Source organism: Tsukamurella sp. II2bb, from assembly GCF_057815145.1.
On sequence record NZ_JBYPZI010000005.1, the window covers coordinates 55,859 to 109,783 of the forward strand.

The 53,925-nt window shown below is 72.4% G+C and carries 65 protein-coding genes, 1 tRNA gene, 2 pseudogenes and 1 riboswitch (2 of these 69 only partly in view); of the genes and pseudogenes, 35 read left to right on the forward strand and 33 right to left on the reverse strand.

Annotated elements, in window-relative coordinates:
- Positions 1 to 28: the 5' portion of a DUF6069 family protein gene (locus AC21LY_RS12645; protein ID WP_489046835.1), read on the reverse strand. 395 nt of this gene lie to the left of the window's left edge; only the first 28 of its 423 coding nucleotides appear in the window; the start codon lies at positions 26 to 28; the stop codon falls past the left edge of the window.
- Positions 29 to 216: 188 nt separating this feature from the next.
- Here AC21LY_RS12645 and AC21LY_RS12650 point away from each other — a divergent pair, with 188 nt between their 5' ends.
- Positions 217 to 579 (forward strand): YciI family protein, encoded by a 363-nt coding sequence (locus AC21LY_RS12650; protein WP_489046836.1) that lies wholly within the window; start codon positions 217 to 219, stop codon positions 577 to 579.
- A complete protein-coding gene (locus tag AC21LY_RS12655; RefSeq protein ID WP_489046838.1) occupies positions 576 to 1,826 on the forward strand; it encodes an RNA polymerase sigma factor in 1,251 nt (416 codons plus the stop codon). The genes AC21LY_RS12650 and AC21LY_RS12655 overlap by 4 nt, the downstream gene beginning before the upstream one ends.
- Before the next feature lies 1 nt (position 1,827).
- Here the strand turns inward: AC21LY_RS12655 and AC21LY_RS12660 are convergent, their stop codons facing one another.
- Complete coding sequence (locus tag AC21LY_RS12660; protein ID WP_489046839.1) at positions 1,828 to 4,005, reverse strand: helicase-associated domain-containing protein; 2,178 nt, start codon at positions 4,003 to 4,005, stop codon at positions 1,828 to 1,830.
- A gap of 39 nt (positions 4,006 to 4,044) precedes the next feature.
- Between AC21LY_RS12660 and AC21LY_RS12665 the strand changes: the two genes are divergently transcribed.
- The 4 genes from AC21LY_RS12665 to AC21LY_RS12680 all read left to right on the forward strand — a co-directional run bounded on the left by AC21LY_RS12665 (position 4,045) and on the right by AC21LY_RS12680 (position 5,678).
- Positions 4,045 to 4,239 (forward strand): hypothetical protein, encoded by a 195-nt coding sequence (locus tag AC21LY_RS12665; protein ID WP_489046841.1) that lies wholly within the window; start codon positions 4,045 to 4,047, stop codon positions 4,237 to 4,239.
- A 95-nt stretch (positions 4,240 to 4,334) separates the two neighbouring features.
- On the forward strand, positions 4,335 to 4,760 hold the full coding sequence (gene moaC, locus AC21LY_RS12670; RefSeq protein WP_489046842.1) for a cyclic pyranopterin monophosphate synthase MoaC: 426 nt from the start codon (positions 4,335 to 4,337) through the stop codon (positions 4,758 to 4,760).
- Complete coding sequence (locus tag AC21LY_RS12675) at positions 4,760 to 5,260, forward strand: MogA/MoaB family molybdenum cofactor biosynthesis protein (RefSeq protein WP_489046843.1); 501 nt, start codon at positions 4,760 to 4,762, stop codon at positions 5,258 to 5,260. The genes moaC and AC21LY_RS12675 overlap by 1 nt, the downstream gene beginning before the upstream one ends.
- Positions 5,253 to 5,678 carry a molybdenum cofactor biosynthesis protein MoaE gene (locus AC21LY_RS12680; RefSeq protein ID WP_489046844.1) on the forward strand — a complete coding sequence of 142 codons (426 nt, stop codon included), beginning with the start codon at positions 5,253 to 5,255 and terminating at the stop codon, positions 5,676 to 5,678. Before AC21LY_RS12675 ends, AC21LY_RS12680 begins: the two co-directional genes overlap by 8 nt.
- A 275-nt stretch (positions 5,679 to 5,953) precedes the next feature.
- Here AC21LY_RS12680 and AC21LY_RS12685 read toward each other — a convergent pair.
- From AC21LY_RS12685 to AC21LY_RS12700, 4 genes and pseudogenes are all read right to left on the reverse strand, one after another.
- A pseudogene (locus AC21LY_RS12685) lies at positions 5,954 to 6,442 on the reverse strand (transglycosylase family protein); the annotation flags it as partial.
- An 11-nt stretch (positions 6,443 to 6,453) separates the two neighbouring features.
- A riboswitch (cyclic di-AMP (ydaO/yuaA leader) is annotated at positions 6,454 to 6,598 on the reverse strand.
- Positions 6,599 to 6,766: 168 nt separating this feature from the next.
- Positions 6,767 to 7,006, reverse strand: coding sequence for a MoaD/ThiS family protein (locus AC21LY_RS12690; RefSeq protein ID WP_489046845.1), 240 nt, complete (start codon positions 7,004 to 7,006; stop codon positions 6,767 to 6,769).
- A gap of 3 nt (positions 7,007 to 7,009) precedes the next feature.
- Positions 7,010 to 7,999, reverse strand: a complete 990-nt coding sequence (gene moaA / locus AC21LY_RS12695) for a GTP 3',8-cyclase MoaA (protein ID WP_489046846.1) — start codon at positions 7,997 to 7,999, stop codon at positions 7,010 to 7,012.
- Entirely contained in the window at positions 7,996 to 8,217 is a 222-nt protein-coding gene (locus AC21LY_RS12700) for a hypothetical protein (RefSeq protein WP_489046848.1), read from the reverse strand. Before AC21LY_RS12700 ends, moaA begins: the two co-directional genes overlap by 4 nt.
- A 79-nt stretch (positions 8,218 to 8,296) precedes the next feature.
- Between AC21LY_RS12700 and AC21LY_RS12705 the strand changes: the two genes are divergently transcribed.
- A complete protein-coding gene (locus AC21LY_RS12705; RefSeq protein ID WP_489047147.1) occupies positions 8,297 to 8,725 on the forward strand; it encodes a cold-shock protein in 429 nt (142 codons plus the stop codon).
- A gap of 555 nt (positions 8,726 to 9,280) precedes the next feature.
- On the opposite strand, the gene AC21LY_RS12710 is transcribed toward AC21LY_RS12705, so the two are convergent.
- Together AC21LY_RS12710 and AC21LY_RS12715 are read right to left on the reverse strand one after the other, a co-directional pair.
- Positions 9,281 to 9,811 (reverse strand): DUF2771 family protein, encoded by a 531-nt coding sequence (locus AC21LY_RS12710; RefSeq protein ID WP_489046849.1) that lies wholly within the window; start codon positions 9,809 to 9,811, stop codon positions 9,281 to 9,283.
- 13 nt (positions 9,812 to 9,824) lie between these two features.
- Entirely contained in the window at positions 9,825 to 11,306 is a 1,482-nt protein-coding gene (locus AC21LY_RS12715) for an MFS transporter (protein WP_489046850.1), read from the reverse strand.
- A gap of 285 nt (positions 11,307 to 11,591) precedes the next feature.
- Here AC21LY_RS12715 and AC21LY_RS12720 point away from each other — a divergent pair, with 285 nt between their 5' ends.
- The 3 genes from AC21LY_RS12720 to AC21LY_RS12730 are packed head-to-tail and all read left to right on the forward strand — an operon-like array spanning position 11,592 to position 15,425.
- Positions 11,592 to 12,320, forward strand: coding sequence for a DUF3027 domain-containing protein (locus AC21LY_RS12720; RefSeq protein WP_489046851.1), 729 nt, complete (start codon positions 11,592 to 11,594; stop codon positions 12,318 to 12,320).
- Positions 12,286 to 14,838 (forward strand): sacsin N-terminal ATP-binding-like domain-containing protein, encoded by a 2,553-nt coding sequence (locus tag AC21LY_RS12725; protein WP_489046852.1) that lies wholly within the window; start codon positions 12,286 to 12,288, stop codon positions 14,836 to 14,838. Before AC21LY_RS12720 ends, AC21LY_RS12725 begins: the two co-directional genes overlap by 35 nt.
- Positions 14,832 to 15,425 (forward strand): phosphatase PAP2 family protein, encoded by a 594-nt coding sequence (locus AC21LY_RS12730; protein ID WP_489046853.1) that lies wholly within the window; start codon positions 14,832 to 14,834, stop codon positions 15,423 to 15,425. Before AC21LY_RS12725 ends, AC21LY_RS12730 begins: the two co-directional genes overlap by 7 nt.
- Here the strand turns inward: AC21LY_RS12730 and AC21LY_RS12735 are convergent.
- On the reverse strand, positions 15,364 to 15,633 hold the full coding sequence (locus AC21LY_RS12735) for a DUF2530 domain-containing protein (protein WP_489046854.1): 270 nt from the start codon (positions 15,631 to 15,633) through the stop codon (positions 15,364 to 15,366). The two genes, AC21LY_RS12730 and AC21LY_RS12735, sit on opposite strands and share 62 nt — an antisense overlap.
- Positions 15,634 to 15,688: 55 nt before the next feature.
- Between AC21LY_RS12735 and AC21LY_RS12740 the strand changes: the two genes are divergently transcribed.
- From AC21LY_RS12740 to AC21LY_RS12755, 4 genes are all read left to right on the forward strand, one after another.
- Positions 15,689 to 16,129: a MarR family winged helix-turn-helix transcriptional regulator gene (locus tag AC21LY_RS12740; RefSeq protein ID WP_489046855.1), complete on the forward strand. Its 441-nt coding sequence runs from the start codon at positions 15,689 to 15,691 to the stop codon at positions 16,127 to 16,129.
- Between the two features lie 140 nt (positions 16,130 to 16,269).
- The gene (locus AC21LY_RS12745; RefSeq protein WP_489046856.1) at positions 16,270 to 17,073 is read left to right on the forward strand and encodes a TrmH family RNA methyltransferase; all 804 of its coding nucleotides are present in this window, start codon (positions 16,270 to 16,272) and stop codon (positions 17,071 to 17,073) included.
- A complete protein-coding gene (locus AC21LY_RS12750) occupies positions 17,070 to 17,351 on the forward strand; it encodes a DUF2537 domain-containing protein (RefSeq protein WP_489046858.1) in 282 nt (93 codons plus the stop codon). Before AC21LY_RS12745 ends, AC21LY_RS12750 begins: the two co-directional genes overlap by 4 nt.
- A gap of 35 nt (positions 17,352 to 17,386) precedes the next feature.
- Positions 17,387 to 18,616, forward strand: a complete 1,230-nt coding sequence (locus tag AC21LY_RS12755; RefSeq protein WP_489046859.1) for an MFS transporter — start codon at positions 17,387 to 17,389, stop codon at positions 18,614 to 18,616.
- A gap of 5 nt (positions 18,617 to 18,621) precedes the next feature.
- Here AC21LY_RS12755 and AC21LY_RS12760 read toward each other — a convergent pair whose 3' ends face one another.
- The 4 genes from AC21LY_RS12760 to AC21LY_RS12775 are packed head-to-tail and all read right to left on the reverse strand — an operon-like array spanning position 18,622 to position 22,464.
- Positions 18,622 to 19,392, reverse strand: coding sequence for a DUF6928 family protein (locus AC21LY_RS12760; RefSeq protein WP_489046860.1), 771 nt, complete (start codon positions 19,390 to 19,392; stop codon positions 18,622 to 18,624).
- A 5-nt stretch (positions 19,393 to 19,397) separates the two neighbouring features.
- The gene (gene sepH, locus AC21LY_RS12765; protein WP_489046861.1) at positions 19,398 to 20,195 is read right to left on the reverse strand and encodes a septation protein SepH; all 798 of its coding nucleotides are present in this window, start codon (positions 20,193 to 20,195) and stop codon (positions 19,398 to 19,400) included.
- A gap of 25 nt (positions 20,196 to 20,220) precedes the next feature.
- Positions 20,221 to 21,357 carry a phosphoserine transaminase gene (gene serC, locus AC21LY_RS12770; protein ID WP_489046862.1) on the reverse strand — a complete coding sequence of 379 codons (1,137 nt, stop codon included), beginning with the start codon at positions 21,355 to 21,357 and terminating at the stop codon, positions 20,221 to 20,223.
- A 3-nt stretch (positions 21,358 to 21,360) separates the two neighbouring features.
- The gene (locus tag AC21LY_RS12775; protein ID WP_489046863.1) at positions 21,361 to 22,464 is read right to left on the reverse strand and encodes a citrate synthase 2; all 1,104 of its coding nucleotides are present in this window, start codon (positions 22,462 to 22,464) and stop codon (positions 21,361 to 21,363) included.
- A 33-nt stretch (positions 22,465 to 22,497) separates the two neighbouring features.
- Here AC21LY_RS12775 and pdxH point away from each other — a divergent pair, with 33 nt between their 5' ends.
- The gene (gene pdxH / locus AC21LY_RS12780) at positions 22,498 to 23,130 is read left to right on the forward strand and encodes a pyridoxamine 5'-phosphate oxidase (RefSeq protein WP_489047148.1); all 633 of its coding nucleotides are present in this window, start codon (positions 22,498 to 22,500) and stop codon (positions 23,128 to 23,130) included.
- A 54-nt stretch (positions 23,131 to 23,184) separates the two neighbouring features.
- Positions 23,185 to 24,411, forward strand: coding sequence for an MFS transporter (locus AC21LY_RS12785; RefSeq protein ID WP_489046864.1), 1,227 nt, complete (start codon positions 23,185 to 23,187; stop codon positions 24,409 to 24,411).
- 8 nt (positions 24,412 to 24,419) lie between these two features.
- Here AC21LY_RS12785 and AC21LY_RS12790 read toward each other — a convergent pair whose 3' ends face one another.
- Positions 24,420 to 25,340, reverse strand: a complete 921-nt coding sequence (locus AC21LY_RS12790) for an SDR family NAD(P)-dependent oxidoreductase (RefSeq protein ID WP_489047149.1) — start codon at positions 25,338 to 25,340, stop codon at positions 24,420 to 24,422.
- Positions 25,341 to 25,448: 108 nt separating this feature from the next.
- Between AC21LY_RS12790 and AC21LY_RS12795 the strand changes: the two genes are divergently transcribed.
- From AC21LY_RS12795 to AC21LY_RS12815, 5 genes are all read left to right on the forward strand, one after another.
- Complete coding sequence (locus AC21LY_RS12795) at positions 25,449 to 26,111, forward strand: TetR/AcrR family transcriptional regulator (RefSeq protein ID WP_489046865.1); 663 nt, start codon at positions 25,449 to 25,451, stop codon at positions 26,109 to 26,111.
- 104 nt (positions 26,112 to 26,215) lie between these two features.
- Positions 26,216 to 27,103, forward strand: coding sequence for an aldose 1-epimerase family protein (locus AC21LY_RS12800; protein WP_489046866.1), 888 nt, complete (start codon positions 26,216 to 26,218; stop codon positions 27,101 to 27,103).
- 87 nt (positions 27,104 to 27,190) lie between these two features.
- Entirely contained in the window at positions 27,191 to 28,483 is a 1,293-nt protein-coding gene (locus AC21LY_RS12805; RefSeq protein ID WP_489046867.1) for a citrate synthase, read from the forward strand.
- A gap of 51 nt (positions 28,484 to 28,534) precedes the next feature.
- Entirely contained in the window at positions 28,535 to 28,894 is a 360-nt protein-coding gene (locus AC21LY_RS12810; protein ID WP_126194976.1) for an FKBP-type peptidyl-prolyl cis-trans isomerase, read from the forward strand.
- A gap of 156 nt (positions 28,895 to 29,050) precedes the next feature.
- Positions 29,051 to 30,646, forward strand: a complete 1,596-nt coding sequence (locus tag AC21LY_RS12815) for a hypothetical protein (protein ID WP_489046868.1) — start codon at positions 29,051 to 29,053, stop codon at positions 30,644 to 30,646.
- A 20-nt stretch (positions 30,647 to 30,666) separates the two neighbouring features.
- On the opposite strand, the gene AC21LY_RS12820 is transcribed toward AC21LY_RS12815, so the two are convergent.
- Positions 30,667 to 31,083 carry a type II toxin-antitoxin system VapC family toxin gene (locus AC21LY_RS12820; RefSeq protein WP_489046869.1) on the reverse strand — a complete coding sequence of 139 codons (417 nt, stop codon included), beginning with the start codon at positions 31,081 to 31,083 and terminating at the stop codon, positions 30,667 to 30,669.
- Entirely contained in the window at positions 31,080 to 31,331 is a 252-nt protein-coding gene (locus AC21LY_RS12825) for a FitA-like ribbon-helix-helix domain-containing protein (protein ID WP_489046870.1), read from the reverse strand. The genes AC21LY_RS12820 and AC21LY_RS12825 overlap by 4 nt, the downstream gene beginning before the upstream one ends.
- A gap of 86 nt (positions 31,332 to 31,417) precedes the next feature.
- Here AC21LY_RS12825 and AC21LY_RS12830 point away from each other — a divergent pair, with 86 nt between their 5' ends.
- Positions 31,418 to 32,653: an Nramp family divalent metal transporter gene (locus AC21LY_RS12830; protein ID WP_489046872.1), complete on the forward strand. Its 1,236-nt coding sequence runs from the start codon at positions 31,418 to 31,420 to the stop codon at positions 32,651 to 32,653.
- 33 nt (positions 32,654 to 32,686) lie between these two features.
- Here the strand turns inward: AC21LY_RS12830 and AC21LY_RS12835 are convergent, their stop codons facing one another.
- The gene (locus AC21LY_RS12835; RefSeq protein ID WP_489046874.1) at positions 32,687 to 34,195 is read right to left on the reverse strand and encodes a carboxyl transferase domain-containing protein; all 1,509 of its coding nucleotides are present in this window, start codon (positions 34,193 to 34,195) and stop codon (positions 32,687 to 32,689) included.
- A gap of 67 nt (positions 34,196 to 34,262) precedes the next feature.
- On the opposite strand from AC21LY_RS12835, the gene AC21LY_RS12840 reads away from it, so the two are divergent.
- Positions 34,263 to 35,072, forward strand: a complete 810-nt coding sequence (locus AC21LY_RS12840) for an aldo/keto reductase (RefSeq protein ID WP_489047150.1) — start codon at positions 34,263 to 34,265, stop codon at positions 35,070 to 35,072.
- Between the two features lie 258 nt (positions 35,073 to 35,330).
- Here AC21LY_RS12840 and AC21LY_RS12845 read toward each other — a convergent pair whose 3' ends face one another.
- On the reverse strand, positions 35,331 to 36,425 hold the full coding sequence (locus AC21LY_RS12845) for an NAD(P)-binding domain-containing protein (protein WP_489046875.1): 1,095 nt from the start codon (positions 36,423 to 36,425) through the stop codon (positions 35,331 to 35,333).
- Positions 36,426 to 36,448: 23 nt separating this feature from the next.
- On the opposite strand from AC21LY_RS12845, the gene AC21LY_RS12850 reads away from it, so the two are divergent.
- The 5 genes from AC21LY_RS12850 (at position 36,449) to AC21LY_RS12870 (ending at position 40,716) form a co-directional block, all read left to right on the forward strand.
- On the forward strand, positions 36,449 to 37,183 hold the full coding sequence (locus tag AC21LY_RS12850; RefSeq protein WP_489046876.1) for an enoyl-CoA hydratase: 735 nt from the start codon (positions 36,449 to 36,451) through the stop codon (positions 37,181 to 37,183).
- 1 nt (position 37,184) lies between these two features.
- Entirely contained in the window at positions 37,185 to 38,276 is a 1,092-nt protein-coding gene (locus tag AC21LY_RS12855) for an MBL fold metallo-hydrolase (RefSeq protein WP_489046877.1), read from the forward strand.
- 45 nt (positions 38,277 to 38,321) lie between these two features.
- Entirely contained in the window at positions 38,322 to 39,899 is a 1,578-nt protein-coding gene (locus AC21LY_RS12860) for a VWA domain-containing protein (protein WP_489046878.1), read from the forward strand.
- Between the two features lie 389 nt (positions 39,900 to 40,288).
- On the forward strand, positions 40,289 to 40,492 hold the full coding sequence (locus tag AC21LY_RS12865; protein WP_489046879.1) for a ribosome modulation factor: 204 nt from the start codon (positions 40,289 to 40,291) through the stop codon (positions 40,490 to 40,492).
- Positions 40,489 to 40,716: a hypothetical protein gene (locus AC21LY_RS12870; protein WP_489046880.1), complete on the forward strand. Its 228-nt coding sequence runs from the start codon at positions 40,489 to 40,491 to the stop codon at positions 40,714 to 40,716. Before AC21LY_RS12865 ends, AC21LY_RS12870 begins: the two co-directional genes overlap by 4 nt.
- Here the strand turns inward: AC21LY_RS12870 and AC21LY_RS12875 are convergent.
- From AC21LY_RS12875 to AC21LY_RS12930, 12 genes are all read right to left on the reverse strand, one after another.
- Complete coding sequence (locus AC21LY_RS12875; RefSeq protein ID WP_489046881.1) at positions 40,713 to 41,003, reverse strand: hypothetical protein; 291 nt, start codon at positions 41,001 to 41,003, stop codon at positions 40,713 to 40,715. The two genes, AC21LY_RS12870 and AC21LY_RS12875, sit on opposite strands and share 4 nt — an antisense overlap.
- On the reverse strand, positions 40,993 to 41,364 hold the full coding sequence (locus AC21LY_RS12880; protein WP_489046882.1) for a hypothetical protein: 372 nt from the start codon (positions 41,362 to 41,364) through the stop codon (positions 40,993 to 40,995). Before AC21LY_RS12880 ends, AC21LY_RS12875 begins: the two co-directional genes overlap by 11 nt.
- A 187-nt stretch (positions 41,365 to 41,551) precedes the next feature.
- Positions 41,552 to 42,301 (reverse strand): hypothetical protein, encoded by a 750-nt coding sequence (locus AC21LY_RS12885; RefSeq protein WP_489046883.1) that lies wholly within the window; start codon positions 42,299 to 42,301, stop codon positions 41,552 to 41,554.
- A gap of 19 nt (positions 42,302 to 42,320) precedes the next feature.
- Positions 42,321 to 42,659, reverse strand: coding sequence for a hypothetical protein (locus tag AC21LY_RS12890; RefSeq protein ID WP_489046884.1), 339 nt, complete (start codon positions 42,657 to 42,659; stop codon positions 42,321 to 42,323).
- Between the two features lie 304 nt (positions 42,660 to 42,963).
- The gene (locus AC21LY_RS12895; RefSeq protein WP_489046885.1) at positions 42,964 to 43,146 is read right to left on the reverse strand and encodes a hypothetical protein; all 183 of its coding nucleotides are present in this window, start codon (positions 43,144 to 43,146) and stop codon (positions 42,964 to 42,966) included.
- Complete coding sequence (locus tag AC21LY_RS12900) at positions 43,143 to 43,328, reverse strand: hypothetical protein (RefSeq protein ID WP_489046886.1); 186 nt, start codon at positions 43,326 to 43,328, stop codon at positions 43,143 to 43,145. The genes AC21LY_RS12895 and AC21LY_RS12900 overlap by 4 nt, the downstream gene beginning before the upstream one ends.
- 25 nt (positions 43,329 to 43,353) lie before the next feature.
- Positions 43,354 to 43,554, reverse strand: coding sequence for a hypothetical protein (locus tag AC21LY_RS12905; protein ID WP_489046887.1), 201 nt, complete (start codon positions 43,552 to 43,554; stop codon positions 43,354 to 43,356).
- Positions 43,551 to 43,865, reverse strand: coding sequence for a hypothetical protein (locus AC21LY_RS12910; protein ID WP_489046888.1), 315 nt, complete (start codon positions 43,863 to 43,865; stop codon positions 43,551 to 43,553). Before AC21LY_RS12910 ends, AC21LY_RS12905 begins: the two co-directional genes overlap by 4 nt.
- Positions 43,862 to 45,892: an AAA family ATPase gene (locus AC21LY_RS12915; RefSeq protein ID WP_489046889.1), complete on the reverse strand. Its 2,031-nt coding sequence runs from the start codon at positions 45,890 to 45,892 to the stop codon at positions 43,862 to 43,864. Before AC21LY_RS12915 ends, AC21LY_RS12910 begins: the two co-directional genes overlap by 4 nt.
- A 138-nt stretch (positions 45,893 to 46,030) precedes the next feature.
- Complete coding sequence (locus tag AC21LY_RS12920) at positions 46,031 to 46,369, reverse strand: hypothetical protein (protein ID WP_489046890.1); 339 nt, start codon at positions 46,367 to 46,369, stop codon at positions 46,031 to 46,033.
- Entirely contained in the window at positions 46,366 to 46,602 is a 237-nt protein-coding gene (locus AC21LY_RS12925) for a hypothetical protein (protein WP_489046891.1), read from the reverse strand. Before AC21LY_RS12925 ends, AC21LY_RS12920 begins: the two co-directional genes overlap by 4 nt.
- A complete protein-coding gene (locus AC21LY_RS12930; protein ID WP_489046892.1) occupies positions 46,599 to 46,805 on the reverse strand; it encodes a helix-turn-helix domain-containing protein in 207 nt (68 codons plus the stop codon). Before AC21LY_RS12930 ends, AC21LY_RS12925 begins: the two co-directional genes overlap by 4 nt.
- 127 nt (positions 46,806 to 46,932) lie before the next feature.
- Here AC21LY_RS12930 and AC21LY_RS12935 point away from each other — a divergent pair, with 127 nt between their 5' ends.
- Positions 46,933 to 47,439 (forward strand): helix-turn-helix domain-containing protein, encoded by a 507-nt coding sequence (locus AC21LY_RS12935; protein ID WP_458630087.1) that lies wholly within the window; start codon positions 46,933 to 46,935, stop codon positions 47,437 to 47,439.
- Positions 47,439 to 48,644, forward strand: a complete 1,206-nt coding sequence (locus tag AC21LY_RS12940; RefSeq protein WP_489046893.1) for a site-specific integrase — start codon at positions 47,439 to 47,441, stop codon at positions 48,642 to 48,644. The genes AC21LY_RS12935 and AC21LY_RS12940 overlap by 1 nt, the downstream gene beginning before the upstream one ends.
- A gap of 34 nt (positions 48,645 to 48,678) precedes the next feature.
- Here the strand turns inward: AC21LY_RS12940 and AC21LY_RS12945 are convergent.
- Positions 48,679 to 48,752: transfer RNA gene (locus AC21LY_RS12945), tRNA-Arg, on the reverse strand.
- Between the two features lie 80 nt (positions 48,753 to 48,832).
- Here AC21LY_RS12945 and AC21LY_RS12950 point away from each other — a divergent pair.
- Both AC21LY_RS12950 and AC21LY_RS12955 read left to right on the forward strand, forming a co-directional pair.
- Positions 48,833 to 49,975 (forward strand): metallophosphoesterase, encoded by a 1,143-nt coding sequence (locus AC21LY_RS12950; protein ID WP_489046894.1) that lies wholly within the window; start codon positions 48,833 to 48,835, stop codon positions 49,973 to 49,975.
- Positions 49,976 to 49,993: 18 nt separating this feature from the next.
- On the forward strand, positions 49,994 to 50,410 hold the full coding sequence (locus tag AC21LY_RS12955) for a DUF2510 domain-containing protein (protein ID WP_489046895.1): 417 nt from the start codon (positions 49,994 to 49,996) through the stop codon (positions 50,408 to 50,410).
- Here AC21LY_RS12955 and rnhA read toward each other — a convergent pair.
- Positions 50,407 to 50,850 (reverse strand): ribonuclease HI, encoded by a 444-nt coding sequence (gene rnhA, locus AC21LY_RS12960; protein ID WP_489046896.1) that lies wholly within the window; start codon positions 50,848 to 50,850, stop codon positions 50,407 to 50,409. The genes AC21LY_RS12955 and rnhA overlap by 4 nt on opposite strands.
- A gap of 37 nt (positions 50,851 to 50,887) precedes the next feature.
- Between rnhA and AC21LY_RS12965 the strand changes: the two are divergent.
- Positions 50,888 to 51,486, forward strand: a pseudogene (locus tag AC21LY_RS12965) (pyridoxamine 5'-phosphate oxidase family protein).
- A gap of 6 nt (positions 51,487 to 51,492) precedes the next feature.
- Here AC21LY_RS12965 and AC21LY_RS12970 read toward each other — a convergent pair.
- Positions 51,493 to 52,500: a hypothetical protein gene (locus AC21LY_RS12970; RefSeq protein WP_489046897.1), complete on the reverse strand. Its 1,008-nt coding sequence runs from the start codon at positions 52,498 to 52,500 to the stop codon at positions 51,493 to 51,495.
- Positions 52,501 to 52,643: 143 nt separating this feature from the next.
- Between AC21LY_RS12970 and AC21LY_RS12975 the strand changes: the two genes are divergently transcribed.
- The gene (locus tag AC21LY_RS12975; RefSeq protein WP_489046898.1) at positions 52,644 to 53,267 is read left to right on the forward strand and encodes a TetR/AcrR family transcriptional regulator; all 624 of its coding nucleotides are present in this window, start codon (positions 52,644 to 52,646) and stop codon (positions 53,265 to 53,267) included.
- Positions 53,264 to 53,925: the 5' portion of a precorrin-6A synthase (deacetylating) gene (cobF, locus tag AC21LY_RS12980; RefSeq protein ID WP_489046899.1), read on the forward strand. Its footprint extends 97 nt past the window's final position; the window shows 662 of its 759 coding nt (coding positions 1-662); the start codon lies at positions 53,264 to 53,266; its stop codon lies off the right edge, out of view. The genes AC21LY_RS12975 and cobF overlap by 4 nt, the downstream gene beginning before the upstream one ends.

Sequence of the window (53,925 nt, forward strand, 5' to 3'; positions counted from 1 at the left end):
GTGCGGGGGTGGTGGCGGTGGCGGTCATGGCGTGCTCCTCATCAGGGGTGACGGTGCCCGGGCGGGCGCGTCCTACCCCTTCCACGAACGGCCTCGGCCGATTTCGACATCGGTGCTGCGAAGAATTTCCGGGGATGGTGTCGTATCCGTACACCTGCGTTCGTAGTGATGGTGAAGGGCGGCCACCGGGGCCGCCCGCGATCGGAAGGAACTCCCATGACGCACTACCTGCTCTCCGTGCACGGACCCGTCGAGCGGAACGAGTTCGGGGACTACGGCTCCAAGGAGGCGATGGAGGAGGCGTTCGCCCGGACCGACGCCTTCAACCAGGAGCTCAAGAACGACGGCTACTGGGTCTTCGCCGGCGGCCTCGCCGAGGGGACCACCGCCACCGTCGTCGACGGCCGGGGCGACAAGCCCGTCATCACCGACGGCCCCTACCTGGAATCCAAGGAGCTGATCGGCGGCTTCTGGGTGATCGACGCCCCCGATCTCGACGTCGCGCTGCGGCTCGCGGCCGAGGGCTCGAAGGCCTGCGGCGGCGTCGTCGAGGTCCGGGCCTTCGAAGGGACGGCGTGACCGACGCCGGCGCCGGGAGCGGAGCGAGCGGGCCGAAGGGTGACGGTCGCGCTGCTCTCGAGCAGGTCTTCCGCGAGGAGTACGGCCGGGTCATCGCCTCGCTCGTCCGCCGCTTCGGCGACATCACCGTCGCCGAGGAGGCCGCGGGCGAGGCGATCCTCGCCGCGCTCGAGAAGTGGCCCGAGTCGGGGATCCCGCCGAATCCCGGCGCCTGGCTCACCACGACCGCGGGCAACCGCGCGATCGACCGGATCCGGCGGGAGAACCAGCGCGACGCCAAGCACAGGGCGGCCGAGATGATCCACGACGACTCCGATCCCGAGCCCACCGGCGCGGTCGAGGACGACCGGCTGCGGCTGATCTTCACCTGCTGTCACCCGGCGCTCGCACTGGAGGCGCGGGTCGCGCTGACCCTCCGCCTGCTGGGCGGCCTGACGGTGCCCGAGATAGCCCGCGCCTTCCTCGTCGCCGAGACCACCATGGGGCAGCGCATCACGCGCGCCAAGAAGAAGATCGCCGCCGCCCGCATCCCGTACCGGGTGCCCGCCATCGCCGACCTGCCCGACCGCGTCGACGGGGTGCTGACGGTGCTCTTCCTCGTCTTCAACGAGGGCTACCTGGCCAGCGGCGACGGCGCGCCGATCCGCGCGGAGCTGACCGGGGAAGCGATCCGGCTGACGCGCCTGGTCCGCGCGCTGCTGCCCGCCGATCCCGAGGTCACCGGCCTGCTCGCGCTCATGCTGCTCACCGAGGCGCGGCGCGCGGCGCGGGTGCGGGGCGGGCAGCTGGTGCCGCTGGCCGAGCAGGACCGCGCCGGCTGGGACCGCGCGGCCATCGCGGAGGGGCACCGGCTCGTCCGGGAATGCCTCGTCGTGAACCGGCCCGGCAGGTACCAGATCCTCGCCGCGGTCAATGCTGTCCACACCGACGCCCTGAGCGCCGGCACCGTCGACTACGCGCAGGTGGTTTCCCTCTACGACCAGCTGCTCGCCATCGACCCGTCGCCGATCGTGCGGCTGAACCGGGCGATCGCGGTCGCCGAGCTCGACGGTCCGGCGGTGGCGCTCGCCCTCGTGGATCCGCTGCCGCTGGACGGCTACCATCCCTGGCACGCCACCCGCGCCCACCTGCTGCGCGAGCTCGGGCGCACCGCCGAGGCCAAGGACGAGTACGACGCCGCACTCGCGGTGACGAACAACGCCGCCGAGCGCGCCTACCTCACCCGCAAGCGCGGGGAGCTGGTGTGACCTACTCCACCGGCTCCGCGGTGGTGACGCGGTGCAGGGCGAAGCGGCGGGGCGTGTCCCCGTCGAGCGCGGAGAGCTGCCCGTGCCGTACTGACTCGGGCACCACGACGTGCCGCGTGAACACCCCGTTCGCGTCCACGTAGCCCAGCCGTACCGGTCGGCCCGCGCCCGCGGCGGACTGCAACAGCGCCATCAGCTCCGGGCCGGAGGCGCCGGCACCGTCGTCCGACGGGGAGTCCTGCCGGCGGATCTGCACGGCCGCGTCGGCCAGTTGCTCGAGGGTCGGCTGCGCGGCCGGCGGCCGGACCCGCGGCGCGGGCAGCCGGATCGCGGCGGGCCGCAGGTCGACGACGACGCCCCGTGAATCCTCTGCGGCGGCGGTGAAGCCGGCGGCGGCGAGCCCCGCGACCAGGTCGGACAGCGGGACCTGGGCGACGAGCACCGTCGGCGCGACGGCCCGCAGTGCGAGCGCCTCCGCGGCGGGGGAGGCCAGGACCGCGGCGATGAGCGCGGGATCCTCCGAACGCAGGAAGGAGGCCGCGACGCCCGCGCGCAGCGCTCCGTGCCGGCGCGCGACGTCGTCGACCAGATAGGTCAGGCCCTGCGGCACCGGCGTCACCGAGTGCGCGACGAAGAAGGCGTGCACCTCGGCGGACGTCCGTCCGGCGTCCAGCGCGCGGCGCACCGACGCGTCGGTCACGCGGTACACGGCGGCGCCGCCCGCCGACTCCAGGTCGGCGACCAGCGCGACCGCCGCGGCGAAGTCGTGCGTCGTGGGGCCGGGGATGGTCAGCGTGAGGTCGGCCTGGAGCAGGAACTCCTCGACCGGCTTCGGCAGCGCCGCGGCCATCGCCTCCGCGGGGTCGTTCTCGAGCGCTGCCCGGCCGGCCGCGGTCAGGGCGCCGCCCGCGACGAGCCCCACGATCTGCGCCTGCGCGACGATATCGCCGATCGCGTCCAGCGTGAGCCGCCGGTACCAGGACGGATGCGCGTACCGCACGGCCGCGTGCAGGTCCTGCCGTCCGGGCGCGACCCCGGGCGGGGCGAGGGCCAGGGCGTCGAGCACGGCCGCGCGGTCCTGCGGCGCGACGGTGCTGCGCGCCGCCCGGTGCAGCGGCCCGACGATGCCCTCCTCGCCGCGGGTGCCGATCAGCGCGGGCTGGCGGCGCAGCTCCAGCCAGGTGCGGGCGAGCAGCGCCCACCGGTCCGCGGGCGCGGAACGCTGCCACTCGTCGACGGTGACGGTCGGCGCGAAGACGGAGTCCTCCTCGCCGTCGAGCTCGCCCTCGGCGATCAGCGCCGCGGCGGCCAGCAGTTCCAGCAGCAGTGCGGCGCGGTCCTCGGTGAGCCCCGCTGCCTTGGCGACGCGGCGCAGCTCGCGGATGCCGATCCCGCCGGCCTTCACCCGCTGCGCGGGTACCGCGCCCAGCACGTCGAGGACGTCGTCGGCGTGGCGCAGCAGCTCGAGCGCGGCGACCGCGGCGGCACCGTCGGGGCCGGGGACGGGCGGACCGTCGAGCACGGGCGGCTTGAGGGAGGCACCCAGCGGGAGCTCGCCGCGCAGCCGGGCCCGCACCTCCCACGGCAGCTCGACGGTCTGATGGTCGACGAGCGCGAGCAGCCCCGAGGCGAGCATGCGCTGCACCGGATGGTCGGGCGGGGTGCCGGGGCCCGCGGCGGCCGTGCGGCCCCTCGGCGAGCCCTCGGCGAGGCGGTCGAGGAGGGCGCGCTCGTCCTCGCCGGCGGCCGCGAGCGCTGCGTCGATCGCCGCCGGGTCCGGCGGCGCGAGGAGCTGCGGGGAGCGCCAGGGCAGCGCCTCCCGGACGGCGGGCGAGGTGCGCAGGACATCGTCGCCCCAGATCAGGGCCAGGTCGCGCAGTTTCCCGGCCGAGGCGAGCACCTGCGCCTTCAGCGCGCGGCCCCGGAGCCGGCGGGCGAGGGCGTCGGCGTCCAGTTCCTCGGCGAGCACCAGCTCGAGGACGGCCAGGTCGAGGAGGGTGAGCCGCTCCGCGACGCGGCCCAGCGAGGAGGGGCTCAGCAGGCGGCTCGCGAGCACCGGGAAGCCGGCAGGCACGGGCGTCGCCACGTCGCGCCGGGCGTCCAGGAGCGCCGCGATCTCGGCGTCGGTGCGGCCGCGCAGCCACGCCGCGGGCCCCGTCGACGACGTATTACTGCTCACCGATACAGCGTAGAGGCCGGGGCATGTCAGAATAGCGGCGTGTCTGAGACCTCGAATGCGAAGAAGGCCGAGTACGTCGACAACGGCTGGCCCGGTGCCGAGCAGGGCACGGCCGACCATGCCGTGACCGAGCTGGTGGCCCCGCTGGTCGGCGCCCTGTCGCCGTTCGGCGAGCTGGAGTTCCCCCAGCAGCACGTCCCGTACGTGCACCCGTCGACCCGGATCAACCGCTGAGCTCAGGCTCCGCTCCCGGCGACCACGGCGCGGCCCGGCACGACGACGCGCGGGAGGACGGCCTCTCGCACATCGACGCGACCGGCGCCGCGCGGATGGTCGACGTCTCCGCCAAGGCCGTCACCGCTCGCACGGCGGTCGCGGCCGGGACCTTCCGCACCACCGAGGCCGTCGTCGCGGCCATCGCCGACGGCGCGGTCCCGAAGGGCGACGTGCTCGCCACCGCCCGCATCGCGGGCATCATGGCGGTCAAGCGCACGGCCGACCTGATTCCGCTGTGCCACCCGCTGCCGATCTCCGGCGTCACCGTCGACCTGCAGCCGTCGGGTGCCGAGATCGCCGTCACCGCCACGGTGCGCTGCACCGGCCGGACGGGCGTCGAGATGGAGGCGCTCACCGCCGTCGCCGTGGCCGGCCTGACCCTGCACGACATGGTCAAGGCCCTCGACCCCGCCGCCGTCATGACGGACGTCCGCGTGCTCACCAAGGACGGCGGCAAGACCGGCCACTGGGAGAGATGATGACCGAACCCCTCCGCCCGTCCCGCGACCGCTGCGCCACCGTGGTCGTCGCGTCCACCCGCGCCTCCCTCGGGGAGCGTGCGGACACCACCGGGCCCGTCATCGCCGGCTGGCTCGGCGAACGCGGCTTCGACGTCTACGGCCCCGTCGTGGTGCCCGACGGCGAGGAGGTGGGCGCGGCTATCCGCTCCGCCGTCCGCCGCGGCGACGCCGTGGTGCTCACCACGGGTGGCACGGGCCTCACGCCGACGGACCGCACGCCCGAGGAGACCCGTGGGGCCCTCACCTTCGAGATCCCCGGCCTGGCCAACGCCATCCGGCAGGCCGGCCTGCCCGACGTACCGACCACCGTGCTCAGCCGCGGCCTCGCCGGCGTCGCAGGGACGTCGCTGGTGGTGAACCTGCCGGGCTCGTCCGGGGGCGTCCGGGACGGTCTGGCCGTGCTCGACGGGGTGCTGCACCACGCCCTGGACCAGATCCGCGGCGGCGACCATGGCTGACGTGGTCCTGGCCGTGGTCACGGAGGAGCCGATCGACCTGGCCACGCACGAGGCCGCGGTCGCGCGCGCCGAGGCGGGCGCCGTGGTGGGCTTCATCGGCGCCGTCCGCGATCACGACGGCGGACGGGGTGTGACCCGGCTCGAGTACTCGGCGCATCCCACCGCGGGGCGCGTCATCGCGGAGGTCGTCCAGGCCGAGGCGGACGCCGCGGAGGGCGTCCGGGCCGTCGCGGTCTCGCACCGCGTCGGTCCGTTGAAGATCGGCGACGCGGCGCTCGTGGTGGCGGTCTCGGCCGATCACCGTGCGGCGGCCTTCGCGACCTGCGCCCGCATCGTAGACGCGGTCAAGGAGGCGCTCCCGGTCTGGAAGCACCAGCTGTTCCTCGATGGCACCGACGAGTGGGTCGGCAGCGCGTAGCGCTCAGCCGGACCCGTCACGTCCCTGGAACCGGACCGGCCCCGTCGCATCCCCGGAAACGCCGAAGGGGCCGGCGGCGCGATGCCGTCGGCCCCTTCGGGACGCTCTGTGCTGCTCCGGGCTCAGTAGCCCTTGGCCGCTGCCTGCTGCAGCGCGGCGAGCACGGCGGGATCGACCTGCTTGCCGCCGCTCTGGGCCTGCGAGATGACCTGGTTGACGTACTGCGCGTTGACCGAGCCGCCCGGCTTCGCGACGGGCTTGGCGGCCGGCGCGGTGGCGGGCTTCGCCACCGGCTTGGTGGCGGGCTTGGCGACCGGCTTCGCGGCGGGCGCGGAAACCGGCTTCGTGACGGGCTTGGTGGCGGTACCGGTGTCCGTGGGGGAGACGGTGCGCGGAGTGGCCGCGCCGAGGCCACGGCCGCACGACGGCCACGCGCCCTTGCCCTGACCGGCGAGGACCTTCTCGGCGATCGCGATCTGCTGGGCGCGGCTGGCCTGGTTGGCGGTGGGCGCGAACTGCGTGCCGCCGTAGGAGGCCCACGTCGACGGGCTGAACTGCAGGCCGCCGTGGTAGCCGTTGCCGGTGTTGATCGACCAGTTTCCGCCGGACTCGCAGGCGGCAACCTGGTCCCACTGGGAATCGGGGGCGGCGTTGGCGGCGGGTGCGGCGAGCGCGAGACCCGCGCCACCGAGCATCGCGCCGGCGGCGGCGACCTTGGCGGCGCTCAGGCTGGTAGTGGACTGCTTGCGGTGACGACCGGTCATCGTGGTGAAGTCTTTCCTCTCTACGCGCGTGCGAAGTTAGCTGTCGGGTTCGAGCGAGAGGCTGCTCGGCCGGTGTCCCGGCTTGACCCCTAGGGCGTGTGCCCTGCGACCGTGCGGTCGCGGTGGTTCCTCCGCCTTCGTCCAGGTGTAGATCTTCGGTGCCCGTCCCGGATCGGCCACTGGACGAAGCTCTGCGCTGCGACCGATCGGGTGGCCACTGCTGCGGCCCCCAGCGACGGTAACAGACCCCGCCCCGTGGCCCAACCGTTACCGGACCGTGATTTTGCAGAATGTGATGGACATCACCAGCGTCGGCTAAGGATGTCAGCCGCCGGCGAAGGGCGGCAGGACGTCGAGCATCGACCCGGTCGCGGGGGCGTCGACGTCCCGCACCGCGACCTCGTCGAGCAGGAAACTGCACCGCGTGAGCACGGCGCCCAGCCCGGGGTGCCGGGCGGCCAGGAGGACGGCGACCTGCGCGACCGTGGCCCCGTCGGGCACGGCCACCGTCTCCTCGGGCACGCCCGCCGCCGCGCGGGCGGCGGCGAAGTACCGGATCAGCACCTCTCAGCCCCCGATCGCGCTCATCGGGCGCGCCGGCTGCAGGAAGGTCGGGTCGTCGATGCCGTGCCCGGCCTGCTTGCCGAGCATCGCGGCCACCCACGCGTCCGCGATCTCCCCGTCGCTCGCGCCGCCCCGGAGCAGCGGCTTGAGATCGGTCTCCTCCGCCGCGAACAGGCAGGTGCGGATCTGGCCGTCCGCGGTGAGGCGCACCCGATCGCAGTCGCCGCAGAAGGGTCGCGTCACGGAGGCGATGACGCCCACCGTCGCCGGGCCACCGTCGACCAGGAAGCGCTCGGCGGGCGCACTGCCGCGCGGCTCCCCGTCGGGCGTGAGGGTGAACTCGCGGCGCAGCTCGGCGAGGATCTGCTCCGCCGTGATCATGGTGCTCCGGTCCCAGGTGTGGTCGGCGTCGAGCGGCATGTGCTCGATGATCCGCAGCTCGTAGCCGGCGTCGAGGCACAGGCGCAGCAGCGGTCGCGCGTCGCCGAGCCGCCCAGGGCCGAGCACGGCGTTGACCTTGACCGGGGTCAGCCCGGCCTCCGCGGCGGCCCGCAGGCCGGCCAGGGCGTCGTCGAGGCGGTCGCGCCGGGTGACCTTCGCGTACTCCTGGCGGTCGACCGTGTCGAGGGAGACGTTCACCCGGTCCAGGCCGGCCCCGGCGAGTTTCGCCGCGTGCCGGGCCAGGGACAGCCCGTTCGTGGTCAGGGAGATCTCGGGCCGCGGTTCGAGAGTGGCGGCGTGCGCGATGATCCGGTCGAGGTCGGCCCGTAGTAGGGGCTCGCCGCCCGTGAATCGGATCTCGGTGATTCCGAGGTCCCGGACGCCGATCGCGATGAGCCGGTCGATCTCCGGCCCCGTCAGGACGTGCTCGTTCGCCAGCCAGGGCAGGCCCTCGGCGGGCATGCAGTACGTGCACCGCAGATTGCACCGGTCGGTGAGGGAGACCCGCAGGTCGCGGGCGACCCGCCCGTAGCGATCGACCAGCGGTTTCACGGCCGTTCCTCGCCGTCTCCGACGCGGCCGCCGGCGATCACCGCGACGATCCCCACCAGGAAGCCGACCGGCGCCAGCGGCGTCAACGCGTACACCCAGGTGGGGGCGGTGGCGCCGCCCGCGAGGAGCGGCGTGAGGAACAGGGCGCCGACCGCGATCAGCCCGATCGCGAAGAGTGCGATCGAGACGGAGACGGCGACGGAAACCAACTTGCCCACACGTCTAGACTAGCTTCAGTGCGTCCCGCAGTTCGCGGGGCGCGTTTTGTTGTTCTTGAGAGCAGAGCGGGTGACGAGAGTGCCTACCGGCAAGGTCAAGTGGTACGACGCGGATAAGGGTTTCGGCTTCCTCTCCCAGGAGGGCGGGGAGGACGTATACGTCCGCGCGTCGGCGCTGCCCGACGGTGCTGACGGCCTGCGGCAGGGCCAGCGGGTCGAGTTCAGCATGGCCGCGGGGCGCCGCGGTCCCCAGGCGCTGACGGTGACGGTGCTCGAGCCCGCACCGTCGGTCTCGCGGGGCGCGGCGGCGGCCGGTGCGCAGCGCGGCCGCCGGCCTGCGGCGAACCGTCGGCCCGCGGAGGACCTGAACGTGCTGATCGAGGACATGATCCAGCTCCTCGACGTGGGCGTGCAGCCCGAGCTGCGCAAGGGCCGCTACCCGGACCGCAAGGCGTCGGAGCAGATCGCCAAGGTGCTGCGGGAGATCGCGCGCGAGCTGGATTCGTAGTCGGTCCGCTGCGTCGCGTCGCCGGGCGTCGGGGCGGTGGTCGACGGGTGGTGGCTCACGGCGGTGGCTGAGGCCGTCGTCGTTCGGAAAAGGTCATGCGTGGGACGCATACCTCCTGAACGTGCAGGTCAAATCATGTTTTGGCGGCGGGGTCATGCGTGCCGCGCATACCCCGCTGGACCGGCGCGAACGCAGCGGGCCGCGTGGTCCGACTCGGCGCGGTCAAGCCGGGCGCTCCGCTGCAACTGCATGGATAGGTCCCCGCATACCGGCGGAACCGGCGTCGCTCACGTCCCCCTCGCGGGTATCCCCTCGCCACGCCGTCGTCCCCCGCGCGGCGCCGAAAGGCGGCTCGCGCGTTCGCTCCCCTGCCAGAAGCCGCTCGACTGGTGGGGGACCGGCTGACCCCCACGCGGCGCCGATTCCCCCACCGCACGCCAGATGTCCCCCACCACAAGCCGATTCCCCTGTGGCGCGGCGTCGGGGACCGGCTGACCCCCGCGCGACGTTCCGTCCCCCAGTGAAAGCCAGCGAGTGCAGGGGGGAGAGCGGCGGCTAGCGCTTCTGGACCAGTGCGTAGTCCTTCGGCGTGGTGTCGATGCCCCAGACCGCCTGGGCGATGAGGTTGCCCGCGGCGTCCTGATACTGCGACGGGACGTTGATCTCGACGGCGGCGACCCACAGGTCCGCGGTGGACTTGAGCACCAGCGTCGCCTCGGCGGGATCGACGTGGGTGATCGTGTCGAGCCGCGCCTCACCGCGCCGGGCGTCGTACCGCTGGACCGTGAGGAACCACGGGCGGCCGGTGATGTACTCGGGCAGCGAGATCACGATCGCCTGGCCGAACTCGACGGGCAGCTTGACCGGGCGCTGCGGCACGTCGCAGGTCGCCGCCTGCACGTTGGTGCAGAACTGCATCGGCGCGACGTCGAGCAGCGTCGTCCCGACGGTGGCCTGCAGCGTGGGACGCGGCGCGGGCCGATCCCGCTTGTCCAGGGCCGCGACGAAGGTGAAGGCGAACAGCACGGCCACCGCCACGAGGTAGGCCGCTCCGACGAGGAGCAGTTTCGGGCTGGGCTTGATCATCGAGGAACCCCGTTCATCGTGCGTGCGCGTTCGTAGGTGGGACGTGCTCGGGGCGTTTGCCGCCGAAGTTGGGGATCAGCGAGCCGCCGCGGTAGGTGAGGATCGTCTGCACGGTGCCCGCGACCATGATCGCGGCGACGGTGGCGAAGCCGATCCACAGCGTGGGCGGGAGCAGCACGCCGAGTGCGGCGCCGCCGACCCAGCCGAGCTGCAGCGCCGTCTCCGAGCGGCCGAACGCGGAGGCGCGGGATTCGTCGGGCAGGTCGTCCTGGATGGCGGCGTCGAGCGAGACCTTGCCCAGCGCGGAGACGCCGGACGCGACGAAGGTGACGGCCGCGACCACGACGAGGTTGCCGAAGACGGCGGCGACGATCGCGCCGACGGTGGCGGCCACGGTCGCCTGCACGACGATGCGGGCCGGTCGTGGAAGTTGCAGCCGCGCGCCGATCCCGTTGCCGATGAAGTTGCCGATGCCCGCGGCGGCGCCGACGGCCCCGATCATCATCAGCGATTGGGACGCGGAGCCGCCGGACGCCTGCTGCGCTTTGCTGTAGAAGGCGATGTAGAGGGTGAGGAAGCCGGTGAGCACGCGGATCGTCGTGTTGCCCCACAGCCCGGTCACGACGCTCCGGCCGAGCGGTGCCCGCAGGTTCTTGAACGCGGCGCCCAGTTTCGCGCGTCCGCTCTCGTCCTGCCCGGCGGCACGCGCGTCCTGGCCGGCGGCGCGGGCCATCGCGCCGGTGTACGAGAGGGTGGTCGGCACCTCGCCGGAGGTGTTCTCGACCCACTTGGGGATGCGCATGCACGCCGCGGCGCCGGCCACGGCGAAGACCATCAGCGCGTACATGCCGCCCGGGATGTGCAGCATCCGGCTGAGCCCGAATTCGGCGCCGGAGGCGATCGCGCCGCCCACGCCCGAGCCCACCACCAGGCCGAACAGCGTCAGCCGGGAGTTCACCCGGGCCAGGTCGATCGACGGTGGCAGCACGCGCGGCACCACCGCGGATTTGAGCACCGAGAAGGATTTGCTCATCACCATCATCCCGAGCGCACAGGGGTAGAGCACCCAGGGATCGAAGTTGACGGTGTTCGCGATGGGGTCGTAGGTGCAGTTCGTGATGAGCAGCACCCCGAGCACCACCCGGATCACGAAGGACGCCGCGAGCGCCATCCGCCGGCCGTGCTGGATCCGGTCCAGCAGCGGTCCCATGAACGGCGCGATGATCGCGAAGGGGGCGATGTTCACCAGGAGGTACAGCGCGACCTTCGACTTGGACTCGGCCTGCGCCGCCGCGAAGAAGAGGGTGTTCGCCAGCGCGACCGTCATGGCCGCGTCGACGGCGTTGTTGAGGATCACCGGGTAGGTGAGTGCGGTGAGGCCGGACTTGTCGGCCCCGTCGGCCGTGGTGGCCTGGCGCCACTTGGCGATCCCGGCCTCGGTGATCTCCCGCCCGCGCATGGCCGCCACCCGGGTGACGGTGATCTTGCGCGGCATCCGCCGCCGCTCCTCCTCGGCCGTGCGCCGCTGGGACGCGGTCGGGGTGTCGTGGAGTGGTGGTAGGTGGTGATTGGAGGTGTACTGCGGAGGCGTCGACGGTGCCCCTCTGGAGGTGTGCGGCAGTGGCCCCGACCGGCGCCGGGGCTCGTCGGGGGGATACTGCTGTTGCCCCGGATGACTGCTCACGCCGACCATTGTTCCGCATCGGCGACGGTGCCGTCCGCAGGGGCGTGTGCCGCCCCCTTGTACCCCGCGCGCCCGGCATCCGGCACAATCGGTGGGGTGAGTTCCGCATTGCAGACGGCCGCCGCGGTCGACCTCGCGCGCGCCGTGCTGGAAGCCGAGGAGGGCGCCCGGGTGGGCGCGCACGTCGCCACGGTCGTCGAGGACGAGTTCGCGGTGGCCCACTACTTCGAGGCCGACCTGCCCGCGTACCGCGGCTGGCAGTGGTGCGCCGTGATCGCGGCCACGCCCGGCGGCGAGCTGACGGTCTCCGAGACCGCGCTGCTGCCCGGCCCCGGCTCGCTGACCGCGCCCGAGTGGGTGCCCTGGGAGGAGCGCATCCGCGCCGGGGACCTGGCCCCCGGGGACGTGCTGCCGCCCCGCGAGCACGACGTGCGGATCGAGCCCGGCCACGTCCTCTCGGGTGACCCGGCGGTCGACGAGGTGGCCGGCGAGATCGGTGTGAACCTCGAGCGCGTGATGTCGCGGATCGGCCGGCTCGACGCCGCCGAGCGGTGGCGCGCGGGCGACTACGGTCCGGATTCCGAGATGGCCCGCGCCACCCGCTACCACTGCGGTGACTGCGCCTTCTTCCTCCCGCTGGCCGGCTCGCTGGGCGCGGCGTTCGGGGTGTGCGGCAACGAGTTCTCCGCCGACGGGCACGTCGTGCACGCGCACTACGGGTGCGGCGCGCACTCGTCGGTGACGGCACCGTCGGGCCAGGGGAGCCCCGCCTACGAGCCCTACGACGACGGTGCCGTGGAGAAGGTCCCTGTCGAGCAGGGCTGAGCCGGATCCGTTCGGGACCGCGGCGCTGCGGGCGGCGGTGCTGACCGGCTGGAGCGATTCGCCCACCCGCGCCGCCGAGGACCTCGCCGCCGAGCGGGACCTGGTCACGGTCGGCTACCGCGACCGGCTGGCGGTGGAGTTGGCGCAGAACGCCGCCGACGCCGCGACCGCCGCCGGGATCGACGGTGAGCTAGCCGTCTGGGCCGAGCCCGACGGTGTGCACGTCGCCAACACCGGCGCGCCCCTCTCCAAAGCCGGGGTCGTCTCCCTCGCCGCGCTGCGCGTCTCCCCGAAGTCCGACGGTGCCTCCGTCGGCCGGTTCGGGGTCGGCTTCTCCGCGGTCCTGACGGTGACCGACCACGTCCAGGTGCGGTCGGCGCGGGGCGGCATCGAGTTCTCCGCGGACCGGACGTGCGCGGATTCCGGGCGGGACGAGGCCGCGGCGATGCGGCTGCCCTACCCGGTCGCGACGCCGCCGCGCGAGGGCTTCGCGACGGAGGTGGTGCTCGTCGGCGCCGATCCCGCGCTACTCGCCGAGTTCGCCGAACAGGCCCAGGACCTGCTGCTCGACCTGCCCGCGCTCGCGGCGGTCACCGTCGACGGCGTGCGGGTGGAGCGCCCGGCACTGGTCACCGGGCGCGGACCGCACGCACGCTGGGTGATCGGCGCCGACGCGCGGTTCCTGCACGCCCCCACCCGCACCGACGAGCCCCTGACGCTGCCGGTGCGGGTGACCGCCGACCTCCCGACCACGCCGGACCGGCGTCACCTGCACCCCGACGCCGATGTCGCGCTCGCCGCGCGGGGGTACGCCGCCTTCGTCGCCGCCCAGCCCGATCCGATGCCGCTGCTCCCGCCGCGCCGGCCCGTGGCCGGTCGCGTCGACGCGCTGCTGCGGGAGGCGGTCGAGGCCGAGTTGCGCGGGCACGCCTGGGTGCCCGGGCCCGACGGTGCCCGGCTGCGCCCGGACCGTGCCGCCGTCCTGCCCGGGCTGACCGACGAGCTGTACGCGCTGCTCGCCGAGCACCTGCCGCTGGTGCCGCCCGCGTCGTCCTCGGCGCCGGACGCGGCGCGGCTGGTCGCCCTCGGCGCCCGCGAGCTGACGGCCGCCGACCTCGCCGACGCCGCCCCGCGGGACCGCGAACCCGACTGGTACGCGCGGCTGTACGCCGCGCTCGACGCCGCACGCCTGCCGGTGGACGATCTCGGGGCGCTGCCCGTGCCGCTCGCGGACGGCCGCGTGGTGACCGGCGCGCGCGGTGCATCCCTGGTCGCGGGCGAGGCCGCCGCGCTGGCGCTGGTCACGTGGGCGCGGATCGTGCACCCCGCGGCGCAGCATCCGCTGCTGGAGCGGACGGGTGCGCGGCGGCTGAGCCCCGTCGATCTGCTCGGCGATCCCGCACTCCGCGAAGCGGTCGGCGCCGTGGACTGGGAGGCGGGACCGTCCGACGAGGACGTCGAACTCACCGAGGCCGTGCTGGGCCTGCTCGGCGACGCGGGCACCGTCGGGCCGACCTTCCTGGGGGCGCTCCCGGTCCCGGGGGACGACGGTGCCCTGTACCCCGCGGACGAGCTGCTCGCCGCCGCCGCGCCGCTGCGGGAGGCCCTGGGGGAGGAGCACCCGTACGGCACCGTCGACCCGGAGTTCGAGGCCCGGTTCCCGGCGGAGGCGCTGCGGGCGATCGGCGTCGGCTGGTCCTTCGGCGTGCTGCGCGAGCCGCTGCCGACCGAACCGGATCCCACGCTCGACGGCGCCGAACAGTGGTGGGCGCAGCTGCCGTCCGAGCCCGACGAGCTGGTCGCCGTGCGCGACCTGGACCTGGTCGAGCACTGGGAGCCGGCGTACGCGTTGCTGGCGGAACTGCCCGGCGTGCTGGACGATCCGGACGGTTACACCGCGTGGTGGCTGCACACCCGCACGGAGCTCGGGCGCCTGCGGTCGCCGGATGATGCGACCTTCGAGGGCCTGCTCGACCCGTTCCCTCACCCGGCCGCCCCGCGGCTGCGGGCGGCGCTGCTGCACGCCGTGCGCACCGACGAGGACGCCCAGGTGGTGGCCGACGCGCTCGCCGATCCCGCGCGCACGCCCTCCGCGGCGGTCGTGATCGCGGCGCACCGGGCGATCGCCGGGCACCGTCTGGCTGCCTTGCCGGCGCGCGTGCGCACGGTCGACGGGACCGTCGTGGACGCCGACGACGCGGCCGTGCTGGACGTTCCGCACGCGCGGTTCACCTCGGGAGCGCTCGTCTTCGGCGGACTGGACGTGGCCGCCGCCCTCGCCGACACCCTGGACCTGCCGCTCGCGGGCGCGGAGCCGGTCGAGATCGTCGGCGCCGGAGCGCGCTTCGCCCGCGGCGCGCATCCCGGCGTGACCCTGGCGCAGGCCCTCGGTGAACTCCCCGACGCCGCGCAGGTGCACGTGCACGACGAGCTCGTGGTCGTGGCCGGCGGGGTCGAGCGGCGCGTCCCGTACGTCGTCGTCGACGGTGCGCTGCACGTACAGTCGAACGGGTGGTGATCGACGGCGACATGTGGCCCAACCCCGTCGACCGGGCTGCGCTCGACTGGATGCTCTCGATCCGCGGGGAGCCGCTGACCACCGCGGTGCGCGCGGTCACGACGGTCGGGAACACCGCGTCCATGTGGGCGATCGGCATCGCCGGGTTCCTCTACCTGCTGTACCGGCGGCGACCGGAGTGGGCGCTGTACTGCGGCGTGACCCAGCTGTTCGGGCTCGGGCTGATGGTCGCACTCAAGCATCTCTTCGGGCGGGAGCGGCCGCCCTTCCCGCCGCGGCTCGTGGTGATCTCCTCGGAGAGCTTCCCCTCGGGCCACGCGCTGAACTCGATGGTGGTCTTCGGGACCTTCGCCGTGACCGCCTACGCCCTCACCGGCCGACGGTGGCCGCTCGTGGCGGCGCTGCTCGGCACGGTCGCGATCGGGCTGAGCCGGGTGTATCTGGCCGCGCACTGGCTGCTCGACGTGCTGGCGGGCTGGGCGATCGGCGCGGCCGTGGTCGCCGCGGGGCTGGTGGTGCTGCGCCTCATAGGAGGCCGCGCTGCGCTCCCCGGTCGCCGCGCAGGGCCGCCCTCCGCTGCAGCGTGAGGACGGTGGCGCCGAGCACGCCGACACCGACGCCGCAGGCGCACACGATCCACGCCTCGCCGAAGCTCTCCCGTGCGACGAGTGCGATCGCGAATAGCAGTGCGAATAAGGCCGTTCCGGCGATCACGACCGGACGGGGCTCGGTGAATCCGCGGGGAAGGGCAGGTGCCGAGACGGCATCGTCGGACTCGCTTCCTTGAAGGCTCACACGTTCTCCCGGGGTTCATGCACCGAAAACAATCAGGCAGATGTAGTCTAGCGCCGTGACTGACAATGACGATCGGCTCGCCGGCGAACTCTCGCTGGCCACCGTGCGGTTCGCCCGCCACTTGCGCGGGCGGCGTCGTGATTCGCTCGTCTCCCTGACGCAGCTCTCGGCGCTCAACGCACTGGCGAACGACGGGCCGCTCACACCGGGGCAACTCGCCGCGCGGGAACGGGTACAGCCGCCGTCCATGACGCGGGTGATCGCCTCCCTCGCCGACCTGGGGCTGGTCCGCCGGGCCCCGCACCCCACGGACGGTCGCCAGGTGATCGTCAGCTTGTCCGACCAGGGCGAACAGCTCATCACCGGCGAGGCGGCCGCGCGTGAGGCGTGGCTGCGCGGCAAGCTCGGCGAGCTCACGCCGGCACAGCGCGAGACTTTGGACGAGGCGGTCGGTATTCTCAACGGCCTCATCGCGTCGGAGGAAAAGCAGGCCTGATTCACGCACGGAGATCGGAAGGCCCTATCGGATTGATTCCGATAGGGCCGTTCTTTTTCTCATCTCATTGGAAAATTCATGGGACGAATCAAGCGGGTCTGCGTTTAGAACATGGCGCGGCTCGATATTAGGCTGGTGAGGTGCACGGGCCACCGATTCATCCGATTCGCGACGCCGACGACCCGCGGCTGGACGACTTCCGCGACCTCTCGACCGCCGACCGGCGGCCGGACCTGGCGCGCGGCGTCGTGCTGGCCGAGGGCGTGCCCGTCGTGGAGCGGATGCTCGCCTCGCGGTTCGCGCCGCACGCGATCATGGGGGTCGAATCGAAGCTGGCCCGGCTGGAGGGTCGCGCCCCCGAGGTGCCGCGCTACCTCGTGACCGCGGAGCTCATGGCCCGGGTCGTGGGCTTCCACCTCAACCGCGGCGTGCTGGCCGCGGCGCGCCGTCCGGAGCCGCTGGCAGCGGAGGAGCTGCTCGACGGGGCCCGCACCGTCGTCGTGATCGAGGGCGTGAACGACCACGAGAACCTGGGCTCGATCTTCCGCAACGGCGCGGGCCTGAGCGCCGACGCCGTGCTCTTCGGCCCCCGCTGCTCCGATCCGCTGTACCGGCGCGCGGTGCGGGTGTCGATGGGACACGTGCTGCTCGTGCCCTTCGCGCATCTGCCGGCCGCGGGGTGGCCGGAGAGCGGGCTCGGGCTTCTCGCGGAGCACGGGTTCCGGACGGTGGCGCTGACCCCGTCGGGGGAGTCGACGGTGGCGGAGGCGGTGGCGGATCCCGGGCGGGTGGCCTACCTGGTGGGTGCCGAGGGGCCGGGTCTGGCGCCGGAGACGATGGCCGCGGCGGACGTGCGTGCGCGGATCCCGATGTCGCGCGGGACCGATTCACTCAATGTGGCCACCGCGGCGGCCCTCGCGCTCTACGAGCGCACCCGCGCGTGAACCGGCCCCGCGTCACGCCCGGGATCACGGGCGCCGCGGTCGCGGTGGTCGTGGCGCTGCTCGCCGGCGGCGTGCTGTCGGGGATGTTCGTGGCGGTGATGGCGCAGAACACCTGGCTGGGGCTCGCGCTCCTCGCACTGGGGACCGCGGGCGCGGTGCCGGTGTTGTCGGCCTACCGCCGGCGGCCGGTGGCGCGGTGGTTCTGCGCGGGATTCGCGGGGGCCGTCGTGATCGCCTGGTCCGCGGCCGTCGCGGCGCTCGCCGGTGGTCTGGTGTGAGACCCGCCGGAAAACTTAGGACTACTATCTGATCTGTGCCCAGTGTCTTCGTCTCCCTGCGAACGAGGAACTACCGGCTCTGGGCCGGCGGGCAATCCGTGAGCCTCGTGGGCACCTGGATGCAGCGGGTCGCCGAGGACTGGCTAGTGCTCGAGCTCGCGCACGGCCGCGGCTGGGTGCTCGGCGTGGTGATGGCGCTGCAGTTCGGGCCGACGCTGCTCCTGTCCGCCTGGGCGGGACTGCTGGCGGACCGCTACGACAAGCGGCGGGTACTCATGCTCACGCAGACCGCCGCCGCCCTGTGCGCCGCGGCGCTGGGCGCGCTGACCCTCGCGGGCGTGGTCGCGCTGTGGCACGTCTTCGTGCTCGCCTTCGTCTTCGGTTGCGTGGCCGCCGTCGCCGGGCCCTTCCGGCAGGCCTTCACCATCGAGATGGTCGGGCCGGACCTGCTGCCCAACGCGATCGGCCTGAACTCCATGGTCTTCAACGCCGCGCGCATCGTGGGCCCGGCCATCGCCGGGCTGCTCATCGCGGTCGTCGGCACGGGATGGGTGTTCGCGGTCAACGCGGTCTTCACCGGGGCGATCGTGGTGGCACTCGCCGCGATGCGGACGGGCGAGCTCTTCCCCGCCCCGCCGGTGCCCCGGGCCCGAGGCCAGTTGCGGGCGGGCTTCGCCTATGTCCGGCGGCGGCGCGAGCTGGTGCTGGTGATCGTCGCGGTCTTCTTCGTCTCCACCTTCGGCATCAACTTCCCGCTGGCGCTCTCCTTGCTCGCGCGCCAGGGCTTCGGGCTCGGCGCCGACGCCTACGGCCTGCTGTCGACGATGCTCGCCGTCGGCACGCTCGGCGGTGCGCTGATCGCGGCGAAGCGCACCGGCATGGCCGCGCTCCGGACCGCGCTGGTCGGCGGGTGCGCCTTCGGCGTGATCCAGGTCGTGGCCGGGGTGACGCCGTGGTTCTGGGCGGTCGCGGTGCTGTTGGTCCTCGTGGGCCTGCTGCAGATGTCCTTCACGACCTCCGCCATGAGCATCGTGCAGCTGTCGGTGGACCCCGAGTTCCGCGGCCGGGTGATGGGCATCTACATGCTCGCCTTCCTCGGCGGCACGCCGCTGGGCGCCCCGCTGCTCGGCGCGATCGCCGACGTGACCACGCCCGCCGCGCCGCTGCTCGTGGGCGGTGCGGTCTCCGCTGTCACCTGCGCGGTGTGCGGTGCGTACGCGCTGCGCCGCCTAGTCGCCGGCCGCAGCGCCCCGCCGCGGCCCTGAACCGGTCAGAAACCGAAGAAGCTGCGGACTTTGCCGCGGTCCTCGTGGTCCGCGTCCGGAGACTGATCGACTGGCGCCTGCTCGGCCGGGGGCTGCGGGGCACCGTCGGGACCGGGGGCCTGCGCCTGCTGCGGGATCTGCTCGGGCAGGCCGGCGGCGGGGACGAAGTCGATGACCTGGATCCGGGCGGGGTCGAGGTCCGTCGGGGCGAGTGGATGCGTGTACCGGAAGCCGAGGATCTCACGGTTGGCCTGCTCAGCGAACTCCATCGGGTGGAAGGGCAGGGCGCGGGGGTCCGGGGTGACGCCCTCGGCGTAGGTGAGCGGGTGCTGCCCGGCCCAGAACGGGCCCTCGAAGAGCTCGGGCAGGCCCTCGTCCTCGAGGATGTCGACGGGGTGCGCCGCGAAGGACCGCTTCTGCACCCCGTCGGTGCGCAGGGCGAACCCGCCGACGGCGCGCTCGGGGTCGGTGAGCAGGAGGAACGCGCGGTGCGCGGGCACCAGGTTCCACCACCACTCGTCGAGCCCCGAGGGCCGGTCGACCCGCAGGCCCTCGTGGCTCACCACGGTGAGCCCGCCCCAGGCGGCCACGTAGACGTGGCCCGGCAGCGGGGTGGCGGCACGCGCGAGGGACTCGGGCCGGCCCAGGACGGGGCCGCCGAGCACCCGCTCGGCGACCGCGCGGGAGGCGGCCTCGTCGGGCCGCCCGACGATCGCCAGGATGCCCTTCGGCTCGGCCACGTCGATGAACCAGAGCGTCGAAGCTGAAGCGCCCACGGCCCCTATCCGTTCTTCCCGCCGCGGACGCCGAGGAGCACGTCCTCCCAGGACGGCATCTCGGGATGGCGGCGGCCGTGCTGCTGCCCCACCGCGGCCGCGGGGGCCGGGGCGGGCCGGCGCTCGGACCGCGGTTCGACGGTGCCCTCCACGACCGGCCCGGCCGCGACGGGACCGGGCACGGCGCGCAGGGGCTCGTCGTGCGCGCGTTCGATGCTCCGCAGGCCCTGCCGCGCGTCGGGATCCAGCAGTCCGCGGGCGGTGTCGTCGACGGGGCTCGCGGTGCCGCCGTGCGCGCCCGGCGCGTACCGGAACTGCGCCTGGTTGCGCGACTTGCCGACGCTCCAGCTGATCGAGACCACCCACCGGTTGTCGGCGCCCTTGAAGGCGTCCCACTCCGTGGTGTCGGCGTGGCCGCGCTCGGCCAGCGCCGTGCGGACCACGTCGGCGAGGGTGGCGTGCATGGGACCGTCGCCGCGCACGGGATGCGCGAGCTGCGCCATCTCCGCCGCGCGGGAGCGCTCGAGCAGCACCGGGCCGGCGAAGCGCTTGATCCGGTGGCTCGGCGCGCCGGTGAGCTCGGTGATCTCCTCGACGGTGGCGCCGGCCCGGATGCGGGCCTGGATGTCCCGCGGCGAGAGGTCGGCGCCCAGCTCGAGTTCCGTCTGCGTGCCGCCGTCGAGTTCACCGCTCACGGCGGCCTTGAGGATCTCGTCGATGGGCACGCGAAAACGTCCCGCGCGGCCCTCGCAGACCACCGACGTCCCGTCGTCGCTCAGTCCCGTGGCCCGCAGTTCCTGCATGGTGCAAGGGTAGTTCTTCGATTCGCTACGCGTCGGCCGACACGCGCTCGACCACGAAATCGATGCACGTGGTCAAAGCGGTGACGTCCTCGGGGTCGATCGCCGGGAACATGCCGATGCGGAGCTGGTTGCGGCCCAGCTTGCGGTACGGCTCGGTGTCGACGATGCCGTTCTCCCGCAGCGTCTTCGCGACCGCCGCGGCGTCGACCTTCTCGTCGAAGTCGATGGTGCCGACGACCTGGCTGCGCAGCGCGGGGTCGGCGACGAAGGGCGTCGCGAACTCGCTGGCCTCGGCCCACTGGTACAGGCGGTCGCTGGAGTCCTTGGTGCGGCCCACGGCCCAGTCCAGGCCGCCGTTGCCGTTCAACCACTCGATCTGGTTCGCGAACAGCAGCAGCGTGGCCAGGGCGGGGGTGTTGTAGGTCTGGTTCTTGCTCGAGTTGTCCACCGCGATGGGCAGCGACAGGAACTCGGGGGTGTAGCGGCCCGAGGCCTTGATCTCCTCGACGCGCGCCAGGGCGGCGGGGCTCATGAGCGCGACCCAGAGGCCGCCGTCGGCGGCGAAGCACTTCTGCGGCGCGAAGTAGTAGACGTCGGTGTCGGCGATGTTCACCGGCAGGCCGCCGGCGCCCGACGTGGCGTCGATCGCGATGAGCGCGTTCTCGCTGCCGGCGAGGCGGCTGACCGGCACCGCGACGCCCGTCGAGGTCTCGTTGTGCGCCCAGCCGATCAGATCAACAGGGCCGTCGGCTCCGTTGTCCACCAGCAGCTCGGGGGCGGTGCCCGGATCGCTCGAGACGACGACCGGATCGCCGATGAACGGGTTGCCCTTGGCCACGCTCGCGAACTTGCTGCTGAACTCGCCGTAGGTGAAGTGCTGGCTGCGCTCGCGGATCAGGCCGAAGGCGGCGGCGTCCCAGAAGGCGGTGGTGCCGCCGTTGCCGAGCACCACCTCGTAGCCCTCGGGCAGGGAGAAGAGGTCCTTGAGGCCCTCGCGCACGCGGCCCACCACGTCCTTGACCGGCTTCTGCCGGTGGCTGGTACCGAACACCGACGCGCCGGTGTCCACGAGCGACTGCAGCTGCTCCGGCCGGACCTTGGACGGGCCGCAGCCGAAGCGTCCGTCGACGGGCTTGAGCGCGGCAGGGATCTCGATCGTCATGGCCTAGAGCCTAATGGTGTCCCATCCGGGAACATCCTCCGGCCGCCGCGGGCCGTGGCCGGTGTACTGCGCCGACGGCCGGATCAGCTTGGCCGCCCGCTTCTGCTCCAGGATGTGCGCGCACCAGCCGGCGGTCCGCGCGCAGGTGAACATGGCCGGCATCATCCGCGGCGGGACACCCGCGTAGTCGAGGATCACCGCCGCCCAGAACTCGACGTTCGTGGAGATCGCCCGGTCCGGGCGGCGCTCGGCGAACAGGGCGTTGGCCTCCCGCTCCAGCGCCGCGGCGGCCTCGTAGCGGGGAGCGCGCAGTTCCCGCGCGACCGAGCGGAGCACGTCGGCGCGCGGATCCTCGGCGCGGTAGACCCGGTGTCCGAAGCCCATGATCTTCTCGCCGCGGTCGAGCCGGGCGGCCACCACGCCGCGGGGGTCGTCGGTGCGCACCACCTCGTCGAGCATCGGCAGCACACGCGACGGTGCCCCGCCGTGCAGCGGGCCCGACAGTGCGCCGACCGCACCCGAGAGCACCGTCGAGACGTCGGCCCCCGTCGACGCGATGACCCGCGCGGTGAGCGTGGAGGTGTTGAGGCCGTGCTCGGCGGCCGCCACCCAGTAGGCGTCGATCGCGCGCACGTGGTCCGGATCGGGCTCGCCGTGCCAGCGGGTCATGAACCGGTGCGTGATGGTCGGCGACTGGTCGATGATCCGCTGCGGCACCGCGGGGCGTTCCAGGCCGCGGGCCGACTGGGCGACGAAGCTCAGCGTCATCACCGAGGCGCGGGCCAGGTTCTCGCGGGCGGTGGCATCGTCGATGTCGAGAAGCGGCTCGAAGCCCCAGAGCGGGCCCAGCATCGCGAGGCCGGCCTGCGCGTCCACGCGGACGTCGCCGCTGTGGATCGGCAGCGGGAAGGGCTCCGCGGCGGGCAGCGGATTGCCGAACTCGCCGTCCACGAGCAGGCCCCAGACCTCGCCGTAGGTGACCCGGTGACGGACCAGATCGGCCACGTCGACGCCGCGGTACCGCAGCACACCGCCCTGCCGGTCCGGTTCCGCGATCTCCGTGGAGAAGGCGACGACGCCCTCGAGCCCGCCGGGAATCTCAGTCATGGTGGCTACCCTAGTGCCGTGGACCTGTCTGCGATGCGCGAGAAGTACGACGGCGACTCCTTCGACCTGCAGCCCGAGGATCTGATCGGGGACGGGGGCACGGCCTGGGTGGCGCTCTGGCGGTCCTGGTTCGACGATGCCGTCGCCGCCGGGGCGCCCGAACCGAACGCGATGGTGCTCGCCACCGTCGACGCTTCCGGGCTCCCGGCCACCCGCACCGTGCTGTGCAAGGGCCTCGACGAGCGCGGCGTGGTCTTCTACACCAACTACGGCTCCGACAAGGCCCGCGCCGTCGAGGCGCACCCCGTCGCCGCCGTGACCTTCCCGTGGATCGCGATCCACCGGCAGGTGCACGTGCGCGGCTCGGTCACGAAGGTGACCCCGGAGGAGACCGCGGCCTACTGGGCCGAGCGCCCGCGCGGCTCGCAGCTCGGCGCGTGGGCGTCGGATCAATCCCGGCCCGTCGCCTCCCGGGCGGAGATGGCGGAGCGCTTCGCCGAGGTCGAGGCCCGGTTCGAGGGCGCCGACGTGCCGGTGCCGCCGGAGTGGGGCGGCTACCGGATCGCGCCGCAGGTCGTCGAGTTCTGGCAGGGCCGGGAGAACCGGGTGCACAACCGGGTGCGCCTCGTGGCGCCGGACTACACGCCGGTGCGCCTGCAGCCCTAGACCGAGGGCGGCTCCGGGTCGCGGGATGTGCTGAGGAAGTCGTAGGATCTTTCGGTGCCGAGACTCCTGGCCGATACCCGGCCGCTGCGTAACCCCGACTACCGGCGGCTGTGGTGGACGGGCATCGTCACCGTCATCGGGGCGCAGCTCACGGCGGTCGCCGTGCCCGCCCAGATCTACGCGATCACCGGATCGTCGGCGTACGTCGGCCTGACCGGCGTCTTCGGCCTGGTCCCGCTGGTGATCTTCGGCCTGTGGGGCGGCGCGATCGCCGACGCCCTGGACCGTCGCCTGGTGATCATCGGCACCACCCTGGGCCTGGCCGGCACCGCCCTGATGCTGGCGCTGCTGCCCGACAACGTCTGGCTGATCCTCGGGGCCTTCGCCCTGCAGCAGGCCTTCTTCGGGGTGAACCAGCCCACGCGGTCGGCGATCTACGCCCGGCTCGTGCCGCCCGAGCAACTGCCCGCCGCGAATTCGCTCAACATGACCGTGATGCAGTTCGGCGCGATCGCCGGACCCATGCTCGGCGCGCCCCTGATCCCCGTGATCGGCGTGCACTGGCTGTACACGCTGGACGCCTGCTCGCTCATGCTCACCCTCTGGGCGGTGTGGAAGCTGCCCTCGATCAAGCCCGAGGACAAGGGGCAGTCGCTGGGCCTGAGTTCGGTGATCGACGGCTTCCGGTACCTCGCCGGGCACAAGGTGCTGCTGATGAGCTTCGTCGTGGACATCATCGCGATGGTCTTCGGCATGCCGCGCGCGCTGTTCCCGCAGATCGCGCACGAGAACTTCGGTGATCCGATGGAGGGCGGCTTCGTCTTCGGCGCGCTCTTCGCGGCGATGTCGGTGGGCGCCGTGCTCGGCGGGGTGCTCTCCGGCTGGACCTCGCGCGTCGCCCGCCAGGGCCTGGCGGTGGTGGTGATGGTCGTGCTGTGGGGCGTGGCCATCGGCGGGTTCGGCGTCGCGGCGCACTTCAGCTGGCTGTGGGCGGCACTGGTGCTGCTCGCGCTCGGCGGCGCGGCCGACATGTTCTCCGCGGCCTTCCGCACGACGATGCTGCAGGAGGCCGCGACCGACGACATGCGCGGCCGCCTGCAGGGCGTCTTCATCGTGGTGGTCGCGGGTGGGCCCCGCATCGGCGACGCCGTGCACGGCGCCGCGGCCGCGACCGCCGGTGCGGCGATGGCCGCGGCCGGCGGCGGTGTGCTGGTGATCGTCTTCACCGTGCTCGCGGCGCTGGCCGTCCCCGCCTTCGTCCGCTACCGCGTCACCCGCTGACCCCCGCGTCAGAGGGGGAAGGTGATTCCCGTGAGCTCCTCGGAGACGCCCCACAGGCGACGCTGCAGGTCCAGGTCGTAGGACTGCCCGCTCGACGTGACGACCCGCGGGGCGCCGCGACGCTCGCCGAGGCCGTCCGGACCGTAGTACTGGCCGCCGAGGACGGCGGGATCGGTGGCCGCCCGCAGCTGGGGGAGGGCGCCGTGCGCGGCGTCGTGGGAGAACAGCGGCGCGACGACCTGGGCCTTCTGCAGCACCGCGGGCAGGTTGCGGACCAGCTCGGTATCGGCGATGCCCGGGTGCGCCGCCACGGCGACGGTGCCGTGCTCGCCCGATGCGCGCGCGGCGAGCCGGCGCTGCAACTCGTAATGGAAGAGCAGGTTCGCGAGCTTGCTCTGACCGTAGGCCGCGACCCGGTCGTAGGAGCGCTCCCACTGCAGATCGTCGAAGTGGATGGCCGCGCGGATGCGGTGGGCGATGCTCGCGACCGTCACCACCCGCGAGCCGGGCACGTCCAGCAGCAGGTCGAGGACCTGCGCAGTCCAGGCGAAGTGGCCCAGGTGGTTGGTGCCGAACTGCAGCTCGAAGCCGTCGGTGGTGGTCTGCTTCGGCGGGTACATCACGCCGGCGTTGTTGATCAGCAGGTCCACCCGGGGGGTACTCGCGCGCAGCTCCGCCGCGGCCTCGGCCACCGACGCCAGCGAGCCGAGGTCGAGGCGCTGCACGCGCACCGTCGACCCCGGGGCGACGGCGGCGATGCGCCGGGCGGCCGCGGCGCCCTTGTCGGTGTCGCGCACCGCGAGCACCACCTCGGCGCCCTTCTGCGCGAGCGCACGCGCGGTCTCGAAGCCGAGGCCGGTGTTCGCGCCGGTGACGACGGCGACCCGTCCGGCCTGGGTGGGGATGTCGTTCTCGGTCCAGCTCACGATGCTCCTCGGGTTCCGCCGACGGTTAAGAGACCGCCGGTCTGTTGTCATCGACGGTAAGAGGCCGCCGTTCTGCTGTCAAGAGAACGGCGGTCTGTAAAATCGCCCATCGTGGGATTCCAGCGAGCGCGCAGCGCGGAGCAGCGGCAGGAGCGGCGGGAGGCGATCCTGACCGCGGCGACGGGCATGCTCCGCGAGATGCCCGTCGCCGCCCTCACCCTCAGCGAGCTCAGCCGCCGCGTCGGCCTCGCCAAGTCGAACGTGCTGAGGTACTTCGAGTCCCGCGAGGAGGTACTGCTCGAGGTGCTCATGCGGTCCGCCTCCGCGTGCATCCTCGAGCTCGACGAGGCGTGGACGGCCGAGCAGTGCGACGGTGCCCCGGTCGCCGAGCGGGTCGAGGCCTTCGCCGGCGTCTTCGCCCGCGTCGGCGCGGCGCATCCCGGCCTGCTCGACCTGGTCGCCGCCCAGGCCTCGGTGCTCGAACGCAATGTCTCCACCGAGGCGATCGTGCGGTTCAAGCGCGCCGCCCTCGCCGGGCTCGGCGCCCTCGCCGGCGTGCTGAACCGCGCGATCCCCGAGCTGGGCGACCGGGCGCCCGCGGTCGGCTCCCTGCTCCTGACGCTCGCGGGCGCGCTCTACACGCAGTCCGAGCAGTCCCGGCTGTGCGAGAGCGCGTACCTGGTCGACCCGGACCTCGCGGTCTTCCGCGTCGAGCTGGTGCCGGCGCTGCACGCCGCGGTCGCCACCGTGATCTCCGGCACGCTCGCGCGCTGAGCGTCGCACGGCGGCGTCGCACGGCGGCGTTGCACGGGGTTGCACGCCGCGGGGGTGGACGCGACACCGCTCGCCGTCCCTCGACCGCCCGTACTATTGCGCCCATGTCGGTGCAACCTGGCTTCACGATCGTGTCCGGCGACTACGTCGCGGAGATCGCCCGGACCGGTGCGGGGCTGCGCGGCCTGCGGCGCGCCGGCGTCGCACTCACGGAGGAATGGCCCCTCGGGGAGCGGCCGCCCCTGTCCGCGGGGCTCGTCCTCGCGCCGTGGCCGGGCCGCACCGAGGACGGTATCTACAGCTGGGACGGCGAGGTCTACCGGCTCGAGGTCACCAATGACGCCACCGGCACCGCCGACCACGGGCTGGTGCGCCGCGCCGATTGGGACGACGTGGAGGTCGCGCCCGACGCCGTGACCCTCGTCCGCGACGTCGGCCGGCACCCCGGCTGGCCCTTCGACCTGCATCTGCGCATCCGCTACTCCGTCGCCGACGACGGGCTGACCTGCCTCTTCGAGGCGCGCAACGACGGTGACCGGGACCTCCCGCTCGCCGTCGGCTTCCACACCTACCTGCGGGTCGGGGACGACCCCGTCGACGCCTACACCCTGGAGCTCGGTGCCGGGCGCTGGCAGCCCCTCGACGGGCGTCTGCTGCCCGACGGTGCGCCGCGCACCGTCGAGGGGACGGAGTACGACTACCGCGCCCCGCGCGCCCTCGACGGCGTGCAGATCGACACCCCGTTCACCGACGTGGGCGGCCGGTACGTGGTGCGGGGACCGGCGGGGGAGGCCGAGCTGTGGACGGCACCGTCGTTGCCCTGGGCGCAGGTGTTCATCGCCGATCCCGTGAACGGCAAGGGCTACCCGGGCCGCGGGCGGGCGCTGGCGGTGGAGCCGATGTCGGCGCCGGGCAACGCCCTCCACACCGGAACGGACGTGATCCGGCTCGCTCCGGAGGGCGTGTGGAGCACGCGATGGGGCATTCGGTGAGACCCTCGTTTTCGCGAGGAACCGCGATACCGCTAGGTTCTAGCCAGGTAGCTTTTATCCGCCGACTACAGCGAGGGGATACGAACATTGTCCACCGATGACAACACCGCGAAGGCTACGGTCGCCTACCCCGGCGGCCAGATCGAGCTGCCGATCGTCAAGGCGACCGAGGGTGCAGACGGCATCGCGCTCGGTAAGTTCCTCGCGCAGTCCGGCTACAGCACCTTCGACAACGGCTTCGTCAACACGGCGTCGTGCAAGTCGGCCATCACCTACATCGACGGCAATGCGGGCATCCTGCGCTACCGCGGATACCCGATCGAGCAGCTCGCGGAGAAGTCGACCTTCATCGAGGTCAGCTACCTGCTCATCCACGGTGAGCTGCCCACCCCGGAGCAGCTGGCGGAGTTCACGGCGAAGATCCAGCGGCACACCCTCCTGCACGAGGACCTCAAGCTCTTCTTCAACGGCTTCCCCCGCAACGCGCACCCGATGCCCGTCGTCTCCTCCGCGGTGAACGCGCTGAGCGCGTACTACCCGGACTCGCTGGACCACAACGACCCGGCGCAGGTCGAGCTCTCGACCATCCGCCTGCTCGCCAAGTTCCCGACCATCTGCGCCTACGCCTACAAGAAGTCCGTCGGTCAGCCGATGCTCTACCCGGACAACTCGCTGAGCCTGGTCGAGAACTTCCTGCGGATGACCTTCGGTTTCCCGGCCGAGCCCTACGAGGTCGACCCGGAGATCGTCAAGGCCCTCGACATGCTGCTCATCCTGCACGCCGACCACGAGCAGAACTGCTCCACGTCGACGGTGCGCCTGGTCGGCTCGTCGAACGCGAACCTGTTCACGTCGATCTCCGGCGGCATCAACGCCCTGTGGGGCCCGCTGCACGGCGGCGCCAACCAGGCCGTGCTCGAGATGCTCGACGACATCAAGGCCTCCGGTGGCGACACCACGGCCTTCATGAACAAGGTCAAGAACAAGGAAGACGGCGTGAAGCTCATGGGCTTCGGGCATCGCGTCTACAAGAACTACGACCCGCGTGCGGCGATCGTGAAGCAGACCGCGGACCGCATCTTCGAGCTGCTCGGCGTGTCCGACGAGCTGCTCGATATCGCCAAGGGCCTGGAGGATGTCGCGCTGCACGACGACTACTTCATCGAGCGCAAGCTCTACCCGAACGTGGACTTCTACACCGGCCTGATCTACCGCGCGATGGGCTTCCCGACGCGCATGTTCACGGTGCTGTTCGCGCTCGGCCGGCTTCCCGGCTGGATCGCCCACTGGCGCGAGATGCACGAGGACCCGACCACCAAGATCGGCCGTCCTCAGCAGATCTACACGGGCTCGACCGCCCGTGACTACCCCGGTGCCTGAATGCCGCCCATTCGGCGAGACAACCTGCACCGCCTGATCAAAGGAGTGTCAATGACCAAGCCCGAGATCGAGTTCATCGAGGGCCCCGCGCCCACCGAGCTCGTCATCAAGGACATCGTCGTGGGCGACGGGGCCGAGGCCCAGCCCGGCAGCGTCGTTGACGTGCACTACGTGGGCGTCGAGTTCGACAGCGGCGAGGAGTTCGACTCCTCCTGGAGCCGCGGCGAGTCGATCAACTTCCCGCTGCGCAGCCTCATCGCGGGCTGGCAGGAGGGCATCCCCGGCATGAAGGTCGGCGGACGCCGCCAGCTGATCTGCCCGCCGGCCCTGGCCTACGGCCCCGCCGGCGGCGGCCACCGGCTGTCGGGCAAGACGCTCGTCTTCGTGATCGACCTGCTCGGCGTGAAGTAACAAGTCCGTACGAAGGGTCCCGCACCGTCGTTCGACGGTGCGGGACCCTCGCGTTTGTGGTCCGATCCGGTCGAGCGGCGGTGCGTGGGACTGAGACGGAAGACAAGGGGTGCACGGCGTCGCCTTCGGCGTCGGCGTGGGGTGTTGAGGAGACAAGTGAACAAGGTTCAGCTTTCAGCCGCGGCGATCGCGGTCCTGTCGGTGGCCGGCCTGGTGGCGGGCTGCGGCAAGGACGCCTCGAAGGAGGACTCGCCGATCAGTTTCTCCCAGGTCACGGGCGACATGTTCACGTCGAACCCCGGCGCCTTCCAGACCGACGGCGTCGCGGTGCCGCCGAAGGACGTCATGATGGTGGGCGACCCGGTCGCCGCGCAGGCGGCGGTCAACGCCGGGTTGCCGCAGGGCACCGTCACCGCGACCAACAACAACACCACGGTCTACTACCCGCCGGCGCCCGAGGTGCCGGGCCTGCCCGTGGCCCCGCAGCCGGTGGTGCCCGAGCCGCTGGTGCGGCCCGCGAACTACATCCCCTGGTACTACACGCCGCAGCAGATCGTCGTGTACCGGACGATCTGTGAGACCGGCAGCTGGAACTCGTGGATCGCCGGGGTCGAGCGTCAGGCCCAGATCTGCTGGACCCTGTACGGCCGCCGGCTCGGCGTCCTGCCGTGGATGCCGGGCATGCCCCGTCCGTGGCTGCAGCCCGGCTACCCGACCCCGTGGTTCGAGCCCGGATTCCGCGCCGACGTGCCGGTCATGTGGGTGTATCCGCGCGGCTGGACCCGCCCCATGCCGCAGCCGGTGATCTCCACGTCGATGACCCTGAACCTCGGCAACAACCCCTACCGCCGCGTCAATCCCGGCTACACCGACCCCTTCTATCCGGTCTGGGCCGTCACGCCCGGCCGGGCGGTGGACGTGCGGGATCAGGCGCGGATCGTCGCGCCGGTCTACACGGCGGCCGGCGCCAACGCCACCGCGCCGGTCGCACCCGGCGTGGTCCTGGCCGCCCTGCCCACCTCGCCGAAGGTCGAGCCGATCCTCGCCCTGCCCGGCGCCGCCGTCGCCGGCAACGCCAACACGAACGCCGCGGTGACGACACCCGTGGCCGCGGCCCTGCAGGGTGCGCCGATCCAGGCCGGATCGGTCGCGGCCCTCGACGCCGCCGTCGGCACCAGCGTGGCCGCGACCGTCGCCTCCACGGCGCGGACCGCGGAGACGACCGCCGCGGCGAAGACCTCGGGAGCAGCGACCTCGGGTCCCGCCACCCCGGCGGCATCGGCCGGCGCGACATCAGCGGCACCGACATCGGGCGCAGCGGCCCCGGCTGTCACGACCCCGGCCACCACGCCCGAGAGCGCGACCGCCCCGACCGGGGCGCGCATCCCCACGGGCGCGCGCGTGGCGCCCACCGGGCCGGAGAGCACGGCACCGTCGGGCGCGACGGACGTGCAGACCACGACGGCGGCCCCGGTCCCCGTCCAGCCGACCGCGCCGGTGGCACCGTCGACGCGGATCACCCCGCCTCGGACCACGACCGCGACCCCCGCTGTGCCCACCACGATCGCGACGGTTCCGCCGACGACGACGGTGCCCAGGCCGGTGCCGACCAGGCCCGTGCCGACCAGGACCGGCCCGGTGCAGACGGGGCCGGTGGCGCCGACCACCACGACCACGGTGCCGAGGCCCGTGCCCACGCGCACCGGCGCCCCGGGCTTCCCCATCCTGCAGCCCGGCACCCGGGGCGGCTGAGCCGAGCGCGGGCCGCCCCGTCAGGCCTCCGACCAGGGGTCGATCAGCCGCAGGCCCAGGCCGTCGAAGTCGCTGATATCGCGGGTCGCGATACCCGACTTGTTCACGATCGCGATCGCAGCGACGAGTGCGTCCATCGTTCCGATCGGGCGCCCCGCCGACTTGCGGAGAGCGACGACATCGGCGAACGCGTCGGCGCACGCATCCGTGAATGGCAGGCACGCGCGGAGTCCGCCGAACGCGGCGTCCGCGTCCTGCCGCAGGCCGCGTCTGCGGGCGCCGTCCGGCAGTAGCGCGATGCCCCGCAGGATCTCAGCACGATTGATGGTCGTGGTGACCGGCTTCTCGGGCAGCGCCGTCGCCCAACGAATGACGGGGCCGTGCCGGACATCGTCCGTCATCAACGCCGAGAGAACGTTGGTGTCGAGGATGATCACGGCTGCTCGTCGAATGTCGCGAACGACACGGGCTCGTCCTCTGGGATGTCGAGCTCGATCGGGCCGTACTTGCGGCCGATGTCCAGAAACGCCTCGACCCAGCTGATATCCACCGCCGGGCCGCCCCCCAGGGATTCCTCGAGTATCACGCGCGCCTCCGCCTCCATCGATCTGCCGTTCTCCGCCGCCTGCACCCGTAGCCGCTCCTTGACGTGGTCGGGCAGGTTGCGGATCGTCAGCGTCGCCATGACTGCAATGCTAGCACTGACAGCAATGCTGACATGAGTCACAAGTTTCGGTTGCCCGAAACTTGAGCTTCGCATACCCTCTGAACGTGCTCACCGACACCGCCGCGCGCAGAACGTCCCCGGTCCGTGCGCTGATGCTGCTGGGCCCGGCGTTCGTCGCGGCGATCGCCTACGTCGACCCGGGCAACGTGGCGGCCAACATCACCGCCGGCGCGAAGTACGGGTACCTGCTGGTCTGGGTCCTGGTGCTGGCGAACGCAATGGCGGTGATGATCCAGTACCAGTCCGCCAAGCTCGGCGTCGTCACGGGCCGGTCCCTGCCGCAGGTGCTCGGCGACCGGCTGTCGCGGCGCACCCGTCTCGCCTTCTGGGGGCAGGCCGAGCTCGTCGCCGCTGCGACCGACATCGCCGAGGTCATCGGCGGCGCGCTGGCGCTGAACCTGCTCTTCGGCGTGCCGCTGGTCTGGGGCGGCCTGATCGTGGGCGTGATCTCGACGGCGCTGCTCGCCCTGGCCGACGGCCGGCGCCAGTACCGGTTCGAACTCGCGGTCATGAGCCTGCTCGCGATCATCGTGGTCGGCTTCCTCGCGGGCCTGATCGTCGCGCCGCCCGACGGTGCCGCCGTCCTCGGCGGGCTCGTGCCGCGCCTGCAGGGCACGGAGACGGTGCTGCTCGCGGCGTCGATGCTCGGCGCCACCGTGATGCCGCACGCGATCTATCTGCACTCCGCGCTGGTCGTCGACCGGCACGGCGCCCCGTCGGGCGTGGAACGCGCGCGCAGGCTGCTGACGGTGACCCGGATCGACGTGGTGCTCGCGCTCGTCATCGCCGGCGCGGTGAACATCGCGCTGCTGGTGCTCGCGGCGAGCGCGCTGTACGGCCGCGAGGGTACCGATTCCATCGAGGGCGCCCACGCCGCGGTCCGGGACGCGCTGGGCCCGGTCGTCGCCGCGCTGTTCGCGGTGGGGCTGCTCGCCTCGGGGCTGGCGTCCACGTCGGTCGGCAGTTATGCGGGCGGCACGATCATGGCGGGCCTGCTGCGCCGGCGGATTCCGCTGGTGGTGCGCCGCCTGGTGACGATGGTCCCGGCCATCGGCGTCCTCGCGATCGGCGTGCCGCCCACGCAGGCGCTGATCATCTCGCAGGTGGTGCTCAGCTTCGGCATCCCGTTCGCGCTCCTGCCCCTGCGCCGGTACACCTCGGACCGGGCCCTCATGGGGGAGTTCGCCGACGGTGCCCCCTTGCGCTGGGCGTCCGCCCTCGCCGGCGTGCTCATCGTCGCGCTGAACGCGGCACTCATCGTCCTCACCCTCCGCGGCTGAGCCGTCGAACTCCGGGCTGTCGCGGGTGCCGAGTCAGCGGGTGCCGAGGAAGCGGTAGCGGTCCAGGCGCCGGCTGATCCGGATCGGCGCGGGGATGAGGGACAGCTCCGCCAGAGCCTCGCTCACCGCCAGCCCGACCCGACGGGAGAACTCCGTAGGCTCATCCGCCGCGTCGGGGCGCTCGGGGATCACCCGGTCGACGATGCCGTCCGCCAGCAGATCCGCGGAGCGGATGCGCTGCCGCGCCGCCATCTCGGCGGCGTGCTCGACGTCCCGGTACATCACCGCGCTGGCTCCCTCGGGCGGCAGCGGCGCCAGCCAGGCGTGCTGTGCGCACAGCACCCGGTCCGCCGGGAGCATCGCCAGGGCGCCGCCGCCCGTGCCCTGCCCGAGGAGGACGGACACCGTCGGGACGGTGATGGTGACCAGATCGGAGAGGCTGCGCGCCACCTCCCCGGCGAGGCCGCCCTCCTCCGCCTCGGGGGAGAGGGCGGCGCCCCAGGTGTCGATAACGAGGATGAGGGGGAGGTTCAGCTCGGCCGCGAGGCGCATGCCGCGCCGGGTCGCGCGCAGCGCCGCCGGGCCGAGCAGCGGGGGAGCGGCACCGTCGGCGGCGGTGGTGTCCTGCCCGACGACCACGCACGGATAGCCCTGCACCCGGGCCAGGGAGAGCAGCAGCGTGTGGTCGGTCTCGCCCTCGCCGGTGCCCGACAGCGGCAGCCGGTCCGTGGCCGAATGCCGCAGGAAGGCGCGCACGCCGGGCCGGGCCGGTTCGCGGCTGATCCGCACCGAGTCCCAGGCGGGGGTGCCGTCGTCGGCGGCCTCGAGTTCCTCCCGGACGCCGAGGTGCGGGGCCAGGGGGTCGGCGTCCTGCACCCCGGCGAGCACCCGCAGGGCCCGGTGCGCCAGCAGCCGGACGAACCGCAGCGGCACCACCCCGTCGATCAGGCCGCGTTCGAAGAGGTGCTCGGCGGTCTGCACCCCGTCGGGGAAGGGCTCGCCGCGCAGGGCCTCGTAGACCCGCGGGCCCAGGAAGCCGATCCGCGCCCCGGGCTCGGCGATGGTCACGTGCCCGAGCGAGCCCCAGGACGCGAAGACCCCACCCATCGTGGGATCGCGCAGGTAGACGAGGTAGGGAAGGCCGGACCGCTTGTGCAGCGTGATCGCCGCCGAGATCTTGACCATCTGCAGGAAGGCGACGGTGCCCTCCTGCATCCGGGTGCCGCCCGAGGTGGGCGTCGCGAGCAGCGGCAGCCGCAGCGCGGTCGCGCGCTCGACGGCGGTGACGATCCGTTCGGCCGCCGCGACGCCGATTGACCCGCCGAGGAAGGCGAAGTCGCACGCGATCAGCGCGACCCGCTGCCCGCGGATGCGGCCCTCGCCGGTGATCACGGCCTCGTCGTGATGCGAGCGCTCCCGGGCGCGCTCCAGCGCGGCGGCGTACTCCCCGTCGGGATGGACGTCGAGCAGGGGGCCGTCCCAGCTGGTGAAAGTGCCGCGGTCGAGGATCGCATCGATGAGGTCCTGCGCCGTGATCGCCATGGGATCGAGGTTACTGGGAACATCGGGCCGGACGGATGCGTTGGGAAGGGCCATGACCGTACCGAACGTGAAGCTCAATAACGGAACCAGCATCCCCCAGCTCGGCTTCGGCGTCTGGCAGGTGTCGGACGACGGTGCCCGCGCCGCCGTCGCCGAGGCCCTGCGCGTCGGATATCGCAGCGTGGACACCGCCAAGGTCTACGAGAACGAGGCCGGCACCGGCCGCGCGATCGCCGAGAGCGGCCTCGCCCGCGACGAGGTCTTCCTCACCACCAAGCTGTGGAACTCGGACCAGGGCTTCGACGAGACCCTGCGCGCCTTCGACGCCTCGCTCGAGCGGCTCGGCACCGACTACGTCGATCTCTACCTCATCCACTGGCCGGTCCCCGAGTACGACCGCTACGTGGACACCTTCAAGGCCTTCCAGCGGATCGCCGCCGAGGGCCGGGCGAAGGCGATCGGCGTCAGCAACTTCCGCATCGAGGACCTGCGCCGGGTGATCGACGAGACGGGGCAGACCCCGGCCGTCAACCAGATCGAGCTGCACCCGGGTCTGCCGCAGGACGAGCTGCGGGCCTTCCACGCCGAGCACGGCATCGCCACCGAGGCGTGGTCGCCGCTGGGGCAGGGGGAGTCGCTGAAGGACCCCGCGATCGTCGCGATCGCCGAGGCGCACGGCGTGACCCCGGCGCAGGCGATCCTGCGCTGGCACCTGCAGCTGGGCAACATCGTGATCCCCAAGTCGGTCACGCCCGCCCGGATCGCCGAGAACTTCGACGTCTTCGGCTTCACCCTCTCCGACGACGAGGTCGCCCGGATCAGCGCCCTCCCCGGCGAGCGCATCGGCCCGAACCCGGCGGAGTTCAACCTCCGCTGATTCGCCGGTCCGGCCCCGGGCGCCGCGGTGCGGCTCCCGGGGTTCGACCCGCCGCCGCCCACACCTTTCGAAGGGTTCTGCGCTCTCCGGGGCCGGATGCGTCGCAGAATCCTTCGAAAGATGATGCGCGGCAACCTTGTCCACCTCGGACACAATCGGAGAGCCGCCCGTACATCAACTTCTGGTCCCGAAGGACCCGGGTCAGACGACGGCCGTACTGGACGCGACCACGAGGGGGCGAGGTCTAAGCGAGCCGCGTCATTCCCGCCCCACCCGGTCAGTACCCACCTCGCCGCCGACAACCTCGGCGATCGCTCGCGCCGCCTCTCTTCCCGCCCGGTTCGCGCCGATGGTCGATGCGGACGGGCCGTAGCCCAGCAGGTGCAGCCGCGGCTCGCCGGCGACCTCGGTGGCGAGGCGGCCGGTCATGACGATGCCGCCGCCGGGGGAGCGCAGGTTCAGCGGTGCGAGGTGGTCCATCGAGTAGCGGAAGCCGGTGCACCACAGGATCACGTCCGCGGCCAGCTGCGTGCCGTCGGCGAGCAGCGGACCGTCGGGCGTGAGGGCACGGAACATCGGCTGCCGGACCAGTACCCCGGCCTCGACGCCGCGGCGCATCGCCTCGGTCATCGGCAGCCCCGTCACCGAGACCACGGAGCCGGGCGGCAGGCCCGCCCGCACCCGTTCCTCGACGCGCGCGACGGCCCTGCGTCCCTTGGACGGATCGAACGGGGTGTCGTCCCACTGCACCTCGCGGCGGGTGAACCAGGCCGTCTGCGCGACCTCGGCGATCTCGAGCAGCAACTGCACCGCGGTGATTCCGGCGCCGACCACGGCCACCCGCTTCCCGGCGAAGGGTTCGGCGGTGCGGTAGTCGTGCGCGTGCAACTGCACGCCGCGGAACGACGAGGCCCCGCGGACCGTCGGCCAGAAGGGGCTGTCCCAGGTGCCGGTGCAATTGATGACGGCGCGGGTCCGGTACTCGAACGGGCCCTCCGCGCCGTGCCCCGCGACGAGGAAGCCGCCGTCGCAGCGCGAGACCGACGCGACGTGGGCGGGCCGGTGCACGTCGATCCCGAACCGCTTCTCGTACTCGCCGAAGTACTGCGCGATGCCGGTCGAGGCCGGAATGTCATCGCAATCCGTGCCGAGCGCGTCCTGCAGTCCCCAGCCCGGCAGGTCGTGCACGCGGTTCGCCGCGCGGAGCGTCAGGGAGGGCCAGCGCTGCCGCCACGCGCCGCCCGGACCGGTGTTGTGGTCCAGCACGACGGAGTTCTCGACCCCGAATCTGGGAAGGAAATAGGCGGCCGACAATCCGGCCTGGCCGGCTCCGACCACGACGACATCCTTCACCCCCGTAGCGTAGATTGCGGGCCATGATCGGATACACCCGCGAGGACAAGGTCGCCGTCATCGAGTTCCAGCGCCCCGAGGCCCGGAACGCTCTCAACCCCGAGCTCATGGACGGTCTGGAGGAGGCCTTCGACCGCGCGGAGGCCGATGAGGTCTTCGTCATCGTGCTGACCGGGCAGGGCACCGTCTTCTCCGCGGGCGCCGACCTGCGCTCGGGCGCGGTGCTCGACAAGGGCTTCATGGAGCGGGTCATCCGGTTCTACCGCCGCGTCGAGGCGATGAAGCAGATCGTGGTGGCGGCGCTCAACGGCCCCGCGTACGGCGCCGGCGTGCAGATGGCCATGGTCGCCGACCTGCGGGTGCTGGACCCCAGCGCCGCGATCGCGATCCCCGCCGCCACGCTCGGCGTCACGATCGACAAGTGGACGCTGCGCCGCCTCGAGGACCTGGTCGGCGGCGGTCACGCGCGCAGCGTGCTCATGGCCGCGAAGAAGCTCGAGGCGCCGCAGCTCGAGCAGCTCGGCTTCGCCAACGCGATCGGCGACCGCGAGGCCGCCCTCGACTTCGCCCGCGGCGTCGCCAAGCTCGCGCCGCTGTCGCTGCAGAACTACAAGCAGCTCTTCAAGACCGACGTCGCGGTCGAGCCGCTCACCGAGGCCGAGGAGGCCCGCCTGCACGCGGTGTGGGACTCCGAGGACCTCAAGGAGGCCATCATGGCGCGGATCGAGAAGCGCGAGCCGCGCTTCCAGGGTCGCTGACGTGAAACCGAGCACCGCCGCCGCCTTCGCTGCGGGAGCCGCCGCAGGCGTCGCTGGGGCCTCGATCGCGCGCGCCGCGCGCGGCCTGCGGCGCTCCATGGGCGCCCGGGTCGACACCGTCTACACCAATTCCGACCCGGACAGCCCGCACGAGCGTTTCGACGCGGGCAAGATCGCCCGCGGCGTCGTCGGCCGCGCCCGGCACGGCCAGGGCCGGCCGTCGAGGCCGATCCCGCTGGCCGCGGTGCCCGCCCCGGAGCGGGCCTCCGACCTCGCCGTGACCTGGTACGGGCACTCGTCGGTACTCATCGAGGTCGACGGATTCCGCATCCTCGCCGACCCGGTCTGGGGCGAGCGGGTGTCCCCGTCGCCGACCATCGGCCCCGCGCGACTGCACCCCGTCCCGGTCGCGCTCAGTGCGCTGCCGCCGATCGACGCGGTGATCATCAGCCACGACCACTACGACCACCTCGACCTGCCCACCATCGACGAGCTGGCCCGCGACCGCGAGACGATCTTCTGCGTCCCGATCGGCGTGGGCGGCCACCTGCGCGCCTGGGGCGTCCCGGAGGACCGCATCGTCGAGCTCGACTGGGATCAGGCGCATGTGCTGCACCGGGACGGGAAGAGCCTCAAGGTCGTGTGCACCGAGGCCCGGCACTTCTCCGGCCGGGGCCTGACCCGCAACTCCACGCAGTGGGCGTCCTGGTCGCTCGTCGGCCCGGAGCACTCCGTCTTCTTCGGCGGCGACACCGGCTTCACCGAGCGGTTCAAGCTGGTCGGCGACCATTTCGGCCCGTTCGACCTGACGCTGCTGCCGATCGGCGCCTACGACCCGCTCTGGCCCGACGTGCACACCAACCCGGAGGAGGCCGTCGCGATCCACGCGATGATCGCCAAGCCCGGTGCGCCGCTCGTCCCCGTGCACTGGGCCACCTTCAACCTCGCCTTCCACGACTGGTCCGAGCCCGTCGAGCGGCTCCTCGCCGCCGCGGAGGAGGCCGGGGTCACCACGGTCATCCCCATGCCGGGCGGCAGGGTCGACGGTGCCGTCGTGCCTGGTACGCCCGACTGGTGGTCGACGGTCCGCTAGCCTGGCACGGAAGAAACAGCCTCCAGAAAGAGCGGCACTGCACTCATGGGTCGTCATTACGCGCCGGGTGACTCGGCCGCGCCGACACCGCGTGGCCGGACCATCGCACGGATCCTGCTCGGCGTGGGTCTGGTCGCGGTCCTCGTGGCCGGCATCGTCACCATCGCGGGCGGCAGGTTCGAGCGCTGCGGCACCTCGGACACCGTCACCGTGCTGACCGACCCGACGCTGGCCCCGGCCGTCCGGGCGCAGGCGGCGCTCGCCTCCGACACGTGCACGACGATCGCGGTCAGCGAAGCCCCGGACCGCGAGGCCGCCGGGCGGCTGAGCTCCGGCGCAGCGGATCTGTGGCTGGCCCCGTCGAGATCCCGCGCCGCCGCGGTCTCCGCCCAGCTCGGCCGCGAGCTGCCGACCACCCCCGTCGCCGGCTCGCCGCTCGTGCTGGCGGGCGCGTCGGTCCCGCAGCCCGCCAGCTGGCTCGAGGCGATGGCGCAGCCGACCATCCGCGCCGTGCCCGCGGACTCCCCCTATGCGGAGGCGGCCGTCGTCGCGGCCCTCTCCGAGGCGTCCCGCCCGGGCTCCGACCAGCAGGCCCTGACGACCACCTTGGCCGCGTACGCCCAGGCCGCCAAGCGGGTGGGCGCCGAGCCCGTGCAGGCGGCGGCCGCCGAGGGCGGCGTCGTGGTGGTCCCCGAGTACGCCTATCTCTCCGCGAAGAAGGCCCGGGGCGACGTGGCGGCCGTGGTCCCGAAGACCGGTGCTCCGCGCGACGAGCTGCTGCTCGCCGTGGCCGCGACCGGCGACCGCCAGGCCGCGGCGAGCGCGGCCGGCAAGCGGCTGACCACGGCGTTCACGTCCGCGGACGGCCTCGCGGCGCTCGCGCGCGAGGGGCTGCGCGGGACCTCGCTCGCGGAGGCACCGTCGGGCGGCGTGGGTGCGGTGACCGCTCTGCCCGACCCGGACCGTGCCCGGCTCGCCCGCGCCCAGCAGGCGTTCTCGACGCTCGCCGTGCCGCTCAAGTCGCTCGTGGTGGTCGACACCTCAGGCTCGATGGACGAGAAGGTCGGCGCGACCACCCGGATCGGGATGCTCGCCTCCGGCTTCACCAAGGTCGTCACCCAGATCCCGGACACCAATGCCCTCGGCCTGTGGACCTTCTCGCTCGCGACGAACGGCGGTAAGGACTGGACCGAGGTCGTGCCCACCGCGCGCCTGTCCGACAGGCGCGGCGACAAGACCCAGCGCCAACTGCTGCTCGACGCGGTGAACTCGCTGCCCGGCCGCGTCCGCGGCGGCACGGGGCTGTACGACTCGACGCTGGCGGCCTACCGGCAGGCCGTGAAGGACTTCGACCCCGCGTACTCGAACTCGGTGATCCTGCTCAGCGACGGCGGCAACGAGAAGAACGGCGGCACCACGCTCGACGAGCTCGTCGCGGAGTTGAAGAAGCTGGTGGACCCGTCGCGGCCGGTGAACATCCACACCGTCGGGATCAGCAAGGACGCCGACCTGCCGGCGCTGAAGAAGATCGCGGATGCCACCGGCGGCACCGCCCAGTCGGCCGATACGGAGGAGCAGATGCTCGCCGACTTCGTGACCGCGATCGCCAAGCGCGCGAAGTGACCCGCGCCGTCGACGTGCCCCCGACAGGAATCGAACCTGCGACCTGATCTTTCTGAGACGTTGCATTCCGGAGGGTGTCGAAACGTTGCTGTATATGTTGGTAGGCAACGCAATTCGGCGCACCGAAGCTGTGACGAAATGGCGGTAGGTAGGCCCGGATTCGGGGCAATAGCGCCGAATAAGCGCTGAGCGTTGGCCGTGTCGCGCTACCGTCGACACATGGCGAGTCGACGAGAGCTGCAGGCGCGCGCGAAGCTCCCATGCCCGAGGTGCAACGCGCCGCAGGTGTACCTCGAGGCAGACCAACCGGGCCTTGGCCCGGTCGGGTACGTCCGATGCACCAACCCGCTCGCCGAGCACCAGACCTCCGCCTGGCCCATAGACCGTCCGTGACCGTCATCGAGATCCTCGACGCCCGCCGCGCCGGCCTGACCGCCCCGCTCGGCGCCGCCAACCCGTACGACGGCAACACCACGCCCGTGCTCGCCCAGATGTGGCGCGCCGGATACCGGCAGATGCTCGCCGACCGGCTCGCGACCTCGCCCGCCCGGCAGGCGTACCTGTCGCACCGTCGTAGCACCATGCGGGCATGAGCCTGTACAGCGTGAACGTGACCCGCGAGAGCGGCTGGTGGATGGTCGACGTGCCACAGCTCGTAGGCCACCGCGGCCCCGACGGCGCGATCAACACTTCAGGTCTCACCCAGGCACGCCACCGCGACGAAGTCGAGCAGCAAGCGCGCGACCTCATCGCCACCGTGACCGACGTCGAGCCCGCCGCGGTCGACCTGGTCGTGAGATGGTCCGATAGCAGCTAAGCCAGCCGCGTGATTCGCCCGTCGGCGTCGACGCGGAACCGGTGACCCGCCGGCGGGGCCGGTAGCCCGGCGAGGCGGCACGCGGCCGTCAGCTCCACCCGGGTGACCACGACTGGCCGCCCGGCCTCCACGCGCTCGATCTGCTCCGGCCACGGCGCGACGAAGCAGCCGTCGGGCACGTCGACACGGTCGCCGTAGGTGCCGATGAGCGAGTCCCAGTGCTCGACGAGGCCCGCGAGGAGTCCCCGCGCGGTGGTGGCCGCTGAGGGGCCGACGCTACGCGCCACCGGTCGCCTCCTGCTCACGTTGGCGGTCCCACCGGACCTGTACCGCCCTCTGGTGCCGCACGCTCTTGGCCGGCCCCTCGCCGATGTGGATCCGGCCGAGTAGGTCGACGAGGGCGCGGTCCTGTGCCCGGATCTCGGTGTTCAGCTTCACGATGAGCGCCGTGCCCGCGGCGCCGGCCTGCTCGGACGCGAGCAGCGCGAGGAGATCGGCGCGACGGTCGGCCGCGCCCTCGGCGAGCGCGAGGTACTCGAGCTCTCGGTCGTCCCACACCAGCGTCCGGCCCAGGCGCGACGCTTCAGCGGCCAGCGCGGCGTCAAGGCGGCGCCGCAGCTTGCGGCCCTCGGTCATTCTGCGCCCCATCACGGGCTCCTTCCGGCGGATCTCGGTTGTAATACGGAAATTGCGAGCCACTAAGCCACGGGTGCCGCCGCGATGGGAGGCGGGAGTCCCTCCCCACCCCTGCCCGGTGGCGTGTGTGGTTGGTGGATCGCGGTGGGCGGCGAGGACATTTCCACAGGACTCGCCGCCCACCGCAGGCTTCAGGGGGTCAGAACGAGGTCAGTCCGCCGGCGCCGCGGGTGGCCGCTGCTTCGGCTTCCGCCTTGGCGCGGAGCTGGGTGGCGATCTTCTCGGCGGCGGCGCGGGCCTCGTCGACGGTGGGGAACCAGAGCTTTCCGCCGGCGCGGATTCCCATGCGAAAGACCTCTCGAGGGGTCGATGCTCCATGTAGGCGACCGTCGAGCGCGCGCGGATCGCGCCACGTTCCGCAGTTCACGCCGCTGGCGTCGTGGGTGGAGCCCAGGGGCTTGAGCCACAGGTCTCGGACGGTGCCGAGGCTGTCGAGGAGTTCCGCGGCGTGGTCGGCTCCGGCGACGGTGCGGGCGCCATCGGCGTCGCCCGTGCGCACCAGCTCGGCGAGGGGCTCGTCGATGTGGGCGTCGGCCTCGAGGATGGCGATCGCGGCGTCGGCTTGTTCGGCGAGGGCGGCGTGCAGTTCGCCGGCGTGGTCGAGGATCGCGGTGGTGACGCGGCGGCCGCTGATCTGCCGGGCCTGCTGCCACGCGGACAGGTGCGCGCCGTGGAGGGCGCCGGCTTCGAGTGCGGCGGTAACAGCCTTGGCGGGTGCGCCGTCGGCGATGAGCTGAGCGACGGCGCCGGGGTCGGGCTGCTCGGGGCGGGCGGCGTCGACCTGGTTGAGCGCGGCGACGGCGTCGAGGACCGGATCGGGCAGGGCGACGCCGAGGCGGCCGAAGGTGGCGACGGCGTCGCGTGCGCGGTAGCGGTGGTCAGTGGTCATGCTGGTCTCCTCGTGGGTGTTAGGCGTCGCCGCGGCCGAGGCGGACGCGGAGGGCGCGGGTGGCCTGTCGCTTCTTCTCGCCGGGTGCGAGGGGTTCTTCCTCGGCGGCGGCGCCGGACTTCAGGGCCGGGTCGGGCTTGTCGGCGGCGGGCTTGTCCGGGTCGTTGACGGTCGCGGTGTTTTGGCCGACGTAGTCGCGGAGCGCGGTCGCGGCCCGCTCCTTGAGGTCGACGCTCGCCTCCTGGAAGACCTGCCGGGTGAGTGTGCGGAACTCCTCGACGGTGAGGTCGCCGAGACGCTGTTCGACGTCGTCGAGGTACTCGCCGCCGCTGCCGGTGTCGGCTTCGTTGCTCTTCATGGGTCCTCCTGTGGGAGTGAGGTTTTGGGAATCATCCATCGCCCTGCGATGCGCGTTCCGCCGAGACGGGGTGCGAGCGTTCGGGCGTGCCGTGGTGTGCAGCGGAGGATGCGGGCGGCTTCGGTGGTTCCGACTAGGTTCGACGATGCCACGGCGGGGTCTTGATCTGTTCCTCTTGGGGAACAGCGCATTTCGAGTTCGAGGCGCTGGACGAATACGGCGACCTTCGGCGGCACGGGGAGCCCGCGGGCGCGGTGATGCCGGGCGAGGTACAAGGCGGCGCGGACCTCGTCGGGGCTGAGGTTCACGACGTGGCCTGGTGGGTGCCGCAGATCGGGTCGCAACCACAGTCGAAGTCGGGGTGTCGGGGCATGGACGAGTCGCCGCCGCCGAGGCCGCCGCACATATCGCAGTAGCCGTCGCAGCAGCCGAGGCCGTCGGGGTCGAACCAGCGGTGGCAGTCGCAGTCGCAGGGTGGCACGTTCATCGGAGCAGGTCCCCTTCGTCGGCGATGAAGTGGGCGAGCTGCAGGGCGCCGTCGCGGTCGAGTTCGACGCGGCCAACACCGTTGAGCGACACCGTCAGGCGGTGGTTGCGGATGGCGACGGTCACGGTGATGTCGCCGCGGTTGTCGGGCCGCTGGGTGAGGGACTTGATGCGGATGTTCACGGTGGATCCGTTTCGGGAGGTGGGCTTATCGGTTGAGGCGAAGGTTCGCGACGCCGGGGCGGCGACTGTTGACGGAGTCGACGGTGACGGGGCGCAGCAGCGGCGGTGCCGGTGCCGGCGGGCGCGATGGGGCGGGCTCGGCGCAGTCGTCGCACAAGTCGGTGGTGGCGGCGTCGTGCAGCTCGAGCGAGCAGCTCCGGCACCGTCGATCGGCGGGGGTGTTCATCGCGGATCCTTTCGGGGTCGACCGGCGGTGCGGGCCGGCTCGGGGATGCGGCCGGCGACGACGCCGGCCGGGCGGTGACGTGCCGGGAGCGAGTCGAGCCAGCGTTCGCACTGCTCGAGCGCAGGGCAGCGGGTCTGGCAGAGCGTGGCGGCCGCACCGTGGCGGTACTCGAGGTCGTCGAGGTCCTCGCCGGGGCGTGCGGCGTCGAACAGGCTGTGTTGCCGGTCGCACGCGGCGTCGATGAGCTTCGGGGTGTCAGCGAGGACGACGGCGAGGAAGTCGACCGTGCCGTCGGGGTCGAGGGCGGTCATGCGGCGCCGTCCGCGCTCGCGCATCCGTCGTGCAGGCGTGCGGCGCGTTCGGCCTCGGTAGGCGCGGCGATGTGCACGCCGCACGCGGTGCAGGTGATCGTCCTCGGTGAGGTCTCGGCGGTCGCGCGGCCGATGATGCAGTTGACGCAGCGGCCGGTCTTGCCGAGCGGTTCGCCGCAGTCTGCGCACAGCTCCTGTCCCTCGCTCCCTTGCTCCCTTGCCTCCAAGGGAGCACTGTTTAGGGCCTCTGAGCTGGAAGGGAGCAAGGGAGCGGGCTTCTGTGTGTCCGCCCCCTTGTTCGCGGTCCCGCTCCCTTGGTCGAGTGCGAACGGTAGCGACCACCACCACGCCGCGGCGTCCTTGATGGCCTTCACACCGAGCCGGCGCTTGGCGCGCTTCACCTGGTCCTTCGAGTAGCCGTTCGCGTCGGCGTCGCGGAACACGTCCGTGGCCTTCATCTGGCGATCGGTCGCGGATGCCAGGTGCTCGCGCAGCCACTCATCCACGCCGGTCGAGGTTTCCTGGTCAGGTTCGGCTAGGAGCGTGCGAGCGTCTCGCTCGTCGACGCCGAGCCACTCGACCCGCGCGACGTCGGTGCCCTCGGCCGAGGTGAGCGTGTACCGCAGCGAGGACGGTGCGACGCCGAGGTTCGACTTGACCGACGCCATGACGCGCACCGTCGGGTCCTCGGGGTCGGCGGCGACGAGCATCCCGGCGCGCGCGGCGCCGACGATGCCGATGCTGCCGCCGCCCCGGTACATCGGATCGCCGCCCTTCGTCTTGTTCAGGTGCCGCAGCAGCAGCACGGTGCACCCGGTGCGGTCGGCCATGTCTGCGAGCGCGGAGAGGACCCGCCGCACGTCCTGGTCCTTGTGCGCGTCCGTCTTCGATGGCAGGAACGCCATGAGGACGTCGACGACGAGGAGTCGGGCGCCGACGCGCTCGACGAGCTGTCCGAGCTGCCGGACGTCGGCGAGAGTCGGCGGGAGCAGGTGCACCGTGCCGTCGGGTGCGATGTCCGTGATCCCGGAGACAGCGTGCACGCGGGTCACGTCGGCGCCGGCGGCGTCGAGGCGGGGCCGGACCGTGTCGGCGAGCCCGTCCTCGCCGGAGAGGAGCACCACGGCGCCGGGGTGCTCGCACGGTGTGCCGTCGGGCCACTCGGTGCCGCGGGTGATCGTCGCGGCGAACGTCAGCGCGAGCGTCGACTTGCCGAGGGAGGGATCTCCGTCGAGGGTGACGAGTTTCCCGGCGGGGATACGGCCGGGCCAGAGCCACGTGATCCGCTCGGGCTCGACGTCGGCGAGGCATACCGCCTCGAGCGCTCCGGACGTCGGCCCTGCCTCGTCGACAGGAACAAGTTCAGCGAGGTCTTTCCCCGCGGCGACGTGGTCGGCGAGGTCCTTCCCGACCACGGCCTCGACGATCACGTACTCGACGCCGAGCTTGCTGAGGATCTCGGCGACCTGCGCGGCGTGCCGATGCCCGGGCGCGTCGCCGTCACGCACGATGATCACCGGGTGGCCGGCGAGCGGCGACCAGTCGGCGAGGTGAGCTTTGCCGGCGCCCATCGCCGAGCACGTGGCGGTGGCGCCGACGGCCTCAGCAGCATGGACGTCCTTCTCGCCCTCGACGACGTAGACGATGGCGTCAGCGGGGAACTCGGTGCGGTAGAGGGCGTTCTTACCCTGCGCGTTCTGCTGGCGGAAGGTCTTCTTCCCAGTCGCGGCGAGCCGCCGGAAGACCTCACGACCGTCGGGGTAGCGATAGTCCTGCCGTCCCGGGGTGTCGTACAGGTCGGCTTCGGTCAGGCCGACGGTGTCGAGTACCTGCGTCTTGTCGTCGGCGTGGCTGTTCATGAGGACCATGCCGTCGATCTGCTTGAACGTGACGGACCGGTCAGCGGGGGTGTGGCCGGGTGCCTGTGCGCTGGCTCGGTCGCCGGCTTCGTCGTACCAGCGGAGGCCGGCGTTGTTCCAGGCGTCGCGGCAGCGGTCGATCGCACGGGGGTGATGCGATGCGGTCATGGTCGTTGGGATTCCTTTGTCTCCGAATTGGGTTGGGTGGTGTCCCCGGTGTCGTGGCGGCGGCCCTGGTGGTGGGCGTGTCCCCCGCCGCCACGACGCGGGGAGGTCAGGTGGGCGTCTCGTTCGCGGTCGGGGCAGTCACCGGGCCACCTCCAGCGCGGCCGCGACGACGTCGAGGATCATGGCGCCGTCGTGAGGGTCGAAGCCGACGAGCTGGGCGATCGCGTGCGCGGTGCCGGCGTACTCGGCGGCGTTGATGCCGAGCCGGGCGAGCGTGCCGGGATCGTGCGGCAGGTGCTCGTCGGGCGCGGCGGCGATGGTGATGTCGCCGTCGAAGTAGTCGCGGAGGAACGCGGCGAAGGTGTCGCGGCGGTCGGTGGGGTCGACGACGATCTGGGCGGTGCCGTCGGTGTACTCGATGACGGTGGTGAGTCGCCGGGTTCGACGCGTCGCGGCGGTCTGCTCTACGCTGGTCATGATCGGTTCTCCTGTTGGTGGGTGTGCTGGTTGTTGGCCTCGAACGTGTGCTTGCCGGCGGCGTTCGGGGCCGTTCTCATTTCCGGGGTGCGGTCGGTCTGCTGGCCGCGGCAGAGGTCGGCGTTCTCGTCGAGCGCGGCGTACCGCTCGCGTCGGCGCTGGTCCGCGTCTGATGCGGCGGCCATGACCGCGAGCACGGCGAGGAACACGACGAGCGCCCAGTAGTGCGTCATGCGACGCCGCCGACGGCCTGCTCGTTCTCCCACGCGACGACGTCGGCGAGGCGGTAGCGGCAGTGCCGGCCGAGCTTCGAGAATCGGGGGCCGCGGCGCTGAACGGCCCAGGTGGCGAGGGTCTGGACGGGGACGCGGAGGCGCTCTGCGACCTCGGCGCGAGTAAGCCAGATGACGGCCTGGTCAGGGGTGGCGGTGGACAACAGGACTCCTTGAGCTGATTGGTGTGCAGTTCAGGCGGTGCGCTCAAACTGAATGACATTCAGGACGATAGCGAGCATTGGAGCTGAATGTCAACCATGTTCGCGGGCTTGTCGTAGACTGCGTGTCATGCAGAGCTTGAACGGGCGTGTGGGTGCGATCACCAAGCAGATGCGTGTCGACCGAGGGTGGAGCCAGGGGGAACTGGCCGAGAAGCTGGCGCGTTGGCACAACAAGAAGGTCGATCCCACAACGGTGACAAGGCTCGAGGGCGGCACTCGCCCGACGACGGTGGCCGATGTCGAGGCGCTGGCGGGCATATTCGGCACCTCGGCGGCGGCGATCCTCGGCCTCGACGAGGGTGCCCCGGGTGGCGATGAGGGGCGAGCTGCGCGACTTCTCCTGAGGGCGGCCGAAGACGAGATCGATGCCGCGGCGAACCAGCTTCGCGCCGCACACACTGAGGTCGGCGAGGCGAACAGGCGGATGGCTCGTGCGATCAGTCGCTACGAGGCGGCGCAAGCGGCGCTGAACCAGGCGCTCGTGGAGGCCGACACCGCAGGGATACCGCGCGGACTGCTGCCGAACCCGCTCGCCACGGCGCCGTATCAGGCGGTTCTCGAGGACGGGGAGTAGTGGCTGGCCGTCCGCCGCTGCGCATCGGTGCGCACGGCAAGATCACCCGAACACAGCTCGCCCCGGGGAAGTGGCGCGCGTACTGTCGGTACCGCGGCACCGACGGCGTCACACGCCCCGTCGAGCGCCGCACGCCGGACGGTGTCGACGACGAGTACGGCAAGGCCGCCGAGGACGCCCTCCTCGATCACCTACAGCAGGTCGGCAGCCGCAATACCAGCGCGATCACGGCGGGCACGCTCGTGCCGTCGCTCCTCGACGCCTACCTCACGCGAGTCGAAACCTCCGGCGACTACGCGCCCCGCACGGTCGACACCTACCGCGACGGCGTCCGGATCCTCAAGCGCGTCGCGGCCGGCGTCCGAGTCGGCGAACTTGACGCCGCCCTCGCCCACGACCTTCTCCAGGGCATCGAGCGCGACCACGGCGCCGCCCGTGCGAAGCAATGCAAGATGCAGCTGCGCGCGATCATGCAGGACGCGGTGCTGGCGCGCGCGATCCCCATGAACCCGGTCAACGACCTGCCATCGGCCCGCAAGTCCCGTCGCAAGACGAAGCAGACGAAGGGCGCGCGCCCCGTCGACGGTGCCGACCTCCCGCGGCTCTTGAAGCGCGTCCGCACGTCGCATCGCTGCCGCCGCTGGGACATCGCCGACGTGATCGTCCTCGCTGCCGCGACTGGTGCGCGCACGGGCGAGCTGCTCGCGCTCCGCTGGTCCGACGTCGACCTCGAGCAGGCCGTCATCACGATCGAGGGGCACATCTACCGCGCGACCGGCCAAGGGCTCACGTGGGAGGCCGGGACGAAAGCGGGCGGCGGTCGGCCGCTCGCGCTCCCAACGTTCGCCGTGGCGATGCTCAAGGCCAGGAAGAAGCGCGAGGGCACCCAGTATGGGTGGGTGTTCCCCTCGGCGGTCGGCACGCTCCGAGACCCGTCGAACGTCGCAGGGCAGTTCCGGGACACCAGGCGGTACCTCGGGCTCGCCGACGACGTGACGCTGTACTCGCTCCGGAAGACGGTGGCGACGGCCGTCGACAGCGCCGGACTCTCGGCTCGAATCGCCGCTGACCAGCTCGGACACGCCAAGCCGTCGATGACACAGAACGTGTACATGCAGCGGAACACGATGCACCGCGAGGTCGCCGACGCGCTGGATCGGGCAGCGGCGTATCCGCAGGATAAGCGCAGAGTCACTGCTACTTAGATTGGTTATTCTCGTCTATCTATGCTGGTCAGAGTGCCCCCGACAGGAATCGAACCTGCGACCTGATCTTTAGGAGAGATCCGCTCTATCCGACTGAGCTACGAGGGCGTGCGGCACGATTCTAGCCACGGGCGCCCCGCCGGGTACATTCGGATGTCCGAGTTCGCCGTCATCGAGGGGGCTGTCGCGTGCCGAGCGGCGTCATCGTCGTCCTGATCGTCGTCCTGGCCGCCCTGGCTCTGGTGCAGTGGCGCGTGGTGCGCCGGTGGTCCTCGCGGCCCGCGCGGATCGCGGGCACGGCCGGTGTCGCGGTCGCGGCGCTCCTCACCCCGGCCGCCTTCGTGGGCCTGCTCGCGGGGTCGGGGCGCATCGACCCCGACCGGGTGCGCTGGATCAGCGCCGCCGGGCTCACCTGGCTCGCGACCGTCTTCTACCTGCTGCTCACCCTCCTCGTGCTGGGGGTGCTGTGGCTGTTCACGCGTCTGGTCCGGCTCCTGCGTCCCGGGTTCGACGGTGCGCCGCTCCGCCGCGGCGTCGCCCTCGCCGGGGTCGTGATCGCGGTCTCGGCGACCCTCTACGGGCTGGTCGAGGCGGCCACCCCGCGGGTCACGCACACGACGGTGCGCCTGGCGTCGATGCCGGCCGCGTTCGGCGCGCTGAAGGTCGCGCTGATCACCGACATCCACGCCGGCCCGGTGCGGGGCCGCTCGTTCGTGCAGGGCGTGGTGGACCGGACCAACGCGGAGAACCCGGATCTGGTGCTCCTCGGCGGCGACCTGATCGACGGCACCGTCGCGCAGATCGGAGAGGATCTGGCGCCGCTGCGCGGCCTGCGCGCCCCGCTCGGGGTGCTGGCGGTGACCGGCAATCACGAGTACTACGCCGGCGACGCCGTGAACTGGGTGCAGCGCTGGCGCGAGGTGGGTGTGCGGCCGCTGGTCAACGAGTCGGTGCGGCTGGAGCGGGGCGGGGCCGCGATCACCGTCGTCGGCGTCAACGACCGCAAGGGCGCCCCGCCGCTGGAGGTCGACTACGACGCGGCCTTCGCCGGCGTCGATCCCGCGGGCTTCGTGCTGGCCGTCGCGCACGAGCCGCTGCAGGGGCACGAATTCGCGCGGCGCGGCGCGGATCTGCAGGTGGCCGGTCACACGCACGGCGGTCAGCTGTGGCCCTTCCGCTACTTCGTCACGCTGCAGCAGCCCGCGGTCGCGGGGCTTGAGCACGTCGACGGGATGCCCGTCTACACCAGTCGCGGCGCCGGGGCGTGGGGCCCGCCGGTGCGGGTGGCCGCGCCCCCGGAGATCGCGATTCTGGACCTGCGCGCGGCCTGACCCGCGCATGATCGGCACATGGCCGGTCGAATGAGGGTGCGTGCGAGTACGGAGGTCGGCCCGGTGCGGGTGAGCGTGGCACCGTCGGTGCGGACCCGGCGCAAGCCCGCCGCCGCCCGCCGCGTGCCCGCGGGCCTGTCGCTACCGCGCCGGGCCGACCTGCCGCCGCCCGTCGCGCCCGCCGGCTGGTACCCCGATCCCGAGGACGCCGCGCGGATGCGCTGGTGGAACGGAACGAAGTGGACCCGCCGGTTCGCGGACCCGGGCGCGACCTCGGCGAAGGTCCGCACCCGCACGGCCGAGATGCCGCCGAGGCTTCGCCGCACGCAGCAGCCCGCGCGGCGTCGACTCCTTCCGCACGTCGACTTCTCGGGGAGCAGGGGTGCGCAGGGACCTGTCCGTCGTCGCAGAACTCGACGTTCGGAGCGCGACTAGGAGTTCCGCGCCTCCAGCGCACCCCGGGAGGCCAGCTGGTCGGCGAGCTCGTTGCCCTCGTTGCCCGCGTGTCCCTTCACCCAGCGCCAGTCGATCTCGTACTGCGCGGCGGCCTTCTCCAGGCGCTGCCACAGCTCGGCGTTCTTCACGGGCTGCTTGGCGGCGGTCTTCCAGCCGTTGCGCTTCCAGCCGGCGATCCACTTGGTGATGCCGTTCTTCACGTACGAGCTGTCGGTGTACAGCACCACGGGCAGCGGCCGGGTGATCGCCTCCAGCGCCGCGATGGCGCCCATGAGCTCCATCCGGTTGTTCGTGGTGTCCTTCTCGGCGCCGTACAGCTCCTTCTGGTGCTCGCCGAAGCGCAGCACCGCCCCCCAGCCTCCCGGCCCGGGATTGCCCAGGCACGCGCCGTCGGTGTAGATCACGATCTCGTCCGCCACGGGGAGCCATCCTAGCCGGGCGCGATACCGTGACCGCGTGGCGAACAATCACTACCACCACCTGGTCTTCGGCGAGGATGCGCTGGAGCGCCAGCGCCGGAACGGCAGCTACGTGGCGTACGGCCGGGAACTCGAACGCGGCGACGACGGGCCGCAGGCCCTCACGGAGCGCGAACTGCTCATGATCAGCCGCGCCGACCAGTTCTGCCTCGCCACCGTGACCCCCGCGGGCTGGCCCTACCTGCAGTACCGCAGCGGCCCGGCGGGTTTCGTCCAGCACGATCCGGCGACGGGGCGGATCGGCTTCATCGACGTACCCGGGAACAACCAGTTCGTCACGCTCGGCAACCTCGCGAACGACGACAGGCTCGCCATGTTCTTCGTCGACTACCCGCGGCGGGTGCGGCTCAAGGTCTTCGGGCGGGGCACGGTGCGCGAGACCGAGGACCGTCGCGTCATCGAGATCGCCGTCGAGGCCTACGACTGGAACTGCCAGCGCAGCATCATCCCCGTTTCGACCGCGAGTACCTCAAGCAGCTGGGGGAGGCCTACCAGAAGGCGGCCGCGGAGCGCGAGGCCGAGCTGCAGGCCGAAATCGACCGCCTGCGCGCCCGCGTCGCCGAGCTCGAGGGCTGAATCCCGTCACAGGGGTTCGGTCGGCGAGTCGAAGCGCGGGTCGCGCCGCGGGATCGCCTCGGTCTCCGGCCTCGGGGAGACCTTCACGGGGCGGGGCGGGCGCTTGACGATCTGCGTCTGCTGCTCCGACGGTCTCGCCGGCGCAGGTTTCGGCGGCACCGTCGCGGGCCAGTTCCGGTCCCAGTCCGGCTGCGGCCGCCGCTGGGCGACGGGCGCCACGGCGGTGCGATCGTGGTCGCCGGGCATCGGGGAGGGGGCCGACGGGCCCGGGACCGGGGCCGGCGGTCGGGGCGCCGTCGGGCGTGCCCAGGCGGAGTCCGCGGTCGGAAACGGGTGGTTCGACGGTGCCGGCGCCGACTGCGAGGGCGACATCCGGGGACCGGGCTGTGCGGACGGCGCGGGGCGCACTCCCGGGGGCGAGGGTTCGGTCGGGGCCGACTGAGCCGTCGGGGCAGGGGCGGACCGTCGGGCGAGGAGGAGCACCGCGGCGCCGAGCACCGTCGTCGCGGCGGCGGCCATCACGACGTAGGGGCCCACGCTCGCCGCTGTCTCCACCTGCACGGGGATCCCCTGGACCGACTCCGTGCGCGTGCCGACGGGCACGAACGCGGCGTACCCGCCGAAGGCGACCGCGATCGCTCCGAAGACGGCGGCGCCCGCGATCCCCGTGATCCGCTGCCACGCGAGTGGCCCGAAGGCGCCCACCACCGAGAAGAGCAGTGTGGTGACGGCGAAGCCGATGCCGGTCCACCCGCCCCAGGCGACGTCGGTCGCGACGTACGAGGACAGATCGCGGCCGCCCACCGCGGGCATCGAGACCGAGCCGATGCCGTTGACGTGGGCCACGAGCTCGGGCGGGAGCCCGGCCGCCGTCGCGATCGCGGGCAGCCGCACGGTCACGGTGTACCACTCGAGGAAGGCCGCGACGACGAGACCCGCGGCGCCGAGCCCGACCAGGCCGAGCCCGGCGATCCGGGCCGCGCCGGATCTCGATGCGGGCGATGAATCGGGCATTACGGACCTCCTAGGACGTGATGTCGATGACGCTAGGACGTCGTGGTTGGCGGTCGCTGAAGTACCGCTGAAGCCGTGCCTACTGGCGGGTACACTGATCCGATGACACAGCGCAGCACCTTTTGTCCCGTCGGGGCGGTGGGATGACCGCGGCGCTCCTGGCGGACGACGATCCGAAGGGCCGGGCGCGCACCCGGCGCAAGCTGATCCGCGCGGCCTATTTCGTCTTCGCGCAGAACGGCTACGGCGCCACGAACGTGAAGATGGTGTGCGAGGCGGCGGGGTTCACCCGCGGCGCCTTCTACTCCAACTTCACCAGCCTCGAGGAGCTGTTCATCGAGGTCTGGCGCTACCACGTGCAGTGGATCATGGACATCATGGCCAAGGTCGTCGACACGTACGCGGTGCAGGGCGCCGACTACGGCAAGCTCATCGAGATGGCCGTCCGCGCGATCCCCGTCAACGAGCGCTGGCAGCGCGTGAACGGCGACTTCGTGGCGCTGTGCACCCGCACCCCCGAGCTCAACCAGACGGTCCGCGACGCGCAGCAGATGCTGCTGGCCAACATGATCCCCACCGTGATGCACGTGCTGGAGGCCGCCGGCCGCCGGGTCACCAAGCCGGAGGCGCTCGGCTACGCCCTGCTCGCCGTGCACGAGGGCACCGCGTCGTACTGCGTGATCGACCCGGACAACGAGACGCTCAAACAGAACCGCATCGACCTGCTCACCGCCACGCTGAACATGTACAGCGAGCCGATGCAGTGACCCGGACGGCACTGGTCATCGGCATCGGCGCCGGCGACCCGGGGCACGTCACCGTCGGCGCGATCGAGGCGATGCGCGCCGCCGACGCCCTGTTCGTCCTCGACAAGCCGAACGCGGGCACCCTCACCGGGATCCGGCAGGAGATCGTCGACCGGTTCGCGCCGCAGACCCCCGTCGTCCTGGTGCCGGATCCGCCGCGGGACCGTTCCGCCGAGCGCGGCACGTCCAGGCCCGACGGTGCCTATGTCGCCCACGTCGCCGACTGGCACGATGCGCGGGCGCGGGCGCTGGCCGCGGCGATCGCCGAGCACGTCCCCGAGGGCGGGAACGCCGGCTTCCTGGTGTGGGGCGACCCGTCGCTCTACGACTCGACGCTGCGCGTGATCGAGCGGGTCGACCGGACTCTGCCGCTGGCCCCGAAGGTGATCCCCGGCATCACCAGCGTCCAGGCGCTGACCGCCGCGCACGCCATCCTGCTCAACCGAGTGGGCGAGCCGATCCACATCACCACCGGCCGCCGGCTGCACGAGGACGACGGCCGCAACACCGTGGTCATGCTCGACGCGGACTGCACCTTCCGTTCCACCGCCGAACCCACCGACCACATCTACTGGGGCGCCTACCTGGGCACCCCCGACGAGATCCTGATCGACGGCCC

Coding starts and splice junctions, on each gene's coding strand:
- AC21LY_RS12650 (WP_489046836.1), top strand. CDS start 217: ATGACGCACTACCTGCTCTCCGTGCACGGACCCGTCGAGCGGAACGAG.
- moaC (WP_489046842.1), top strand. CDS start 4,335: ATGGTCGACGTCTCCGCCAAGGCCGTCACCGCTCGCACGGCGGTCGCG.
- AC21LY_RS12675 (WP_489046843.1), top strand. CDS start 4,760: ATGACCGAACCCCTCCGCCCGTCCCGCGACCGCTGCGCCACCGTGGTC.
- AC21LY_RS12680 (WP_489046844.1), top strand. CDS start 5,253: ATGGCTGACGTGGTCCTGGCCGTGGTCACGGAGGAGCCGATCGACCTG.
- AC21LY_RS12710 (WP_489046849.1), bottom strand. CDS start 9,811: ATGATCAAGCCCAGCCCGAAACTGCTCCTCGTCGGAGCGGCCTACCTC.
- AC21LY_RS12715 (WP_489046850.1), bottom strand. CDS start 11,306: ATGCCGCGCAAGATCACCGTCACCCGGGTGGCGGCCATGCGCGGGCGG.
- sepH (WP_489046861.1), bottom strand. CDS start 20,195: ATGCAGGAACTGCGGGCCACGGGACTGAGCGACGACGGGACGTCGGTG.
- serC (WP_489046862.1), bottom strand. CDS start 21,357: ATGACGATCGAGATCCCTGCCGCGCTCAAGCCCGTCGACGGACGCTTC.
- AC21LY_RS12775 (WP_489046863.1), bottom strand. CDS start 22,464: ATGACTGAGATTCCCGGCGGGCTCGAGGGCGTCGTCGCCTTCTCCACG.
- pdxH (WP_489047148.1), top strand. CDS start 22,498: ATGCGCGAGAAGTACGACGGCGACTCCTTCGACCTGCAGCCCGAGGAT.
- AC21LY_RS12800 (WP_489046866.1), top strand. CDS start 26,216: ATGTCGGTGCAACCTGGCTTCACGATCGTGTCCGGCGACTACGTCGCG.
- AC21LY_RS12810 (WP_126194976.1), top strand. CDS start 28,535: ATGACCAAGCCCGAGATCGAGTTCATCGAGGGCCCCGCGCCCACCGAG.
- AC21LY_RS12825 (WP_489046870.1), bottom strand. CDS start 31,331: ATGGCGACGCTGACGATCCGCAACCTGCCCGACCACGTCAAGGAGCGG.
- AC21LY_RS12835 (WP_489046874.1), bottom strand. CDS start 34,195: ATGGCGATCACGGCGCAGGACCTCATCGATGCGATCCTCGACCGCGGC.
- AC21LY_RS12850 (WP_489046876.1), top strand. CDS start 36,449: ATGATCGGATACACCCGCGAGGACAAGGTCGCCGTCATCGAGTTCCAG.
- AC21LY_RS12860 (WP_489046878.1), top strand. CDS start 38,322: ATGGGTCGTCATTACGCGCCGGGTGACTCGGCCGCGCCGACACCGCGT.
- AC21LY_RS12870 (WP_489046880.1), top strand. CDS start 40,489: ATGAGCCTGTACAGCGTGAACGTGACCCGCGAGAGCGGCTGGTGGATG.
- AC21LY_RS12880 (WP_489046882.1), bottom strand. CDS start 41,364: ATGGGGCGCAGAATGACCGAGGGCCGCAAGCTGCGGCGCCGCCTTGAC.
- AC21LY_RS12885 (WP_489046883.1), bottom strand. CDS start 42,301: ATGACCACTGACCACCGCTACCGCGCACGCGACGCCGTCGCCACCTTC.
- AC21LY_RS12890 (WP_489046884.1), bottom strand. CDS start 42,659: ATGAAGAGCAACGAAGCCGACACCGGCAGCGGCGGCGAGTACCTCGAC.
- AC21LY_RS12895 (WP_489046885.1), bottom strand. CDS start 43,146: ATGAACGTGCCACCCTGCGACTGCGACTGCCACCGCTGGTTCGACCCC.
- AC21LY_RS12905 (WP_489046887.1), bottom strand. CDS start 43,554: ATGAACACCCCCGCCGATCGACGGTGCCGGAGCTGCTCGCTCGAGCTG.
- AC21LY_RS12910 (WP_489046888.1), bottom strand. CDS start 43,865: ATGACCGCCCTCGACCCCGACGGCACGGTCGACTTCCTCGCCGTCGTC.
- AC21LY_RS12915 (WP_489046889.1), bottom strand. CDS start 45,892: ATGACCGCATCGCATCACCCCCGTGCGATCGACCGCTGCCGCGACGCC.
- AC21LY_RS12920 (WP_489046890.1), bottom strand. CDS start 46,369: ATGACCAGCGTAGAGCAGACCGCCGCGACGCGTCGAACCCGGCGACTC.
- AC21LY_RS12925 (WP_489046891.1), bottom strand. CDS start 46,602: ATGACGCACTACTGGGCGCTCGTCGTGTTCCTCGCCGTGCTCGCGGTC.
- AC21LY_RS12935 (WP_458630087.1), top strand. CDS start 46,933: ATGCAGAGCTTGAACGGGCGTGTGGGTGCGATCACCAAGCAGATGCGT.
- AC21LY_RS12955 (WP_489046895.1), top strand. CDS start 49,994: ATGGCCGGTCGAATGAGGGTGCGTGCGAGTACGGAGGTCGGCCCGGTG.
- AC21LY_RS12970 (WP_489046897.1), bottom strand. CDS start 52,500: ATGCCCGATTCATCGCCCGCATCGAGATCCGGCGCGGCCCGGATCGCC.
- AC21LY_RS12975 (WP_489046898.1), top strand. CDS start 52,644: ATGACCGCGGCGCTCCTGGCGGACGACGATCCGAAGGGCCGGGCGCGC.